Origin of the sequence: Olsenella sp. oral taxon 807, assembly GCF_001189515.2 — a bacterium.
Lineage (GTDB): Bacteria > Actinomycetota > Coriobacteriia > Coriobacteriales > Atopobiaceae > Olsenella_F.
Genome location: NZ_CP012069.2, coordinates 1,957,037 through 2,014,707 on the forward strand (window position 1 = coordinate 1,957,037; position 57,671 = coordinate 2,014,707).

Annotated in this window: 49 protein-coding genes, 1 tRNA gene and 1 CRISPR repeat array (1 of these 51 cut by a window edge); of the genes, 14 read left to right on the forward strand and 36 right to left on the reverse strand. The window is 60.5% G+C overall.

The window, feature by feature from the left end; genetic code table 11:
* The 4 genes from istA to ADJ70_RS08305 all read left to right on the forward strand — a co-directional run.
* Positions 1-413, forward strand: partial view of an IS21 family transposase gene (gene istA / locus ADJ70_RS08290; protein ID WP_050340700.1) — the end only. It extends 1,084 nt beyond the left edge of the window; only the last 413 of its 1,497 coding nucleotides appear in the window; its start codon lies beyond the left edge, outside the window; it ends in the stop codon at positions 411-413.
* 215 nt (positions 414-628) lie between these two features.
* Positions 629-1,822 carry a site-specific integrase gene (locus ADJ70_RS08295; RefSeq protein WP_050340701.1) on the forward strand — a complete coding sequence of 398 codons (1,194 nt, stop codon included), beginning with the start codon at positions 629-631 and terminating at the stop codon, positions 1,820-1,822.
* The gene (locus ADJ70_RS08300) at positions 1,813-2,763 is read left to right on the forward strand and encodes a tyrosine-type recombinase/integrase (RefSeq protein WP_083443905.1); all 951 of its coding nucleotides are present in this window, start codon (positions 1,813-1,815) and stop codon (positions 2,761-2,763) included. The genes ADJ70_RS08295 and ADJ70_RS08300 overlap by 10 nt, the downstream gene beginning before the upstream one ends.
* A complete protein-coding gene (locus ADJ70_RS08305) occupies positions 2,760-3,746 on the forward strand; it encodes a tyrosine-type recombinase/integrase (RefSeq protein WP_050340703.1) in 987 nt (328 codons plus the stop codon). The genes ADJ70_RS08300 and ADJ70_RS08305 overlap by 4 nt, the downstream gene beginning before the upstream one ends.
* Positions 3,747-4,025: 279 nt before the next feature.
* A CRISPR array of direct repeats spans positions 4,026-6,754; the repeat unit is 33 nt; unit sequence GTTTCAATCCACGCGCCCCGCACGGGGCGCGAC.
* A 169-nt stretch (positions 6,755-6,923) separates the two neighbouring features.
* Here ADJ70_RS08305 and cas2 read toward each other — a convergent pair.
* The 8 genes from cas2 to ADJ70_RS08345 form a co-directional block, all read right to left on the reverse strand.
* The gene (gene cas2 / locus ADJ70_RS08310) at positions 6,924-7,214 is read right to left on the reverse strand and encodes a CRISPR-associated endonuclease Cas2 (RefSeq protein ID WP_050340704.1); all 291 of its coding nucleotides are present in this window, start codon (positions 7,212-7,214) and stop codon (positions 6,924-6,926) included.
* A gap of 2 nt (positions 7,215-7,216) precedes the next feature.
* The gene (cas1c, locus tag ADJ70_RS08315) at positions 7,217-8,236 is read right to left on the reverse strand and encodes a type I-C CRISPR-associated endonuclease Cas1c (RefSeq protein ID WP_050340705.1); all 1,020 of its coding nucleotides are present in this window, start codon (positions 8,234-8,236) and stop codon (positions 7,217-7,219) included.
* Positions 8,233-8,865, reverse strand: a complete 633-nt coding sequence (gene cas4, locus ADJ70_RS08320; RefSeq protein ID WP_050340706.1) for a CRISPR-associated protein Cas4 — start codon at positions 8,863-8,865, stop codon at positions 8,233-8,235. Before cas4 ends, cas1c begins: the two co-directional genes overlap by 4 nt.
* 9 nt (positions 8,866-8,874) lie before the next feature.
* The gene (gene cas7c, locus ADJ70_RS08325; protein ID WP_062393126.1) at positions 8,875-9,792 is read right to left on the reverse strand and encodes a type I-C CRISPR-associated protein Cas7/Csd2; all 918 of its coding nucleotides are present in this window, start codon (positions 9,790-9,792) and stop codon (positions 8,875-8,877) included.
* Positions 9,793-9,801: 9 nt separating this feature from the next.
* Entirely contained in the window at positions 9,802-11,643 is a 1,842-nt protein-coding gene (gene cas8c, locus ADJ70_RS08330) for a type I-C CRISPR-associated protein Cas8c/Csd1 (protein ID WP_050340707.1), read from the reverse strand.
* The gene (gene cas5c, locus ADJ70_RS08335; protein WP_050340708.1) at positions 11,640-12,323 is read right to left on the reverse strand and encodes a type I-C CRISPR-associated protein Cas5c; all 684 of its coding nucleotides are present in this window, start codon (positions 12,321-12,323) and stop codon (positions 11,640-11,642) included. The genes cas8c and cas5c overlap by 4 nt, the downstream gene beginning before the upstream one ends.
* Positions 12,324-12,377: 54 nt before the next feature.
* The gene (gene cas3, locus ADJ70_RS08340; protein ID WP_172674468.1) at positions 12,378-14,759 is read right to left on the reverse strand and encodes a CRISPR-associated helicase Cas3'; all 2,382 of its coding nucleotides are present in this window, start codon (positions 14,757-14,759) and stop codon (positions 12,378-12,380) included.
* A 262-nt stretch (positions 14,760-15,021) separates the two neighbouring features.
* The gene (locus tag ADJ70_RS08345) at positions 15,022-16,575 is read right to left on the reverse strand and encodes a hypothetical protein (protein ID WP_050340710.1); all 1,554 of its coding nucleotides are present in this window, start codon (positions 16,573-16,575) and stop codon (positions 15,022-15,024) included.
* Between the two features lie 205 nt (positions 16,576-16,780).
* On the opposite strand from ADJ70_RS08345, the gene ADJ70_RS08350 reads away from it, so the two are divergent.
* Positions 16,781-19,831, forward strand: a complete 3,051-nt coding sequence (locus ADJ70_RS08350; RefSeq protein WP_050340711.1) for a DEAD/DEAH box helicase family protein — start codon at positions 16,781-16,783, stop codon at positions 19,829-19,831.
* A 197-nt stretch (positions 19,832-20,028) separates the two neighbouring features.
* Positions 20,029-20,598, forward strand: a complete 570-nt coding sequence (locus tag ADJ70_RS08355) for a helix-turn-helix domain-containing protein (RefSeq protein ID WP_050340712.1) — start codon at positions 20,029-20,031, stop codon at positions 20,596-20,598.
* Positions 20,599-20,775: 177 nt separating this feature from the next.
* On the opposite strand, the gene ADJ70_RS08360 is transcribed toward ADJ70_RS08355, so the two are convergent.
* A complete protein-coding gene (locus ADJ70_RS08360) occupies positions 20,776-21,252 on the reverse strand; it encodes a hypothetical protein (RefSeq protein WP_050340713.1) in 477 nt (158 codons plus the stop codon).
* A 311-nt stretch (positions 21,253-21,563) separates the two neighbouring features.
* Between ADJ70_RS08360 and ADJ70_RS08365 the strand changes: the two genes are divergently transcribed.
* On the forward strand, positions 21,564-21,932 hold the full coding sequence (locus tag ADJ70_RS08365) for a hypothetical protein (RefSeq protein ID WP_050340714.1): 369 nt from the start codon (positions 21,564-21,566) through the stop codon (positions 21,930-21,932).
* Between the two features lie 348 nt (positions 21,933-22,280).
* Here ADJ70_RS08365 and ADJ70_RS08370 read toward each other — a convergent pair whose 3' ends face one another.
* Together ADJ70_RS08370 and ADJ70_RS08375 are read right to left on the reverse strand one after the other, a co-directional pair.
* Positions 22,281-22,586: a hypothetical protein gene (locus tag ADJ70_RS08370; protein WP_050340715.1), complete on the reverse strand. Its 306-nt coding sequence runs from the start codon at positions 22,584-22,586 to the stop codon at positions 22,281-22,283.
* Positions 22,583-22,888, reverse strand: a complete 306-nt coding sequence (locus tag ADJ70_RS08375) for a type II toxin-antitoxin system RelB/DinJ family antitoxin (RefSeq protein ID WP_083443906.1) — start codon at positions 22,886-22,888, stop codon at positions 22,583-22,585. Before ADJ70_RS08375 ends, ADJ70_RS08370 begins: the two co-directional genes overlap by 4 nt.
* A gap of 403 nt (positions 22,889-23,291) precedes the next feature.
* Between ADJ70_RS08375 and ADJ70_RS14955 the strand changes: the two genes are divergently transcribed.
* Positions 23,292-23,438 (forward strand): hypothetical protein, encoded by a 147-nt coding sequence (locus tag ADJ70_RS14955; RefSeq protein ID WP_172674469.1) that lies wholly within the window; start codon positions 23,292-23,294, stop codon positions 23,436-23,438.
* 831 nt (positions 23,439-24,269) lie between these two features.
* Here the strand turns inward: ADJ70_RS14955 and dhaM are convergent.
* The 6 genes from dhaM to ADJ70_RS08410 form a co-directional block, all read right to left on the reverse strand.
* The gene (gene dhaM, locus ADJ70_RS08385) at positions 24,270-24,650 is read right to left on the reverse strand and encodes a dihydroxyacetone kinase phosphoryl donor subunit DhaM (protein ID WP_050340718.1); all 381 of its coding nucleotides are present in this window, start codon (positions 24,648-24,650) and stop codon (positions 24,270-24,272) included.
* 12 nt (positions 24,651-24,662) lie between these two features.
* Complete coding sequence (dhaL, locus tag ADJ70_RS08390; RefSeq protein ID WP_050340719.1) at positions 24,663-25,313, reverse strand: dihydroxyacetone kinase subunit DhaL; 651 nt, start codon at positions 25,311-25,313, stop codon at positions 24,663-24,665.
* A gap of 2 nt (positions 25,314-25,315) precedes the next feature.
* Positions 25,316-26,302, reverse strand: coding sequence for a dihydroxyacetone kinase subunit DhaK (gene dhaK / locus ADJ70_RS08395; protein WP_050344506.1), 987 nt, complete (start codon positions 26,300-26,302; stop codon positions 25,316-25,318).
* A gap of 407 nt (positions 26,303-26,709) precedes the next feature.
* Positions 26,710-28,434, reverse strand: a complete 1,725-nt coding sequence (locus tag ADJ70_RS08400) for a HAMP domain-containing sensor histidine kinase (protein WP_050340720.1) — start codon at positions 28,432-28,434, stop codon at positions 26,710-26,712.
* A 4-nt stretch (positions 28,435-28,438) separates the two neighbouring features.
* Positions 28,439-29,104 carry a response regulator transcription factor gene (locus tag ADJ70_RS08405; RefSeq protein WP_050340721.1) on the reverse strand — a complete coding sequence of 222 codons (666 nt, stop codon included), beginning with the start codon at positions 29,102-29,104 and terminating at the stop codon, positions 28,439-28,441.
* Between the two features lie 265 nt (positions 29,105-29,369).
* Positions 29,370-29,906: a hypothetical protein gene (locus ADJ70_RS08410; RefSeq protein WP_050340722.1), complete on the reverse strand. Its 537-nt coding sequence runs from the start codon at positions 29,904-29,906 to the stop codon at positions 29,370-29,372.
* A gap of 206 nt (positions 29,907-30,112) precedes the next feature.
* On the opposite strand from ADJ70_RS08410, the gene ADJ70_RS08415 reads away from it, so the two are divergent.
* Both ADJ70_RS08415 and ADJ70_RS08420 read left to right on the forward strand, forming a co-directional pair.
* Complete coding sequence (locus ADJ70_RS08415; RefSeq protein ID WP_050340723.1) at positions 30,113-30,550, forward strand: hypothetical protein; 438 nt, start codon at positions 30,113-30,115, stop codon at positions 30,548-30,550.
* 167 nt (positions 30,551-30,717) lie between these two features.
* Positions 30,718-31,659 (forward strand): diacylglycerol kinase family protein, encoded by a 942-nt coding sequence (locus ADJ70_RS08420; protein WP_050340724.1) that lies wholly within the window; start codon positions 30,718-30,720, stop codon positions 31,657-31,659.
* A gap of 133 nt (positions 31,660-31,792) precedes the next feature.
* On the opposite strand, the gene ptsP is transcribed toward ADJ70_RS08420, so the two are convergent.
* From ptsP to ADJ70_RS08445, 5 genes are all read right to left on the reverse strand, one after another.
* Positions 31,793-33,496, reverse strand: a complete 1,704-nt coding sequence (ptsP, locus tag ADJ70_RS08425) for a phosphoenolpyruvate--protein phosphotransferase (RefSeq protein WP_050340725.1) — start codon at positions 33,494-33,496, stop codon at positions 31,793-31,795.
* 82 nt (positions 33,497-33,578) lie between these two features.
* A complete protein-coding gene (gene pfkB, locus ADJ70_RS08430) occupies positions 33,579-34,508 on the reverse strand; it encodes a 1-phosphofructokinase (protein WP_050340726.1) in 930 nt (309 codons plus the stop codon).
* A gap of 254 nt (positions 34,509-34,762) precedes the next feature.
* A tRNA-Arg gene (locus tag ADJ70_RS08435) sits at positions 34,763-34,839 on the reverse strand.
* Positions 34,840-34,896: 57 nt separating this feature from the next.
* Positions 34,897-35,466, reverse strand: a complete 570-nt coding sequence (locus ADJ70_RS08440) for an NUDIX hydrolase (RefSeq protein WP_253273149.1) — start codon at positions 35,464-35,466, stop codon at positions 34,897-34,899.
* A 112-nt stretch (positions 35,467-35,578) separates the two neighbouring features.
* The gene (locus tag ADJ70_RS08445; protein WP_050340727.1) at positions 35,579-36,025 is read right to left on the reverse strand and encodes an acyl-CoA thioesterase; all 447 of its coding nucleotides are present in this window, start codon (positions 36,023-36,025) and stop codon (positions 35,579-35,581) included.
* Between the two features lie 333 nt (positions 36,026-36,358).
* Here ADJ70_RS08445 and ADJ70_RS08450 point away from each other — a divergent pair, with 333 nt between their 5' ends.
* Complete coding sequence (locus ADJ70_RS08450; protein WP_050340728.1) at positions 36,359-37,798, forward strand: hypothetical protein; 1,440 nt, start codon at positions 36,359-36,361, stop codon at positions 37,796-37,798.
* A 147-nt stretch (positions 37,799-37,945) separates the two neighbouring features.
* On the opposite strand, the gene ADJ70_RS08455 is transcribed toward ADJ70_RS08450, so the two are convergent.
* Complete coding sequence (locus ADJ70_RS08455) at positions 37,946-38,275, reverse strand: cupin domain-containing protein (RefSeq protein ID WP_050340729.1); 330 nt, start codon at positions 38,273-38,275, stop codon at positions 37,946-37,948.
* A gap of 986 nt (positions 38,276-39,261) precedes the next feature.
* Between ADJ70_RS08455 and ADJ70_RS08460 the strand changes: the two genes are divergently transcribed.
* Positions 39,262-39,651, forward strand: a complete 390-nt coding sequence (locus tag ADJ70_RS08460; protein ID WP_050340730.1) for a thioesterase family protein — start codon at positions 39,262-39,264, stop codon at positions 39,649-39,651.
* Positions 39,652-39,754: 103 nt separating this feature from the next.
* Here the strand turns inward: ADJ70_RS08460 and ADJ70_RS08465 are convergent, their stop codons facing one another.
* Positions 39,755-40,342, reverse strand: a complete 588-nt coding sequence (locus ADJ70_RS08465; RefSeq protein WP_253273150.1) for a uracil-DNA glycosylase family protein — start codon at positions 40,340-40,342, stop codon at positions 39,755-39,757.
* A 341-nt stretch (positions 40,343-40,683) separates the two neighbouring features.
* Between ADJ70_RS08465 and ADJ70_RS08470 the strand changes: the two genes are divergently transcribed.
* Positions 40,684-42,045, forward strand: coding sequence for an LCP family protein (locus tag ADJ70_RS08470; RefSeq protein WP_050340732.1), 1,362 nt, complete (start codon positions 40,684-40,686; stop codon positions 42,043-42,045).
* A gap of 85 nt (positions 42,046-42,130) precedes the next feature.
* On the opposite strand, the gene ADJ70_RS08475 is transcribed toward ADJ70_RS08470, so the two are convergent.
* The 10 genes from ADJ70_RS08475 to eno form a co-directional block, all read right to left on the reverse strand.
* Entirely contained in the window at positions 42,131-42,595 is a 465-nt protein-coding gene (locus tag ADJ70_RS08475; protein ID WP_050340733.1) for a histidine phosphatase family protein, read from the reverse strand.
* A gap of 230 nt (positions 42,596-42,825) precedes the next feature.
* Positions 42,826-44,451: a trypsin-like peptidase domain-containing protein gene (locus ADJ70_RS08480; protein WP_050340734.1), complete on the reverse strand. Its 1,626-nt coding sequence runs from the start codon at positions 44,449-44,451 to the stop codon at positions 42,826-42,828.
* A gap of 258 nt (positions 44,452-44,709) precedes the next feature.
* Positions 44,710-45,384, reverse strand: a complete 675-nt coding sequence (locus ADJ70_RS08485) for a winged-helix domain-containing protein (protein WP_050340735.1) — start codon at positions 45,382-45,384, stop codon at positions 44,710-44,712.
* A 102-nt stretch (positions 45,385-45,486) separates the two neighbouring features.
* Positions 45,487-46,365: an amino acid ABC transporter ATP-binding protein gene (locus ADJ70_RS08490; RefSeq protein WP_253273151.1), complete on the reverse strand. Its 879-nt coding sequence runs from the start codon at positions 46,363-46,365 to the stop codon at positions 45,487-45,489.
* Positions 46,349-48,535: an ABC transporter substrate-binding protein/permease gene (locus ADJ70_RS08495; RefSeq protein WP_253273152.1), complete on the reverse strand. Its 2,187-nt coding sequence runs from the start codon at positions 48,533-48,535 to the stop codon at positions 46,349-46,351. Before ADJ70_RS08495 ends, ADJ70_RS08490 begins: the two co-directional genes overlap by 17 nt.
* Positions 48,536-48,724: 189 nt before the next feature.
* A complete protein-coding gene (locus ADJ70_RS08500; protein ID WP_050340736.1) occupies positions 48,725-50,071 on the reverse strand; it encodes a glutamine synthetase family protein in 1,347 nt (448 codons plus the stop codon).
* A gap of 108 nt (positions 50,072-50,179) precedes the next feature.
* Entirely contained in the window at positions 50,180-50,386 is a 207-nt protein-coding gene (locus ADJ70_RS08505) for a hypothetical protein (RefSeq protein ID WP_050340737.1), read from the reverse strand.
* Positions 50,387-50,621: 235 nt separating this feature from the next.
* Positions 50,622-51,026, reverse strand: coding sequence for a flavodoxin domain-containing protein (locus tag ADJ70_RS08510; protein ID WP_050340738.1), 405 nt, complete (start codon positions 51,024-51,026; stop codon positions 50,622-50,624).
* A 65-nt stretch (positions 51,027-51,091) separates the two neighbouring features.
* The gene (locus ADJ70_RS08515) at positions 51,092-51,802 is read right to left on the reverse strand and encodes a DUF3793 family protein (protein ID WP_083443908.1); all 711 of its coding nucleotides are present in this window, start codon (positions 51,800-51,802) and stop codon (positions 51,092-51,094) included.
* A 165-nt stretch (positions 51,803-51,967) separates the two neighbouring features.
* The gene (gene eno / locus ADJ70_RS08520) at positions 51,968-53,257 is read right to left on the reverse strand and encodes a phosphopyruvate hydratase (RefSeq protein ID WP_050340740.1); all 1,290 of its coding nucleotides are present in this window, start codon (positions 53,255-53,257) and stop codon (positions 51,968-51,970) included.
* A 309-nt stretch (positions 53,258-53,566) separates the two neighbouring features.
* On the opposite strand from eno, the gene ADJ70_RS08525 reads away from it, so the two are divergent.
* Positions 53,567-54,979 (forward strand): zinc-ribbon domain-containing protein, encoded by a 1,413-nt coding sequence (locus tag ADJ70_RS08525; RefSeq protein WP_157051466.1) that lies wholly within the window; start codon positions 53,567-53,569, stop codon positions 54,977-54,979.
* A 1,284-nt stretch (positions 54,980-56,263) separates the two neighbouring features.
* Here the strand turns inward: ADJ70_RS08525 and ADJ70_RS08530 are convergent.
* Together ADJ70_RS08530 and ADJ70_RS08535 are read right to left on the reverse strand one after the other, a co-directional pair.
* On the reverse strand, positions 56,264-56,899 hold the full coding sequence (locus ADJ70_RS08530; protein WP_050340742.1) for a hypothetical protein: 636 nt from the start codon (positions 56,897-56,899) through the stop codon (positions 56,264-56,266).
* A 326-nt stretch (positions 56,900-57,225) separates the two neighbouring features.
* Entirely contained in the window at positions 57,226-57,606 is a 381-nt protein-coding gene (locus ADJ70_RS08535; RefSeq protein WP_050340743.1) for a helix-turn-helix transcriptional regulator, read from the reverse strand.
* Positions 57,607-57,671: the final 65 nt, after the last annotated feature.

Below are 57,671 nucleotides of genomic sequence, written 5' to 3' on the forward strand. Positions count from 1 at the left end.
CCCGCTCGACCGTAACCGTATCATCAGACGGCGAACGTCTGTGCCAACATCAGCGCAGCCACGGACCCAAGGGCACCTACGTGACCGACCCCGCGCACATGCCCAGGGCGCACCGCGACTTTGCCGAGTGGAGCGGCGAGCGCTTCCGTAGATGGGCGGCGGAGAAGGGGCCTTCCACGCTCGCCGTCACCGACGTGATACTGCGTTCGCGCCAGGTCGAGCAGCAGTCGTACCGCACCTGCCGCGCCCTGCTGTCGCTCGGTGCATATTGCAGTTTTTTCGGTGTGACGTTCCGCAGTCCGTCGGTGTACCGTTCCATAAGTCATCGGTGTGTGCTTGCATGTGGAACCGGTGCGGACGGGGCGCATGACCGCGTCCACACCGGCGATTTCGCTGTTCTGGGGCTGACTTAGCTGATGTCGCTCATGCGCTTGCGCATCGACTCGCTGCCCTCGACATGGATGACGTACGAGTTATGCACGATTCGGTCAAATGCTAAGTCGTACGTTATGCGAAGTCCGGGCAGGAGGGCCCGCCCGGGCAGGTCCAACGCTCCCGCCAACTTCGCATAACGTGACGATGGCTTCTATGCTGGCGATGTCGTAATCGCCAGCATAGAAGGGAAGTCATGATGCGCGATCTGGATGCGCTTGCCTCGCAAGCGCGAGGCTACCTGGTTGACAAAGGTTACGCCCGGTCGACCATCGCCCACTACGAGGCCGCATGGAAGAGGTTGATGTCGTGGTGCGAGGATGAGGGCATAGGAGGCTACGACCACGATGTCGAGCGACGATTCATAGAAGAGGTCGTCATGGCGAACGCAGACGCGACGAGGTACTTCAGGCTTGATAAAAGTCGCGTCCTGCTCCTCCTGTCCATTGACGAGACCGGCGAGCCCCCCGATAGGGAGGCAAGGCGGCGATTCGTCGTCCCGGCGGGCTTCGACGCCGCCTACATGGCCTATGCCGCAGAGCTCGAGGAGCGCGGACTCAGGGCTTCCACGCGGGAGGGCTACCTCTGCACCGCCCGCAACTTCTGCGAGGGCTGCGGCGCCACGCGCCCTGAACAGCTCGACGCCCGCTCCATCGGCGTCTTCGCGGAGGCGGTCTCGCACTGCGCGCCACAGACCCGCTCGGCCAAGCTCTACGTCGCACGCGACTTCACGCGCTTCCTGGCAAGAGTCGGGGCGTGCGGTCCCGAGGTTGCCGCGGCAGTCCCCCATATCCCAGGCCACAAGCACTCGACCGTGCCATCCGCGTACTCTACGGCCGAGGTGTCGACGATGTTGGAGAGCTTCCCGCGCTCGCTGCGCCCCAGGCGCGACCGGGCGATGATGCTGCTCGCATCCGTCCTCGGCATGCGGGCGGGCGACATCAAGGCCCTGAGGCTGTCAGACATTGACTGGCGCGCGAAGACGGTGTCGTTCGTGCAGCGCAAGACGCAGGTCACGAACACGCTTCACATGCCCGAGGAGGTCTGGCTCGCCGTCGCGGACTACATCAGATGCGAGCGGCCGGACGTCGACGGCGACCGTGTCTTCGTTACCGCATGCGCCCCGTACCACGCCATAGACTCGTCTCACACCTTCCACAGGACGGTCACCCGGGCGTTCGCCGACGCGGGCGTCGAGACCGCCGGCAAACACCACGGCATGCACAGCCTGCGCCACTCGGCAGCAAGCAACATGCTCTCCGGTGGAACGCCCTACCCGACGATATCGTCGGTGCTGGGCCACAGCTCGGCCAACGTTACCAAGCGCTACCTGTCAATCGACGTGGAGTCGCTGCGCCCGCTTGCCCTGGAGGTGCCGTCATGCCTATGAGGATCGAGTTCACGGGAGAGTACGCCGCGCTCATGGGAGGCTACGTCGCCTTCCGCCAGAACCTGGGCTTCGTAATGCCGGAAAGCTCGCAGAGATGGCTGCGGCACATGGCCGATCTCCTGTACACGATGCCCCTCATCTCCGAGGTCATCGACATGGAGAGGGCCGAGGCCATTGCCTCCAGGCGCGAGGGGGAATCCGACGTGACGCGCCAGAGCCGTTTCGTCGTGCTGCGCCAGTTCTGCCTCTACCTCAACCGCATCGGGGTCGGGGCATACGTACCGCCCGCGGGGCAGGTGAGAGCCAGGAGCGAATTCGTCCCGCGCATCGTCAGCGAGCGCGAGATGGCCCGCATAATCGAGGTCGCCGAGGGAAAGGCGCTGCGCTGGCCGCCGATGGTGCTGAAGATCCTCTGGTGCACGGGCATCAGGATCGGCGAGGCGGCGGCGCTGACCGTCGGCGACTTCCATCGCAAAGACCGCTCCCTCTACGTCGCCCACGCAAAGAGCGATCGGTCCCGCATCGTCCCCGTCAGCGAGAGCCTCGCCGTCGACCTAGGGGAATACGTCGACGCACGCGTTCCCGGCGGCGACTCGTGCCGATGGCTCTTCCCGGGGAGGGACCCGGGAAGCCACCGCAGCAAGGTCGCCATCGGCAACCGCCTCCGAGGCATCTACCGGGAGGCCCGGGTGCTCACCGACGAGGGCAGGCCGATCCGCACCCACGACATCCGCCATTCGTTCGCAATCGCGACGCTCGAGAAGATGGTGGAGCAGGGGCGCGACGTGTACGTGACGCTGCCGCTGCTCTCGGCGTTCATGGGCCATGCCAACATCTGCGACACCGAGTACTACTTGAGGTTCCTGCCATCGGCCCACCGGGCGCTGGTCGAGCAGGAGGCCCCGATATCTCACGCCGTGTTCGGGGACGGTGCGCTATGAGGGGATTCGCCCAGCTGCTGAGCGGCTTTCTGCTCGAGTACGTCCCGCGGCGCAGGAGCCTCAGCGAGAACACCGCGAAGAGCTACAGGGATTCGTTCGCCATCCTGCTCAGATGGCTGGCCGACGGGCGGGGAATAGCGCCCGACGACGTGCGGATCGAGGATCTGAGCAGGGAGAACGTCGAGTCGTTCTGCCTTTGGCTGTCGGATGTGAGGGGCGTTTGCGCGGCGACCGTCAACGTCCGGCTGTGCGCCCTCCGCTCGTTTGCCAGCTACGTGAGCTTCACCGAACCGGCCTACCTCGAGTGGGCGTCGGCCTTGCGGGCCGTCGAGTTCTCGAAGTCGCCGTCGGGGGAGGTCGAGTGGCTTCCCGTCGAGGCGGTCAACCTCATCATGGAGAGCGCCAGCTCGGATGCCCGCGAGCACGCCATGCTGGGCCTGCTGTACGACTCCGGCGCCCGTGTCTCCGAGATCGCCAACGCGCGTCGCTGCGACCTGCGCCTCGACGCCCCGGCCACAATAAGGCTCTCCGGGAAGGGGCGCAAGGTCAGGATCGTCCCGCTGTGCGACCAGGTCGCCGGGATGGCGTCGGCGTACCTGGCCGCGACTGCGGGCGCACCGGACTCCCCGCTATTCGTGAACCGCAGCGGGAAGGCCATAGGGCGCGCGGGCATAACGTATGTCCTGAAGAAACACGTCGCCGCAGCGCATGAGGCCGACCCCCTCGTCGTGCCGCCGACGACCCACCCGCACGCGCTGCGCCATTCGAAGGCCGTCCACCTCGTCGAGGCGGACGTCAACATCATATACATCAGGGACTTCATGGGCCATTCCTCTGTCAAGACGACCGAGATCTACGCCAAGATCAGCTCGAAGTCAAGGCAGAAGGCTGTGGAGAAAGCCGCCGCCAATCTGATAATGGGGAGCGCGTATGGGGAGGAGGATAAGTCCGCGATCATGGAATGGCTGAGGAACCTGCTGTAGACCGTCACGTTATGCGAAGTTGGCGGGAGCGTTGGACCTGCCCGGGCGGGCCCTCCTGCCCGGACTTCGCATAACGTACGACTTAGCATTTGACCGCGTCGTGTACAACTCCAGGATGATACACATCGAGGGGAGGGAGTCCATGCGCAAGCGCATGGCCGAAGAGGGCTGACCGTGGTCCTGAGCTAGCGATTGGCACGGTGCGCGGGTGGTCGGCGCACCGTGCATAACTGGTCGGTGGGGCTTGGAACGTGGTCGGCAGAAGGTGGAATCATGGTCCTTGTAGCCTGCTGTACGCACACGGGGCGCGACCATGTATCCCAGGTCTGTGCAGTCATTCAGCTCGTGGTTTCAATCCACGCGCCCCGCACGGGGCGCGACTTTGCATCCAGGATGTGTTCTCTGATAGTTCCATGGTTTCAATCCACGCGCCCCGCACGGGGCGCGACTGTAGCTTCGTGATGGCATTTTATCTCCTGATGGTTGTTTCAATCCACGCGCCCCGCACGGGGCGCGACCGTCTACCTCCCTATATCGTAATACCAGCAGAGCGTTTCAATCCACGCGCCCCGCACGGGGCGCGACGAATCGACCCTGAGAGCAAACCCAAGCTTAACCGTTTCAATCCACGCGCCCCGCACGGGGCGCGACGACCGACGTACCCTTAGGACGCGAGCGGACCCAAGTTTCAATCCACGCGCCCCGCACGGGGCGCGACGGTTAAAGGAGCTTCCCGAGCTGCTGTCGGTTAAGTTTCAATCCACGCGCCCCGCACGGGGCGCGACGTTCAGAAACTAATCGACCTCGTTACGCAGATGGGTTTCAATCCACGCGCCCCGCACGGGGCGCGACGCGTCAGGATTCGCGAGATGCGCGCCTTGGCTCGGTTTCAATCCACGCGCCCCGCACGGGGCGCGACCACCAATGCAAAGCGGGATAAGCTCATAGCTATTGTTTCAATCCACGCGCCCCGCACGGGGCGCGACTGCCGGCACGAAGTTATCGCGGGCTAAGGACAGGTTTCAATCCACGCGCCCCGCACGGGGCGCGACTAGCGATGGACGCAAAGTACGACCGGATGGGCAAGGTTTCAATCCACGCGCCCCGCACGGGGCGCGACCTCCCTTGCTCACACATAAATTGTACCACGGCACGTTTCAATCCACGCGCCCCGCACGGGGCGCGACGATGACGTACTCGGACCGGAGCCGTGCGTCGCGCGTTTCAATCCACGCGCCCCGCACGGGGCGCGACTATGGTTATGGCACCTGATGTTTTTACCAAGGCAGTTTCAATCCACGCGCCCCGCACGGGGCGCGACCTCAAGAGACTTACGAGAGAGGTAGGACAGTAGATGTTTCAATCCACGCGCCCCGCACGGGGCGCGACAGGGCTGGACCGTGCTGCTCCTCGTGCAGTCCCTGTTTCAATCCACGCGCCCCGCACGGGGCGCGACCCGTAGATGATATGTGCCTCGTCTATCGCGAGCAGTTTCAATCCACGCGCCCCGCACGGGGCGCGACCACCCCATCACCATACCGCTACCCCAGCCGAGCAGTTTCAATCCACGCGCCCCGCACGGGGCGCGACGCCGTGACCTCGGTCTTGTTGGCATGGACCAGTTGGTTTCAATCCACGCGCCCCGCACGGGGCGCGACGTCTTCAAGCAGTTGCGGAGTAAGCCTATCATTCGGTTTCAATCCACGCGCCCCGCACGGGGCGCGACAGCAGCTCTGGTACATCACGCTCACCCTCTCTCGGTTTCAATCCACGCGCCCCGCACGGGGCGCGACCAGCAAGATATGCGTATGTGGCTTCTTAGGATCAAGTTTCAATCCACGCGCCCCGCACGGGGCGCGACGATGCCCAAGCGCAAGACCACTGATGATAGGGCCAAGTTTCAATCCACGCGCCCCGCACGGGGCGCGACGCGTTGAGCATGAGCTGGGCTTCGTCGATGACAAGTTTCAATCCACGCGCCCCGCACGGGGCGCGACGCAAGCATCACGTCACCCCACAGTCAGACCAGCTGTTTCAATCCACGCGCCCCGCACGGGGCGCGACGGCCGGTCAAGAGCAACAAGGGCAAGGCCAAGCGGTTTCAATCCACGCGCCCCGCACGGGGCGCGACCCCATGGAATTAAGTACACCCATCAACGTAGTAAGTTTCAATCCACGCGCCCCGCACGGGGCGCGACGGTTGGCTCTATTTTAACAACTCTAATGGATACCCTGTTTCAATCCACGCGCCCCGCACGGGGCGCGACGCGCGCACAGCGCCAATCACTAGCGGGATTAACTGTTTCAATCCACGCGCCCCGCACGGGGCGCGACAGGGATACGCGACTGGTCCACCATGACACAGGCAGTTTCAATCCACGCGCCCCGCACGGGGCGCGACCATCTCAGCGCCCAGCACGAGCCGTAAACCTTTGTTTCAATCCACGCGCCCCGCACGGGGCGCGACGCGCCATAGATGATGTGTGCCTCATCTATCGCGAGTTTCAATCCACGCGCCCCGCACGGGGCGCGACTGACTAATCGGATCCGGAGGCCAGACTGATGCAAGTTTCAATCCACGCGCCCCGCACGGGGCGCGACATGGCCGGCGAGACTCAGAGCGCGCGCGTTCCCGTTTCAATCCACGCGCCCCGCACGGGGCGCGACAAGCTGCTGACGGCTGGATTCGGTGCGACGGGCCGGTTTCAATCCACGCGCCCCGCACGGGGCGCGACGGGTGACTCTTTTGTCCTTGTCGTTCTCAAGGCTGTTTCAATCCACGCGCCCCGCACGGGGCGCGACCGAAGCACCGGCGATTGCTTAACTTGACCCTCTGCGTTTCAATCCACGCGCCCCGCACGGGGCGCGACAAGCTGCTGACGGCTGGATTCGGTGCGACGGGCCGGTTTCAATCCACGCGCCCCGCACGGGGCGCGACCCCATCTACCTGCGCTTTTACCCTCACTGTCCTTCACGTTTCAATCCACGCGCCCCGCACGGGGCGCGACCGTCAATTCATACGTATCAATGAATTTATATAATTTTATATACACTATCGAAGAAAATGACGACAGAGGAACTTACCGATCCCAGAAAACCGCCACTTTTCGTGTCTCGTTTTGCGCGAACCTACAGGGTCTTAGCCACCGCTAAGGGTTCGCGCAGGCAAAAAGTCCTCTAGATGCATAACAGATCTTCCGGGTCATAGCTGTCTTTTGCACCAATATGCTCAACGCGGTTCTTCCAGTTTTTCCCTAAGTTATAGAAACGTAGACTATCCCGTCCCTCATCGATGATCCTAGCGAGCTCATGCTTCATACTTTCATACTGGCCAGGGTCCACCAGGCATTCAAATACCGAGTACTGCACTCGCTGACCATACTGCGTGCAGATCTTTGCAACCCGGCGAAGACGACGCGGACCTCCCACGTCTCCGCTTGCGACATCATATGTCACCAGAACATACACCGCTACCTCCAGAGAAACGCGGGGTAATCATTAAGATCCCCTCGCAGGTATCGAGCGAATAGTTGCGCTTGTATAAATGGGACAAGACCAAGAGGCATCCTCTCGCCCAAAAACGGATGAGTCAGCTGGTCCTGCTTCTTTTGTTGCCAATAGCCAAGTACCTTCTTGCGAGTTGAGTCCTTGAGTAGGAAGCCTTGAGACTCAGCAAGAAAGTCAGACGCAACCAGCTGCTTTCGATTAAACAGCGAGAGGACGAAACGATCGACCATAGGTGCGCGAAACTCTTCTATGAAGTCGAGCGCAAGGCTCGCTCTTCCAGGGCGACATGCGTGTAGGTATCCCATCTGTGGGTCAAGACCGACCGATTCGCACGCAGACATTAGCTCCCTGCTCAGCATAGTGTAAAAAAATGAGAGGGCAGAATTGACGGGGTCTTTGGGAGGTCTCCTTGTACGACCGGTAAAAGTGACCCCATCACAGCGCAATGCCCCCTGTATCGCAGAGTAATACACATGGGCGGCATTTCCCTCTATACCACGCAGCTCATCAAGGTTATTGCAACGCCGTATCTCCTCCCCGCTTTGCTTCAATTCTCTGATAGCATCCCCGGCTCCGATTCCTTCCATATCGGGGTAGTCACGCACATAGTGCTGAAGCACCACCCGCGAGTTGTGCACCTTTGCCGCAACGAATCGCCTTGCAGCCGAAAGGCACTCGATTACATCCATCGAGCGCCTATACTGCTCCCTTCTGAGTAACACATTACCCGATATGGGTCCGCGCACGGATGCTTGAAATCTACCTCCCTCATCCAGAATGGCTACAGATATGCCACGCGTTGCGCAAGCACCAAGCACAGCGGTGCTGCACCCGACATGCCCAAACAGCACAACCCCCTCAAGAAGGTGGAAAGGAACACTCATGACCTTTTTCTGCTCGACATACACGGCAAGCGCATCGTCTTTCTTTCGAAGGTATGCGTCTGGGTTTGTCAAATAGAGTGTATTCAAAAGCCTCTTCATGTCAGTTCCAGATCCTCGCCGTATCGTACCCAATAGCTTCGTGCATCGACGCAGCCAGCCTCAGGCATGCACTCATTTGCCAACGAACAGCGACGACACTTCGAATTACGCTCGGCAGGGGGTGTCACTCCCATTTCGAAGAGATCGTGCATACGCAACGAGAGCGAGTCCACCTTCCGCCTGAGTTTCTGCGTCACCTCAACCCGCTCCCGCCGCCGCGTCTCTCCATAGAAAAGGGCGCCCTCGGGAATTTTCAGACCATGCATCTCCTCAAGGCACAACGCCTGTGCTGTTATCTGAATGCGATCCCAATCCTCTAGCTTTGGTTTACCAACCTTATATTCAATGGGTCGTACAAAAGAGCCAACATCGCCGACACCGTACTCCACGATATCGGCGACGCCATAGATTCCCAGACTCCGGCTAACGAGACGAACCCTCCGCTCTGACCTCACGCCATCAGTGCAAGAATAGCCGACCGTATCCACGCGCTCATGGAAGTAGTCTCCACGAAGCGTATCGGCGCTGTCCTGCCAGATCTGCTCAAGGTGAATGAGCGCCCATTGGCGCTCGCAGTATGCCAGATGCTGGAGACCAGACAGGGCAAGCAGTTCGTCCTCATCATACATGGTCGTGCCCTACGCAGAGGGGGCAATATAATCGTAGGTTCTTATCTCGACGCCTTGAGGCAGTTTTCCTTCGTCAATAGTAATGGTGTAGTCACCGAACTCTCGTGCCACTTGATTCTTGGAATCAACTTTATCCACGTGCACCAAGTCGAAGAGCCTATGGGCAGGAGCGTTTCCAAACTTGCTCTCGTGCTTGAAGACGATAAGCTCACGAGAAGTCATGAGGCCACGAGCGGCACTGCGATCGTTCTCGAACATATTCATGAGCGCCTCCCACAAAAGATCGAGGTCGGCTTGGCAGAAGCCATTCTTCTCAGCCAAGGAGGCGGAGACGAACCCTTCGATGCGATAGAGACCATAGGGCACGTACTGCTTGCGTCCCATGGTCTTGTTGTCCTTATCCTCCTTGGCTTCAGTAGCAGCCATGCGCGTAATGCTCATCTCGAGCGGTACGACTGGGTCAATAGATTCGCCGAAGCACAACTGCACAGGTCCACGCACCTGGCCGCAATTGACACCTGTTGTCATGACCGCACCAAAAGTCCTAATGTCATAAAAGTTATCGCACATGAACTTAGTGACTTTTATCTGATCCTCCACTTTCTTTGGGAGTTTTTTTGCTTGTGGGATGAGCTTGTAATGTACGTACGCCTTGCGATTGCGCTCATTGAGAACGGCGCTTTCCTGCACGTAGATCTTGTAGCCCAACTCCCCCTCATTCACATCGGGATCATCTATGGCTTCGCCTTTAATAAGGTCAACGTAATTGCGAATCTTACGCTTGATGCACACGTCGGAAATGATTCCTTGCGAGGTGTCGGGATCGATACGTGGGAGATTTCCTGCATCGGGGTCACCGTTGGGATTGCCGTTCTTAACATCGCAGAAGAAAACGAAGTCATAGCGGTTTTGAATTGGCTCTGGCATAATACTCTCCTAATTCTCGCTGAGGTCGTTGCTTGCAGCTTCGTCGGGCGCAACGTCATCCCGTTTGCGTGAAGTCCAGAGGTCGACACGCTCTTGGTAATAGCCAATGAAAAATTCTCCTTGATCCTCCATAGAAAGAGTCCCAGGGTAGGGATTATCCGAGAGCTTCCTGCCCACTATTTCGTCAAGTTCCTTTTCAAGGATGACGTTCAGCCCGGGCTTCTTCTTGCGCAAGTCGCTCAGATGATTCTGGCAGCCATGCATGAGCGTCGGCATCACACGTGCCGGCGTAACCGATGCGGAACCAATGTATTTGTCACGGATGGTCGCATTGGTGGTGCCTAGCGCCTCCGACTGCGCCCTCTCCATCACGGCGAACAATCTACCAAGAAGGTATCCCACACAGTTGTTGTCTCTGTTCAATGCCACGTCAATCTCGCTTTCTCTCGTCGATTGTAGGTTTCGCACCAGGCATGCCTTGATAAGTGATGCTCGTTGACCCATATCCCAGCGGTTGTTTGACCCATGATCTGCTCGCATGCGCGAGAGGAGCGTACTGAGAAGAGACTGGGGAAACCTGCTGCCAGTAAGCATCGCCCGCATACACGGGTTCACGAGTGTGGATGGGAGATTCTCGTATTTCCCCTGAACTGCGCACTGCCTGATGAGTTGGAAAATCGAAGTCGTCGATACATCCACCATATCAATGTCTCGCAGATATTGACCGTAGCGTTCAGCCACCTCTCCGAGCGTGGAGGTCTCAAAGAAGCGAACAGAGAGTCGCGCGGCATTGGGAGAGATGCCCAATACGTAGTAGCGCACATCAGGGTTAAAGTTCGCCCTGAGAGGGTGCCCACTTTTGATACCTTTGATTGCATCGCGAACACGAGTAACGGTCGCCGAGTCCTCAGCAGTATCGTTCTTGTCGCCCCCACCAAAGAATCGTATAAAGAGGCTATCCTCGTCAGGTGAAGGCCTGTCACTCCAAAATGTAAAAGTGGTGGCGCCCAGGCGGATCTTACGCTCTGGGTCGGAAAGCAACATCTTGAGGGCTGTCCCCGCTCCAAAGGCAACCCATTGCGAAACTGAGGCGTTATACGCTTGGGTCCTTCCATAGGAATTGAACGAATCACAGTTAAACGAGATAAGGGATGCTCCGGACGATTGTGCACCAGCAAGGCCCGTTACCTGGGGAAACAAACGAGCTAAAGGTGCTACCTTCCCTGTTACCGAGCATTGGCCACGTATACACGGCTCATCTGCTAACGCTGATACATGAGAAGATTCCCAAGCAGCCATAATGGCTTTGCTCTCGTGAATAGGCACGATATTGCCATCGGAATCCTTCAGAGCAAAGATAAGATTGCCACTTTCAGCGATATCACGCAAGAGATCATCATTCTCTCTTTCTTTCAGAATATTGTGAGAGAAGAACCCCATTACCGCCTGGGCCGCAACGTCATCGCAACTGCTGAGAATACTCAAATGATAGTCTCGCGAGGCCTCCCACCTTTCTTGAGCCTTTCTTTGAGCCTTTACTACCTCACTCTCATCCTTAGCTTTTGAGATGTCGGCCATACCAAGAAGATAGGCAGCGGTATCACAGAGGAAAAAGGGGCTGACACCGCTCGTGCGCGTACGGTGTTCCGGAACAGTCATAACGCAATAACGGTTCGAACCCTTCCCATCACCATGCGACAGTGGGATGACATTCACCAGTGCACCGCTCTCGGAAAGCACGAGCTCCCATTCAACCTTTTCCCGACTCATACCCTTAGGAGGTACTTTGTCCTGCATCTGAGGGTCCGCAGCATAACGCTCATAGAGGTCATAAAGGTCTTTGACTATCATCCGACCACCTCCTGCAACGCTGCAGAAACATCGATGACACCGTTCTTCATAACGGCACGGAAGAACCTAGGCTCAGGCTTTCTCACATCCGTGAAGTCGAGGTCGTAGAGCATGAAGCCAAGATCCTTTTCTGAGATTCCCGCATAGAAAGAAGGCGATGCTTCCTCACCCTCCTCAAGCAGTGAGACCTCGGCAGCAAACTCCCTACACCCGAAGTAGGGCTGGTTGAAGCACTGCCCCTTGCGTAGACGGCGCAGAGCAATGTTGTAGTGCTTCTCAACTGTGTCGCCCTCACCCACACGATCGGTCAGGTCGAAGTGAGCATTGATGATGTAGGCAACATCACGTAACAGAAGTGTCGCACGTTGCTGACGGTCCTCCGATGCAACCTCGTAGAGCGGCAGGTTTTTGCCATCCGCAATCGACTTGGCACCCGACTTTCCGCTATAGGGAAGTTTGCTTTCCACCTCATTGCGCCGGAATGTCTCAAAGCGAATCTCATTGAGCACTTCGATGCTATCGATGCACCATGAAATCGCTGGCTTCCAGTAAACCGCCTCGAGGATCCCCCGCGCCGCAGATGGCGTTATCACGTCGTAACTGACACGCTCGGCTTTCATTTCTGGACGTGTAAAGCATGCGCGAGGACCCTTTACTAATATCCTTATGCCATAGCCCATGCACTCCCTCCTTTCTCTAAACACGTTTGCGTCAACCAAAACGCCTATTCTGTATCACATAGCAAGTATGTTGAGCACCTCCTCGTCTGGTGGGAGCAGGCCTGTCTCCTCGCTATAGACCTTGCGACAGTCATCCTCCATGCGAAGCACACTCACAAGGCCATAGTGCTCAATGAGTCCCTCTCGCTCCAAATCTTGCATGAGGTTTTTATACACGCTTACGCTATAGGGCTGCAGCGAGCGAATAAGAGATGCTTCTTGTCCGATCGAGTCCAGCAAATGTTTGAGCTGCCGTCTTCCCCCTTCATCCCAAGGGACAAAGACTGGCTCACCCTCATCGTCTATAACCTTGTAAGTGCGGGCATAAACCTCGAAGTCATAGCCGTAATCCATGTAACATGAGAGGAATCCCTTGCTGGATGAAAGGTGTCTCTGACAGTCAGAGATCTCCTCATAAAGGCCTCGAGAGCCACGTCTCTTGCGCCCCTTGTCGTCAATCTCTATGACACACTGAGCATCAAGTGACTCAGTCTGGTAGAGACGCCTAAAATATAGATCAATCGAGGTAGCATCAATACTCAAACCATCCACATTGAGAAGCTCAGAGGCAATCAAGCGCGTTTTCCCAAGAAACGTACGGGGCCCTGGACGCGAGAAAGCATCGTCTTGTTCGGTAAGCTCAAAGACGAAGACATCGCCCGGAATCTTTTCACCTACCTCATCGACACGCCTGCCATTGCGGTTGCAGCGACCTGCCGCTTGCACGATGGAATCCAAGCCAGCCATCTCACGCCAGACAATGGGAAAATCGACGTCCACGCCCGCCTCTATAAGTTGGGTGGATATGACCACGCAACGCTTACCCGCATCGAGTCGTTTTCTTATCTTGGCAATCATCTGCGACCTATGTAGCGGAATCATATGAGCACTTAGATGAAAGAAACCCGCATCATAAGATTTCTTGGTTTCATTGAATAGACCACTCTCCCGAGCACATGTAACGACGTCACGGTAAAGGTTAAGTGCCTCTGCTTTCTTGCCCACAACACAGAGCACCTGATGTTCATTCGCAAGCTTATCGGCCAACTCAGCTTCTGGGAGCTCGCCCACAACCTGATAGCGAACTCTACCGTCAAAAGCTATGGAGAACAGCTCTTGATGCGGACCGCACAGCTCATGCGGATGCGAGCCGAACGGCCACTCATCCTGTACGGCCGGCTGCGTAGCCGTGCAAAGCACAACACTCACGCCAAAGTCAATTGTCAGCTCCTCAAGGGCCGCAAGCGTCGGTCGCATAAGCTCAATCGGTATGGTTTGTGCCTCATCGAGCACGATGACACTATTCGCGATGTTATGCAGCTTGCGACACTTGCTTGGTTTATTAGCGAACAGCGATTCCAGCAGTTGGACATTGGTGGTTACCACAATGGGCGCATCCCAATTCTGCACAGCAAGCCGCTCATATTCGCGCCCCTCCCCTGCAGCGGCATCAAAGTCGTAATTCGAGTGATGTTCCAGGACGTTCTCCTCACCAAGGATGTCCCTGAAGACGGCTGCACTCTGCTCGACGATGGATGTGAACGGAATAGCATAGATAACACGCTCAAGGCCGTTCACTGTCGCATGGCGTAGGGCGAACTCCATAGAGGAGAGCGTCTTGCCCCCACCGGTCGGCACCGTGAGGGTAAAGAGACCGGGCTTGGATGCTGACCCCTCTTTGCAGTCGGTGAGAACAGCGTTGCGTGCCATATTGACGGGAGTCTCCCTGTTCCCGTGCGATAGCTTCTCAAGATGGCTTTCGAGCCTCTCGAGCAGCGTTGAGGTCGAGTCGTAATCGTGCCCTCGCTTCTTCGCTTCCTCGGGACTCATAAAACGTTCAGTGTCGAGCCAATCGGCATCGACAAGGCACGAGAACAGCATACGCGTCAACGCCTGCGCCGAGAAGGGCAAGAGTTGCTGCATGACATCCCGTCGAACTCCAAGAGGTGATTGCATGAGACGGGCCAACGACGTAGGCTCAAGGCTTGGCCGTCCCGGAGGGATGGAATCAGGAGACTCACTGAGCATATCTTGATAGGGACCATAGTCATCAGCAACTTGTCCATGATCAGGAGGCGAGTCGAGGCGTTCGATTCTCAACTCGGCATCAGGAATGGCGCTTTTCATGCCTCCGTGATGACCCAAAATCGCATAGGCCATAAGCTCACCCGCGTAAGCTCGCGTACCGGCCGCATCGTTCTTGTCGCCGCAGCCCCCGTAGAGCTCAAGCGCTCGTCGCGCCCCAAAGGCCGCATGGTCAACGCTCACGGGCCTGTTGAAGAGACGCTCATTCTGGAATCGATCACAAACCTTGCCCGCGTCATGTAGTAGCCCAAGCGCACGGCCCCACTGCCCATAACCAAAGGTAGCGGCAAATTGAGCGCTCAACTCTGCCACATTCTCCAAGTGTTCGGAGAGGGGCTGCCAGTCCGATTGATCCTCACCCTTCGAGTGCGCATATAGCATCGCGAACTCCCTACCAGTTACCGTATATGAGCGCCCAGCCTGCCGACTGACCGTTGCCTAACCCCTCAAAGTGTAGCAATATCTGATGACATAAATTAAGTCAAACTAGAAATATCTGTATATACTTTGGATACCTTCTGTGTCGCTTGCCTCAACGTGAGGTCACAAGAGGCCGGCGCCACCCGACCCTCGCTCACATGTCCTCCTTTGGAAACGTGATGGCACCATCGAGCAGGGGCCTCATGGACTGCCGCAGGTCCTCCTTCGGCTCCGCGTTGTAGGCCTCACCTAGGCGGGCATACAGCTCAGGCGAGAGCTCTGCCAGCGGTATCCTCTTGCTGCTCACCCAGGACCTCAGCACGCGATGCGCCTCGATCCTGTTTCTGACCACAGGCGACATGAGCGCCCTCTCGACGATGTCCGTGCCCTTCAGCACGTGCCCGCAAAGCGGCTGGAGCACGAAGCCAAGCGCCAGATAGGCAAAGTGCCCAGGCCCCAGACCGCTCTCGTCACGAGGCTCCTGCTCGATGGCGTCCAGGGGCATGCCCGTCCTTGCCAGCTCAAGCGCCTGGTCAATGTAGCGCTCATCGTCGATGAGGCAGCCGATGCGCGTAAACAGCCAACGGAAGTTAGTTCCCATGGCCCTGAGAAGCTCCTCATGGTACGGAATGCCAAGTTGCTCGGCAAGCATAAATGCCGTCACGTCGCCACGAGAGACGGCGTCTGCGACCTTCTGCCTGCTATCTGGTGAGTTGAGCAGGTCGTCACACGCCGATGCGACTTTACCCATCTTCTTGTCTTTTGCATAGCGACGAATCGCACTGATGACGGAGAGATCATCTGTTCCCACGTCCTGCGTGCGAGCCTGATCGACGTAGGCCCCCAGGATCCCTGCCGGGTCGTCGAGGACGGATATGCCCTCGACGGGACCCTCATCGACAAGAGCCTCCATCACGGCGCCCGCGCCCCTGAACTCCTTGGGGCTCAAACCCCTTGCAATCCGCTCTGCAAGCCCCGACTTGTTGAAGCAGGTGAGCGCCGAGTACGCGGGCATGATGTTGTTGTTGACCCCCTCAAAGAGGAACCAGTCGCGTATCTCGTCAGTGGATGGCTCAAGCCTCTCGATGGCGTGTATGCGACCCCAGCCATGGACCTTCTGCACAAGTCGGAATATCTCGTCGTTGCCATTCGTCCACTGCATCATCATGTCGAAGACGACAAAGGTCGTGAACTCGTCACTCAGGCCGAGCGTCCGCATCGCGTCCTTCAGCTGGTCATCCGGCTCCCGAAGCAGCTCGAAAAGCTCAAGACCGATCTTCAGGAGCTCCTTGTCGGTGGACGTGAGCACAAGGCGCTTCGCATAGTGATAGATCATGGCAGGATCGAGCTGGTCCCTGCGTGTACGCACACCATCGACCACCTGATCGATGATCCGGATGGAGCGAAACTTGTTAGCCAAGGAGGAAAAGGCCTCGTCCGCTGCCACAGGCTCGCCAGAGCTCGCGAGCATCAACGCAGACCCGATCTGGGCGTCAAGGTCGGCCGGGAGCTCGGGCCTCGCCATGTGATAGATACACATGCCGTCCATCGCGCCGTCCGCCATGAACAGCTCTTGGTCACCCCTGTCATAGGGACGCAGGCTGAAGTCATCGGGAAGCTCCCCATCCGTGACGGCCTCACGGATGTAGTGGTAGATCGGCGTCGTGATCTTTGGTGTTGTTGTCCCTGGCGTCGTGGCCTCTGGCATTGCAAGTCTCCTTTCGTCGTGGTCTCACGTGCTCCCGATTATCGACCATCCTGACGCAAGATGCGGGGGAAGCAGGTCATGTGACACTGATGGAGACAAGACGTGCGGGCCGGTAGGCCCCATGGCGGTGGACATCAGGCCCAAGGCACGCTACCATGAAAATGCAGGTCAGGCTCCCACAAGACCCTAGACCGAAGGACGAAGCATGGGCGAATCTGCAGTCCCCTGCGCGCGCCACGCCATCATCGGCGGCAGCGAGGCGTCGTTTGTCGAGCTTGTCTCCCACGCAGACGGCAGGTCTTCGATAGTCATATACACAGTCGATGGGGGCAGGCGGCTCTACGCGACAGAAGTTGAGTGGCAACAGGGCGCCACGCTCCTCGCGCAGCAAATCGAGGCCCAAGCCGCAGAGCGTCAGACCACCGGAGCTCAGGGGCTTGTCACGTCGAAAAGCTCTGCGAAAGACAAGTTGTCCCTCTTCCGGTCACTCTTCGTCGGGAGAGGCGACCTGTACGCCCACGGCTACCGCAAGAGGTCGGGAGGGATAGGCTATACGCCCGCCTGTGCCAACGAGTGGGTCGCAGGCATCTGTCCCAAGAGGGCCAACCCCCACGCCAGGTGTGCGGACTGCCCGCAGCGCTCCTTCATTCCACTCTCCAACCAAGCGCTCGTGAAACATTTCAACGGCAATCGATGTGACCTCAAGGACGTCGTTGGCCTCTACGTCGTACAAGCGGACTGCACGGTATCACTCCTCGTCGCCGACTTCGACGGCACAGGCTGGCAGAGGGAGTCTCTCGCATATGTTCATGCAGGCAGGTCCCTTGGGGTGGACGTGGCCCTTGAGCGCTCGAGGTCGGGGGACAGGGCGCACGCATGGGTATTCTTCGACGAGCCGCTGCCCTCCCCGCTCGCGAGGGACTTTGGCAGTCTCCTCATCACGAGAGCCATGGACAACGGTTTGATCAGGTACTTTGACGCCTACGACCGCTTCTATCCCGCGCAGGACACGATCGCCAAGGGTGGGTTCGGCAGCCTCATCGCGCTTCCCTTTCAGGGCCAGGCGCAGCGTCTCAGCAACAGCGTGTTCGTGGACGACCAGCTCAAGGCACATCCCGACCAGTGGCGCTACCTCTCCTCAGTCAGAAAAACGAGCAGGGACCTGGTGGAGCGGACACTCGCCGCCACGTGTGGCCAAGCCTTGGGTGAGCTGGCCTTCTTAAGGCCTCGGACAAAAGAAGCCGGGCAAGGCCGACCGCTTCCGACACAAACCCCTTCTGAGAGCCTCTGTCCTGACGGACGCACAGAAGTCCTCAAGGGCATAAGTCCCTTCCTGACGGTGGCGATAACGAAGTCCAACATGCTCTTTATCAACAGATGTGGCCTGCCCGCTACCGTGCAGGGCAGGATCCGGAGGCTCGCCGCGCTCAGCAACCCCGAATTTTACCGCGCACAAGCGATGCGCCAGAGCGTCTATGGGAAACCGCGCATCATCGACCAAGGCCTTATGGACGAGACGACCATCGCCATCCCCAGGGGCTGCGAGAAGGGGCTGCTCTGCCTCTTGGATGGACTGGGCATCAGCTACCACGTCGAGGACAGGCGCTTTGTAGGCACACCCATCCGCGCCTCCTTCACAGGAAACCTGCGCCCCTCTCAACAGACAGCGGCCGACGAGCTCCTGAGGCATGAGTGCGGCATCCTGTCGGCACCGACCGGCTTTGGAAAGACGGTCATCGCCGCATACCTCATAGGCGCGCTGAGGCTTCAGACCCTCGTCATCGTGCCAAGCACTCCCCTACTCGACCAGTGGCAGGAGCGCCTGGCCACCTTCCTCTCCATCGACGAGGAACTGCCGGAGCTGCTGACCAAAACCGGGCGCACAAGCAGAAGGAGACGCTCGCTGGTCGGGCGGATCGGAGGTGGGAGGAGCGTCCCGGGAGGGATCGTGGACATCGCCACCTACCAGTCCCTCCTCGAGGGGCGCGAGCTGAGCGGCGGGCGCAGGATCAAGGGGCTCGTACGCAGCTACGGCATGGTCATCTGCGACGAGTGCCAGCACGGCGCGGCGCCTCAGCTGGCACAGGTCCTCGCGACCACCACGGCATCCAGGGTCTATGGCCTCAGCGCCACCCCCAGGCGCTCCGACGGTCTGGAGGGCATACTCTATATGCAGTGCGGCGCCGTCGTACACAGGGTAGACCCAAGGCAGCAGGCTCAGGAGCAAGGCTTCGCCCGCCTTCTCGAGCCTCGGTTCACCCACATTCGCCTGGCTGGCATCGAGGCGGGAAGCAGCTTCAACCAGGTGCTCGACCGGCTCTGCGCCCATCCCGCGCGCAACCGGCTCATCGCCCAGGACACCGTCTTGGCACTGCGAGCCGGTCGCCGACCCCTTGTCATCACAAGACGGAGGGAGCATGCGGCCCTACTCGCCAAGCTCGTCCTGGAGCAGGGCTTCAAGGTCTTCCTGCTGAGCGGCGCTATGCCCGCGCGAGAAAGGAGAGAGCAGGTCCGCGAGATCGCCGAGGCCGCAGATGACGTCAGCTTTGCCGTCGTCGCGACTGGAAGCTACCTTGGCGAGGGTTTCGACGAGCCCAGACTCGACACGCTCGTCCTCGCGACCCCTGTCTCCTGGGAAGGGGTCGTCACGCAGTATTTGGGTAGGCTCCACCGAGAGCGCGAGGGCAAGAGCGAGGTGATCGTGTACGATTACGTGGACACCAGCGTCCCCATGCTCGACCGCATGTACAAGAAGCGCCTGAAAAGCTACGCGCGACTCGGCTACGAGCTCATACCAGCGAGCGACGATGTGGACAGGACGGCCGGATCGATCGTCGGCCCAAGCGACTGCGAGTCTCTCCTCTTTGCGGACCTCGACAGCTCAAAGAGGTCCGTCCACCTTGCCGTCCCCTACCTAAGCCACAGGTACGTCCTAACCTTGCGACCTCGCCTCTCGGCCGTCGTCGAGCGCGGCGTGCACGTCTCGATCGTCATCAACCAGCCAAAGGACCCACGCGGCATCGCCCGCGCGCAGCAAGGTGTCGAGCTGCTTCGCAGCATGGGTTGCCTCGCCGAGCTAAGGGAGTGGAGACGCTCGGCGCTCGCCATCTTCGACGAGTCAATTGTCTGGCATGGAAGCCTACCCCTGCTCGCACAACCCCACAAGGACGATTGCAGTCTGCGCCTTACGAGTAGCGAGGTCGCCTATGATCTGCTGAGGGACGAGGGGCTGGCCACAAGGCAAGGGGGCGCCTGACCAGAGGGTCGGGAGGTGCGAGCGCGTCGCACGGAGGGCGCATCGCCAACTGGCGCGTCATATGGAGGGCGCGTCGTGATGCCGGTGCGTCGTATGGAGGGCGCGTCGTGCGAAACACCAAGCTCAGAGGCGGTAAACGAAACGTCGATTGACTGTGGGCACCACTTGGGGCATGTTGGTCCCAGGAGGTGGTGAGGATGGAGGCAGAGCGATTCGGAAGCTTCGTGGCGCAGCGGCGCCGAGAGCGGGGCATGACCCAGGCCACCCTCGCGAGCGAGCTTCATGTAACTGACAAGGCCATCAGCCGCTGGGAACGAGGCGTGGGCTTTCCCGACATCGGAAACATCGAGCCTTTGGCGGATGCGCTGGGCGTGTCCATCGTCGAGCTGATGAGGGCCGAGAAGACGGAGGAGCAGACTATGACGACAGACGAGGCTGAGGACGCCTGCACGAAAGTCCTCGACATCACAAAGTCCCAGCAGGAGCGCGAGACCAAAGACGTCGTGGCGCTCATTGCATCCCTTGCGGTACTCACGCTGCTGGCCGAAATGATCGCCTCACTCAGGTGGGACGGGGCCAAGCTCTCCATAACCATGAACATCCCCGTCACCTATCCGCTGATCCCCGTAGCACTGATCGTGTACGCCATATGGCGCAAGGTCAAAGGTCAGACCTGCGAGCTGGCCGCCTCGGTCGGCATCACCCTGCTCGTGATCCCAGCTATAATCCTTCTCAGTTCGTTTCTCCTCAGTGCGATGACTACCTAAGAGGGCTGACATGGGCGCATCTCTTCCCACGGCACCGCGCATAGGGGATGGTCAGCCTTTTAGCGTTTCCACAAAAGGCAGGAGTCTACGCGTACCAGCGAGGTGGTCTCACACTATTCAGTGTTCTTAAAGAGAAGCTTAACGCTCTTCTGATCTACGCGGGTCAACGAAGGTATTTCACGCCAAGCCTGTCTGCTCCCTAAAAGGCATGCACGCGGAAAGGAGCGCCACATTGCTCATGATGCTGAATCCGTTGAGCAGGATGCAGACGAGATGCGAGACGCCCTGAGTACGCTTGGTGAGGTTGAGATTCCAGATGCAACCAAAGACCGGTCCGCCAAGAAGGGTGTTGAGAAGCGACACTAGCCTGGCATTGTCAAGCGCTGGTGCTGCGGTGAAGTATGACGGGTAGCAGTCATGCGCATAGGAGGCACCAAGCAGGGCGAAGAGGATCTTACCTAGCGTACCCCCGAACAGGCCAGCTTCGTAGAGTTTAAAGAGGAAAATCCATATCACGCCACCGAGGACTGCCGCAAACCAGTCGGTAGACCACCACGTAGGATGTGCGGGCGTAGGGTCCCAAGACGTCTGGCCCTGTGACGCAGGCAGCTGGTAACCATATCCCTCAAGCTCACTGAGCTCTTGGCTATCCATAGGCGGCTCCGATCGAGCAAGCTCACATGACAAATCCATGGTAGCCGTATCGGTACGTCCATGCGACGTGAACTTTAAGTATCCTCCGCCAGCTGGTCTACCCACACTCCCATACGAACGTCGCAAGGGTGGTGCAAGACGGGTCTGGAGACCAGAGCGGCCCTGTCAGCTTGCAGTCAGGACCGGATGACGAAGAGGACGGTGGCATTCGTCTCTCCCCCATGCCAAACGAAGCCAGATGTCTTCTTTCCAGTACCTTATAATACGCAGGAAGCCGGTCCTTTCATCCTTTCATAAAGAGGAGCTTTGCCATGAGGGACATGATCATTCACACAGTGTTCGCCTTTACGTTGATTCTCCTTTTACCCCCGGTCAATGACCTGTGTCGCGAGTACGTCGCAGGCCCGAGCGCATCTCGCGCAGACAGCGCCGCCGCATACCATGGAAGCTGCTACATCACAGGCCAATACTTAGATGGGTACAACTTCGTGCGCGTCGGAGAGTCCAATCAGGCGGGATGGGGAAAGGAGTACTACTACATGGTCCCGAACAACAACGCCCTGCGTTTCAAGGTCGTGAGCGTGTTTTACTGGAGCCCCGACATTACGGGGAGGGGCATGCTGCCGATCCCGCGCGTTCGCCTGGGCGCCACCTACCTCCTCGACCGCTGGGACTCATGATCGCCCGGCTAGCCAGGGGGACGGCGTAGCCGACTGCAGGCCGGCCATGGGGGTGCGTGGCAGAGGTTTTGGTTGACAGGCCCGCCCTCCACGTGCGTGGACACGACTGCAAGCTCGCAGATAGACGCGGACATTTCGAGGTCTCCCTCTAGGCGGGGCTCGGCCCATAGGCATCTCTCTCCTTATCGTGCGGCAGCACGACTCCGTACCATACGGCGGAACAGCTGGAAGCCACATTCACGCAGGGTGAAAGCACCATGGGTTGCCCGGTGACGTAGCAGCAACCACGGGAGCCGCAGGGCGTCACGACTCCCCGCAGTTCCGTGCTAGCCTGTGATCTACAAGCATCTACCACTCCATGCGGTCGAAGCGATGTCTGGGGTCCTCACGGGTATCACCCAGGTAGAGCATCGTAAGCAGGTGCGCGTCCTCATCCATCAGGAGGTAGATCACCTTCGTGGTCCTGGGCACGAAGTAGAATTGGCAGGATGCGGGAGGCCATGCCGCCTCGTAGGCCGGATCGTAGTCGCGCGCGAGGCCGGGGTTCCCAGCCAGTACGTCGATCGAGTCCTCCACGTGGCCGTATGTCGCGTCAGAGAGTCCCATCAGCTGCTCATGGAACTGTCGCGCGTAGCGGACCTTCCAAGGCGTCATGTCGTGGATCTTGCCATGGCTCTGCTCGATGAGCGCAGCGCCCGCGACCCCTCGCGGGTGAGCACATCACCTGCTGCTACGTCAGCGAGCCCCCGCCTGATGCCGTCAGACACTGCGAGGTCGTAGGTATGCGCTGCTCGCTCGGAGGCACTCACGGCAGAGAGCGCGAAGGGTATGGCGCGCTCGCGCACGACGGCCTTGGCAAAGATGCCGAAGGCGGTCGAGGGCGGCAGGCCGATCTCGCGGCAGACCTCGGAGAATTCCCGCTTGAGATCATCATCTATACTGATAGTCATGGACATGAAGCTTCCAATCACACGTATTGATAATGTATTAAATACGTATTATACACGTATCAACCACGAGTGTGTTCTACTGATACCCTATTCTCACTGGGATGCACATGCTGCCGATCCCGCATTTTCGCCTAGGCGCTACCTACCTCCTAGGCACAGGAGCCCACGATCGCCCGGCCCGCCAAGGGACGGCGCGTGGCAGAGGTTTTGGTTGGCAGGCCCGCCCTCCACATGCGTGGACACGACTGCAGGCTCGCAGATAGACGCGGACATTTCGAGGTCTCCCTCTAGACGGGGCTCGGCCCATAGGCGTCTCTCTCCTTCTTGTGCGGCAGAATAACTCCAAGTCGCGTCAGGCTGACCGAACAGGGCTTCAATACAAGGTATGTCTGTAACTGGATGCTATACCATGTTATTGAGTAACATGAAGATACGGGAGCTAATCGAGCAAGGCAAGTCTGTCGAGAGAAGGATGTACGGCAACGTGATGGCAATCATGGCCATCCTAGCGGGCATCTTCACCCTCGTGAGCGTCAACGTCAGGCAGCGTAGATAGACCTGCAAACTGTACTCACGCTCAATCTGACAACCGTGGGCAGCTTCTCCGTACTTGTCGCCCTTATAGGCATAGTGACAGGCCACGTAAAGGGAGAGGGCAAAAGATCCCATCTGCATCACCTGCGTCATCGCCGCGCTATGCTTTGGCGTTGCCATTGCTTGTGCCAAATTGTTGCCGTAGGTACGTGGAGTCTCTCTGACCGCCTCATGCAGAATGCGCTTTTCCGTGAGGCAGCGGACACAGAATGCGCTTTTCCGTGAGGCAGCGGACACAGAATGCGGTTTTCCGTGAGATGGCTCGACGTTTGCCCAGGTAAGGAAAAGCGCACTCTACGGAAAAGCGCATTCTGCGGTTGCGGTGTTACGGAAAAGCGCACTCTGCGGTTGCGGTGTTACGGAAAAGCGCATTCTGGCTGCAGTGTCTCACGGAAAGACGCACTCTGCGTGACTGCTTGCGCACAGAATGCGTCTTTTGGACTGGGACACACGTAGAATGCGCTTTTGCGTGAGATGACGGAGGGGTGACGGGGACAGAGTGCGGTTTTCCGTGAGCCGTCGGGGACAGAGTGCGGTTTTCCGTGAGGTGACACCACGTTTGCCCAGGTGAGAAAAAGCGCATTCTACGAAAAAGCGCACTCTGCACCCGTGGCCTCACCAAAAGACGCACTCTGCGCCCCGGATCTCACGGAAAGACGCAGTTTGAGTCGCGCGACGTTACGGAAAGGCGCACTCTGCGGTCGCGGTGCGACGGAAAAGCGCACTCTGCGCCACCACGCCTCTGCGCCACCGCATCTATGCGCCACCGCGTCTCTCTCTGCGCGTGGCTCATCTACAACTTGCTCGCCCTTGCGGCCCGTCCAAGCCCCTCAAGGATGTCATCAGCAGAGGTTCCTCCCTGGGAGGCAACCATGGCCTCGACGGCGCCCTCCACAAATGGGCAGTCAGCAAGGTGGACCCTGTCATCCTCCAGATCCTCGACGACCATGCGAGCGGTCATGACAGACGAACCCATGTCCATAATGAGGATCACGCCATCATCGCCCAAGACCTGCCCTATCGCTGCCTCTATGCGCTCGTAACTCGTCCCGAACCCTCCGTCTTCCAAGCCCCCCGCAGCAGCCACCCGTGCGTCGGGTGCCATCTGACGCCCCAGGGCTGCCGTCGCCTCTGCAAGCTCCCTTGAGTGGGACACCAAGACAATACCGACCATAGCCCCCTCCTCTCAGCAGTAGCAGGAAGCGACGGCTGACACCATATAGGCGAAGGAGGTGGCGCCAGGATCCTGGTGTCCAACGGAGCGCTCCCCCAGGTAACTCGCACGCCCCTTGGTCGCGCGCAGGGGAATGGTGGCGACTGCGGAGGCAAAGGCGACGTCTGCCGCCTTCGCGAAGGCCAGGCGGGCGCCCTCGCCCCTGGCAACCGACGACTTCAAGGACACCACGACAGGAGCCATGGCGTCGACCATGGTCTTCTCGCCCTCAGTTGCCTTGCCGAGCTGCATGACAGCACCAACCGCAGCATCCATCGCATCCACAAAGGAGGGGAGATCGATGGTCTCAAGGCCCTTGAGGCCCACCCCCAGCTTGCGGAAGAAGGTCCCATACAGGGGTCCCGAGGAGCCTCCCACCTTCGCGACGAGCGTCATGCCGCAGCGCTTGAGGATGTCTGCAGGCGGCATGCCGACCTCCCCCGGAAGCTCAGCGGCCACGGCCGAGAAGCCGCGTGACATATTGATGCCATGATCGGAGTCGCCAATGGGCCTGTCAAGCTCAGTGAGCTCATCCTTGTGGGCCTCGATCGCGTCCGCGACGGCACAAAGGACCGCGATTAGCCTCTCCCCATCGGTCTTGGTGGCCACTGTATCCTCACCCATCGCTATCCCCTCCAGGCAAAGGCTTTGGCAGGCGCATCAAGAAGCCCCTTGAGCTCGTCATCTAGGCGTAACAGGGTGAGCGAGAAGCCCTGCATCTCTATCGACGTCATGTAGTTGCCAACCAAGGTTCGGTACGTGGATATGCCCTTGTCCTCAAGCAGCCTCGCCACCCTACGGTTGGCGATGGCAAGCTCCATGAGAGGGGTGCCACCAGAGCCATTCACCAGAACCGCCACCTCTCGACCGACAAAGTCGAGGTCCGACAGAATGTGCTCGAGCAGCTCGTCGACGATCTCGTCTACGGGTCGCATTCTCTCGCGGCGAACGCCCGGCTCGCCGTGGATGCCGATGCCCATCTCCATCTCGTCTGGCGCGAGCTCAAAGCCCGGCGTACCCGCAGCCGGGACCGTGCAGGGGGCGATCGCCGCGCCCATGCTGCGGACGTTTGCAATGACCCGCTCGGCAATGGCTTTGACGTCGGTAAGGGAGGCGCCCGCCTCCGCCTTGGCACCTGCGATCTTGTGGACGAAGACGGTGCCCGCCACGCCACGCCGTCCCGCCGTGAAGGTCGAGTCCTCTACGGCAACGTCGTCGTTCACCACCACGCACTCGCAGTCAATGTCGTCATCGGACGCCATGTCGGCGGCCATTTGGAAGTTCAGCACGTCGCCCGTGTAATTCTTGGCGATGAGAAGCACGCCCTCGTCGGTCGCGACCTCGCATATCGCCTTGTAGACGGCATCTGCCGACGGGGAGGTAAAGACGGGACCGCCAACAGCGGCGTCGAGCATCCCTTTGCCCACGTAGCCGCAATGAGCGGGCTCGTGGCCCGACCCACCGCCGCTTACCAGCGCGACCTTCCCCACCTTCTGGTGCGTGCGGACGATGATGCCATCGCCCCTGTCCGCAATAATGTCGGGAAAGGCCCTGACCAAACCTTCGGCCATCTCGGCCTCGACGTTCTCCGCCCTGTTGATGAGCTTCTTCATGATGGCACCCCAAACCGTACATGGACACATGCCCGCTGACCCTCGTCATGAGCAGGGTCAAATCGATTATAGTCTAACGCTTGGCCAAGATGAGGACCTTGGGCTGTGCCACCTTGTGCCAGAAGGGCGCTCGGGCATAAGGAGCTGACTGGCCGTCGCAGATCGACGCCTCTCTCTCGGCGACTGGCGCAGCTCGGCGCCCGCCGATTGCGCGATGTGAGTGATTCACTCACTTCAGCATCATGAAGTGAGTGATTTTTTTGCCAAACCAGCTGCGACGCGAGAGAGCCGAATTACATATGAGCAGGTCAGAGCGCTACTGAAAGCATTCTCGATGTGAGTGAATCACTCACATCGCGTGGGCGGAGCGAGCGGATCACTCACATCGCGCAGGTGGAGTGAGCGAATCACTCACATCGCGCAGGCGCCTTGCCCACAAGCTCCATCACGGCTGTGGCACCACCAATCTCTGGGTCGGAGAAGTAGACCCTACCGCCGTGTCGCTCCACGATACCCTGGACCACGGCAAGGCCTAGGCCCGTGCCACCGGTGGCACGCCCGCGATCTTTGCCAAGCCTCACGAACCTCCCAAACACGCGCTCGCGATCCGCAGGAGCGATGCCAGGACCGTCGTCGCTCACGCTGATGCGGATGAGCCGACCCGTGCTGCCCAACACCTCGTGGCAGGTCACAGCCACATGCGAGTGCGCATAGCGCACCGCGTTCTCGAGAAGGTTGCGCAACGCCTGTCCTAGGAGCTGCGCGTCGCCTGCGCACACGAGTGGTTCCACGCCGCTCACGTCAAGGGATACGGCACTGCGCCTCTCAAGACTTGAGACCTCCTCATAGATGAGGTCACATAGGTCAAGGGGGACCAGATTGACCTGCAGGCGTCCCTCATCCTGACGGGCGAGGGCCAAGAGGTCGGCCACGATGCCCTGCAGCTGCTCGTTCTCGTTCGCAAGATCGCTCAGGAGAGTGGACGGGTCGACCGCCTCGGGATGGGCCCGTGCGGTCTCGAGCATGACCTTGGTCGCGGCAACAGGACCCTTGAGCTCGTGCGACGCATCCGAGACGAAACGACGTTGCGCGTCCATCGCCGCCTCGACTCGCGCAAGCAGATCGTTAAAGGTCCTGGCGAGGCGAGAGAGGTCCCTGTCGCCGTCTGGTACGCTCACGCGTCGCGAGAGATCACTCGCCGTGATCGCCTCGGCACTCTGGCGCATCCTTTCGACGGGCCGCAACGTCCTTTCGGTCATGTGCCAAGAGAACAGCGCCACCACGACCAGCAGGAGGGTGAACACTGCCGCCAGTAGAAGGGCAGCCCCTCGCCCCGTCGCGACCGCAGGCGCGATCGAGGTGAAAGCGACGATGGTGACGCTGCCGTGAGTAGGGCTTGTAGCCTCGCGCTCCATAGCGAGGAAGGGACCCTCGACGCCGAGGACCTCAGAGGCCCTCAGGGAGAGTGCTGGGGATGCCGAGGCCTTGGTGGTTCGCACCGCAGCCGCGATGAGGGAAAGCACGGGAGAGCCTGCGCGACTCCCCTCAGCAGTACGGTCCCCGTCCGCATCGTCGTGGTCCGCATCGTCGTGGTCCCCATCGTCGTGGTCCCGTACCCGCCCGTCACGCTCGCCTAGATCCTCGTCGTCGCGATCCCGCACCTGTCCGTCTGCGTCGTCGGACCTCTCACGGCCACCCTCATGGTCACCCTCGTGCTCGGTGGCCTCGCCCCTCTTTTCCTTGGCATCCTCGTCTTCCCCAGGCCGCAAATCGTCCTCGTCGTCGAGCTCAAGCTCGACATCGTCGTCGAGCTCCGCCTTTTCGCCGATCGCAAGCCCAGTCAGCGGTGCGAGGCCGCGTGCGTTCTCGCTCGCCACAATGACCCTACCGTCGGCTCCAACCACCTGCACGATGGTCGGGCCAGACGAGTCGACGGCCGAGGCAAGATCTCCCCTCTCCACAGCCGATCGGGCAAGGTCGAGCCTCTCGACGAGGTTGTCAGAAATAGCCTGCCGCACCACCTGCATCACGCCATAGGAGGCCACCGCAAGCAACAGGAGCATCACGGCGGTCGTGGCGCACAGCGTGGACAGCACCACCCTGCCCCGTATGGTCTTGGGTCCTGGCACCATGCAATCAGCCCATTCGGTACCCGACGCCACGCACGGTCTCGATGAGTGACGTTCGACCGCTCCCGTCGAGCTTCTTGCGCAGGTAGCCGATGTAGACCTCCACCACGTTCTCGCTTCCCATGAAGCGTGCGCCCCAGACGTGCTCGAGAAGCTGCGCCTTGGTGAGCGCGATGCCTCGTCTGAGCATGAGGTACTCGAGCAGGGCGTACTCGCGCGGCGTGAGCTCGATACGACTTCCTCCCCGCTCCACGCGCTTGGAAGCCATGTCGAGCCTGAGGTCTCCCACGCAGAGCACCTTGCCCGCCGCCGCACCACCGCGCCTGGCGAGCGCCCTGATGCGCGCAAGCAGCACGACCATCGAGAAGGGCTTACGCAGGAAGTCATCCGCCCCGACGTCGAGGGCGTCCGCCTCGTCGTACTCGCCATCCTTTGCCGTGAGCATGAGGATGGGGGTGGGAACGCCTGAGGAGCGCAGGTTCTGGCAGACCCGGTACCCGTTGAGCTCGGGAAGCATGATGTCAAGCGTAATCACGTCGTACGACTGCGCGAGCGCCTTGTCAAGCGCGACGTTGCCGTCAAAGGCCACGTCAACCGAGAGTCCCTCGGCCTCGAGGCTCTTCTTGAGGTAGGAGACGAGCCTCTGGTCGTCTTCGACAATGAGCACGCGCATGGGGCCATCCTGTTCGTCGTGACGTCGCGAGTGATGACGCAAGTGATGACTGACGGGTGATCTGTCTTTCCATGATACAGGAGTGATGGAATGGCGTGGGGTGCGCCCGTCGACGCAGCTGCGGGCGACTCGTCGTTTGCCGCCCGTTTGATGGAATGGCGTGGGGTGCGCCCGTCGACGCACCCCGCCTGTACCCCTGGCCGATGCCCCGATCGCCCTCAGTCGTCGTGGTCACCTTAGTCGTCCTCAACCGCCCCGGTCGCCCTCAGTCGTCATGGTCGTCGCAATCGAACGGATTGGGGTGCTGGGCCTCCCAGACGTCGTCTTCGACACCGGGATGGGCGGCCTTCCAGGCATCCTTTGCCGCCTCATACTCCTGCCTGGTTGCAAAGGTAGTGCCATCTTGGCCACCATCTGGGGCAGTGCCGCCAGATGGCGTGCCTCCACCCTGTGCGGCAGAGCATCGTGGCGCCTCGTAGGGATCAAGCACGTCATCGTCGACGCCGTAGGTTTGCTCGAACTCCCGCTCAGTCATACCGTAGTGCTCCCAGAGGAACTGGTCCGTGTCGTAGAACGTGGTCTTTTTCGCATCTTCGATGATCTCCTCCAAGGTCGCGGGCGCGGTCGTGGCTCCCTTGGAATCGCTCGTCGTGCTTGCAGCTGCGGATGCGATCTTTTGGGGATCGCCCGCCGTAGCCGCACGCGCGACACCAACCCCGATGACCACCAACACAGTCGTGACTACCACCGCGATGAGGACGCGTCCCTTCAAGGACGTCTGGGCGAACGTACTGGTCTTCATGTCCCGCTCCTCTCTCTTCTCTCTTGTACCTTGGCCACACGATACAGAACGCAACTGAGAGGACGCTGAGAGACAGGCACAGCACGTAGGGCCAAGCTCGACGAAGCTCCCGCAAGAACCTGCCGCGCAGGCGTCGGCGACAGACGCCTTCCGTACGCGGTATCCTAGGTACTCGACAGATAACCCGACGCCTTGGGGAGAGACCTATGGAATACCGATTCTATGGCTGGGAGCATGCGGACATGCCGCCCGCCAACCCGCGATACGCACGCGTCAAGACCCCTCGGGACCTCTATGACCTGCTCTCTGGACTCTGGTGTGCCAAGACCTGCGCTCCGAGGTTACGGGCACAGTGGTCGCCTGAGGACAGGACGCTCGGCCAGTGCTCCATCACGGCCTTTCTCGCCCAGGACATCTTTGGTGGGAAGGTGTTCGGCATCTTGCGCCCTGGTGGCAACTTCCACTGCTACAACGTGGTGAGTGGGCGTGCGTTCGATCTCACGAGCGAGCAGTTCTCGGACTGTACGCTCGACTATACAGAGAACCCCGAACAGTTTCGCGAGGTACACTTTGCCGCAGATGAGAAGCGCCTGCGCTACGAGCTCCTCAAGGCACGCCTGGATGCGGCCCTCGGGCTTGGGTGAGGGCGACGCGGTAGGGACTGCAGTCGAGGGGTCGCAAGGACGGGCTCCTCACCGTGAGCTGGGACGCTCGCTCGCGTTGCGTCACCGCATGATTGATTGGCGAGCGCCGACACCCTCGCCTACCGTACAATGACTAAGACGGCACGGGCACACAGGGAGCGGATGGCATGGCGCAGGTCAACTTTGGAAACACGCTCGTCGTAGCAAATCCCGCCGCCCACAGCGGGAAAAACGCGAACGCAGCGCGGGAAGTCGAGGAGCTTCTCGCCTCGACTGGCATGACTGCGGCTATAGGGCGTCATCTCACGGCAGGCCCCGGGGATGCGACGTCCCTCGCGGCGCACTCGACCGACGTCGACACGATCGTCGCCGTCGGCGGAGATGGCCTCATCCATGAGGTCGCAAACGGCCTCGTGGCGCTTCCTCGCGACAAGCGCCCCGTGCTCGCCGTCATCCCCATGGGGTCGGGCAACGACTTCGCACGCACCTTGGGCCTCAGAAGAAACGATGCCAAAGGCGCCCTGGAGCAGCTGCGTCAAGGCAGACGTAAAACCATCGACTTGGGACGCGTCTCGACAGACGCCGGTACAAGTGTCCACTTTGTCCAGACCCTCTCGTTTGGCCTCGATGCGGCCATCGCCCTCGACACGACCAGACGCCGCGCAGGCGGATCCCTCCAGAGGGGGTCGGGACTCTTCGTGAGCTCGGGGCTGCACATCATGGCGACGGCCCACAAGGGCTATCCCTGCACGATGACGCTGGGAGAGTCACCGCCTCGAGAGCTCAGGGAACTCATCCTTGCCGTACAGAATGGCCCGACCTACGGAGGGGGCTTCAGGGTCTGCCCCCACGCACGGCCTGACGACGGCCTTCTTGACATCTGCTTCAACGTGCGCAGGCCGCCGACCCCTGCGCTCCTGTGCCTCTTTGGCCTCGCGCGCCTAGGTAGGCACACGGCCTCGAGAGCCATCGAGTCCCAGCAGCTGACGCAGCTCGAACTCGACTTTGCCGAACGACAACCTCCCTGCCAGATAGACGGAGAGTGGCTTGGCGGACGTCACTTCTCGATAGAGGTCGAACCAGGGGCACTGGACGTCATCTTCCCTTAAGACCGTACGACCCCTGCGTCCACCCAAGAGCGGATCGCTGACACAGAGGGCGGACCCGCCGCTTTCCGACGAGCCCGCCCCTACGCCCCTACAGAAACAAGAGGGCGTACAGACCCCCTGCTTAGTAGGCCCCCTACTTCGCGGCGGCCTGGAGTGCGGCCTTGACCTCAGCGGCGGTCTTGAGGGTGAGGACCTTCTCCGTCAAGACGTCAGCCTCTTCCTTCGTCCACTGGCTGATGATGCGACGTGTGCGCAGGATGGAGGGGGCGCTTACGGAGAACTCGCCCAGACCGAAGGAGATGAGCACCGGGATGAGCAGCGGGTCAGCCGCAGCCTCGCCACACATGCCGACCATGATGCCCCGCTTGTTGCCCTCGGAGATGATGCGCTTGAGAGAGCGCAGGACAGCCGGCTGGTATACCTCATAGAGGTAGGCGACGCGATCATTGCCGCGATCGGCGCACATGGTGTAGCCAATGAGGTCGTTGGTGCCTATGGAGAAGAAGTCGCACACCTCGGCGAGGTTGTCGGCAATGAGCGACGCAGCAGGCGTCTCTATCATGGTGCCGACCTCGATGTCTGGGTCATAGGAGACGCCGCGCTCGTCGAGCTCCTTCTTGCACTCCTCGACAAGGGACCTGGCCTTACGGACCTCATCGAGGGCGGTCACGAGCGGTAGCATGATCTTGATGTCACCGAAGGCGGATGCGCGCAGAAGGGCCGTGAGCTGGACCTTGTACTGATCGGGATTGTTCAGGCAGTAACGGATGGCGCGGAAGCCCATGAAGGGGTTGTCCTCCTTCTGGAGGTTCATGTAGGGAATCTCCTTGTCACCGCCCACATCGAGCGTGCGGATGATGATGGGGCGGCCCTTCATGCGCAGCGCGACCTTCTGGTACGCGGCAAACTGCTCGTCCTCGCTCGGCAGCTCCTTGGCGTCCATGAAGAGGAACTCGGAGCGGAACAGGCCGATGCCCTCGGCGTCATGCTCGGCTGCCGCGTTCGCGTCGTCGGGGTTACCGATGTTGGCGACGAGCAGCTTCGTCTCGCCGTCGGCAGTGATGGTCTTCTTGCCACGGTAGGTCTCCAGAGCGGCCTTGTCGTCTGCGTAGGCCTTGGCCTTGGCACGGTACGCCTCGAGGTCCTCCTTGGAGGGCTGGACCAAGACGTCCCCCGCACTGCCATCGACGATGACCATGTCGCCGGTCTTGATGTGTTCGGTCGCGTCCTCCACGGAGAGAACCGCGGGGATCTCGAGCGCGCGGGCGATGATGGCCGAGTGCGAGGTGCGCCCGCCCGTCTCCGTGACGATACCGGCGACGTTCTCCTTGTCGATGTCGGCCGTCATCGAGGGGGTGAGCTCCTTGACGACGATGATCGAGTTCTCGGGCAGGGTCGAGAGGTCGACGACCTCCTTGCCCAACAGATCTGCAAGAAGGCCGGTCTTAACGTCGGCCACATCGGTCGCGCGCTCGCGGAAGAGCTCATCGTCCATCTGGGAGAACATCGTGTAGTAGGTGTTGTAGGCCTCGCTCACGGCCTGCTCGGCGCACATGCCGGCGTCAATGGAGCTGTTGACCGTGTCATGGATGCCCTCGTCCTCGGCAAACTCGATGTGGGCGCCCATGATGAGGGCAGCCTCCTCGCCAACACTTACCTTCATGCGCTCTATCTGAGCGTTGGTCTGGGCGACGAACTTCTCGAGGGCAGCCTCGTAGCGCTGCTTCTCCTTCTCGGGATCCTCCGGTGCAACCGGGGTGAACGAAACGTCGGGAGCCACAGCCACCTGCGCGACGCCAATACCAAAGCCATCCGATGCATTGACACCTTTGAACATTGAACCCTCCTATCGAAGAACCACCTAGACACCCGTGCTCAGAAAGCGACCCCGATAAGGACCGCGAGAAACCCGGCCGAACCTACTTGCCCTTGCCCTCTATGAGCTTCGTGAGGGCACCATAGACCTTGTCGATGGTCGAGCGCCTCGCGATGCCCTTACTGGCTGCGGTCGCGGTACCGCAGGCGGAGGCAAAGCGCAGTGCCGTCTCGTAGTCGGCACCCTCCTGGGTCTTGGCAACGAAGCCCGCCACCATGGAGTCACCGGCACCCGTGGCGTTGACCAGGCGAATCTTTGCCGTCGGAACCATGTGGGTCTCACCGTTCTCGTCGTAGAGCAGCGAGCCATGCCCGCCGCAGGAGACGATGACGTTCTGCGCACCACGCTTTTGCAGTTCCTGCGCAAAGGGGATACACTCCTCGGGCGTCTCGGGCCTTGCGTCAAAGATGCGCCCGACCTCATGGTTGTTTGGCTTGATGAGGAAGGGGTGTGCGGCCAAGGACTCCAGAAGCAGGTTGCCGGGGGCGTCAACGACGAAGCGCACGCCCCGATCCTCGAGGCGCTTCATGATGACGTCGTACATGCTCTCGGGAAGCGACTTGGGGATGGAGCCCGTGAGCACGAGCGTATCCCCCTTGCCGATGTAGTCGATGCGCTCAAGCAGCTCGTCGACCTTCTTCTCGGAGATCTTGGGCCCCATGCCGTTAACCATGGTCATGACGATGCCGTTGAGCTTGACGTTGATACGGGTGAAACCGCGGTCAAGCCGGACGAAGTTGGAGGCGACACCATTTTTCTGCATCGTCTTGACGAGATAGTCGCCCGTAAAGCCCGCGACGATGCCGAAGGCGATATTGGCGACCTTGAGCTCGTTGAGGAGGGTGGAGATGTTGATGCCGTTTCCACCACAGTAGAGTTCCTCACTCGATGATCGATTTGTGAAGCCCATGTCCAGTGTCAGGGGGTGCATGACGTAATCAATGGCTGGATTCAGCGTGACAGTGTAAATCAACGTAAGCTCCTTCCAAGGAACAACCTACTGAGTATTATGCCTCAGCGAATCCCGCTACGGAACAAGAAAGCAGGCGAATGACTCTGCAAACGTAGCGAACGGCAGGACCGTTGCCGCGGTACGAACCTGAGAGCACACGCTGTGAACCTCCTGCCGCAGGCCGAGAGGGCGAGAATGAGGGACCACGGGGGCAGGCCGGCGGGCCGAAGAGCCGAAAAAGGCCGCCGAGAAAACCTCGACGGCCTGGTACGCAGTGGTGCTCCCTAGGCGACTCGAACGCCTGACCTGCGGTTTAGAAGACCGATGCTCTATCCAGCTGAGCTAAGGGAGCCTAGGTTTTCCATGATAGCACGAAGACGCTCGGCAGAACAGTCACGGGGAAGGCCCGTCATGTGATGTTGAGCCTCCTTGCCGCATCGAGCGTCGCCACGATCGTCTTGGCGTCCTTGATGAGCCCTTGGGCTATCGCCTCCACGACGTCTGGGACGGGTAGCCAGACCACGTCCACGAACTCGCCCTCGTCGGGATGGGAGCTGCCCCTTCTGAGTCCTGTCGCCCTGAAGATCCTCGTCGCCTCGTTAGTGAAGCCAGGAGCGCCCGCCGAGTAGGCGATGAGCTCTAGGCCATCGGCGATGAGGCCCGTCTCCTCCGTGAGCTCACGCGCGGCACAGACGGCAGGGTCCTCCCCCTCCTCAAGCTTGCCTGCAGGGATCTCGAGCGTCATCTCGCCGAGCGCGACGCGCCACTGCCTGACCAGGCAGATTCTTCCATTCTCGACAGCGCAAACGCCCGCACCCCCGTGATGGCGGACTATCTCGCGCACGCCCCTGCCCCCATCGGGAAGCCGCACGTCAAGTGTCTCGACCGAGAAGATCCTGCCCTCCCACTGCGGGTGTACCCGCTCGACGTCCTCGCGCAGACGTCCATCGGGCGCAAGGAGAGACCTGATGCTCTCCACTGACTCTTGTCCCGACACCCCCAACGTCAATCCCCCCTTTTGACAGACAGCGTTGACAGGCACACGACGCACTGGGCAAAGCCTCGCCTCGCACGCCTCACGCACGAGCACCTCATTGAGGGCTGGCTTCCGTGAGCGGCGATGGCCTGCGCCTGAGCGCCTCCGCCCTCAGGCGCAGCTTACGCTCCTGCTCGGATGCGGGGCTCACGCTCACGCCATGTGCGGCGGGACGTCCCCTTTCATCCGTATGCACGAACGTGAGAAATCCCTCGGCACAGCGACGAGCGCCTACGAGAGCACGTGTGTAGATCGTCAGGCTCGAACTTCCGGCTAACACGGGCACGGACTCGAAGCAAACCGTCTCTCCTGGATGCACCGGCAAGGCAAAGTCCATGTCATGGAGCCTGACGAAGACCGTCTCGGGACCCAAAAGCTCTGCCGCGCACATGAACGAGGCCTCGACAAGCCACTGGGCCATACTGCCCGCAAAGAGCGTACCATGATGGTTGAGCTGCGCAGATACCACAAGGTGGTGTGTCACGAACGGACCGTGTGTCACAAGACCCCGTCCTTTCTGGGCTACCGCCCGCTCGCATCCGTAGGCATGCAGAGGCGCGACGGACCGCAGGTGAGCGTGGCGCCCAGACAATCCGTCCTGTCTGCCCCGACTAGAGGATAGTGCACGCGCCCCGCCCTCAGACGCACTAATTTGCTGCTGACTGGGGAACCATAATCATATGTATGCTGTGGCGCGGGAGGCGCCCCATCAACTTGTCGTGCCGTCGGTCCGAACACGATGGGTTGGCGGCGTGGCGCAGAGACGTGGCGGCTCAGAACATGCCGCACGAACGCGGCGCCTGCGCCTGGCCGACAGGTATGGCAGCCGGAGAACATGAGCAGAGAGGACGTGGCTGACGTGGCGTGGCACGAGAGGGACTCGGTACGCTTCCTTGGAAGGGCGCTCGAGGACGAGTTCAACGACATAGCCCGCAGTCTTGGCGGCGACGTGAACGGCAGAGAGGCCGGGGACGACTACCTTCTTACCACAAATGCGCTCTACCATGGCGGGCCGGTCTCCTGGGCGCTCACGCCAAAGATCTTCGACGAGGACCAGCTCGACATCCTCAAGGACGCGGCTGAGACCATGGGGCGCATCATGGACAAGGTGACCCGCCACTTCATGCGTGACGAGAGCTTTCGCAAGCTCTTTCGCCTGCCATTGGCACTCGAGGAGCTGTGCCGCACGCCCACGGGCTATAAGACGCCCATCCCCATCGCCCGCGTCGACCTGTTCTTCGACGAGGAAACGGGCGACTACACGTTCTGCGAGCTGAACACCGACGGATCGGCGGGCATGACGACGACCGTCGAGGTCACACGCACGGTTCAAAGGACAGAGACCTACCGGCAACTCCTACGCAAGCACCCGGAGCTTACGGCAAGGACCCTAGACCCAACGGGTGCGGTCATCGACGCCATCCTTGCGACCTACGATGAGTGGGTACGGGAGAGGACGGCCGACGTCGGCAGTACTGGTTTCGACCGTCCTGTGGTGGCAATAGTCGACTATAGCGAGAGTGCCTCCTTCGATGAGCTGAAAGACATCACCAAACAGCTCGCCGATCGAGACGTCCACGCGCGCTACTGTGACATACGTGACCTGCGCCTTGGACGCATGGCGGGCCGCGATACCCTCCTGACCCCGGATGGTCCTGTGAACTGCGTCTATCGACGCGCGGTCACCTCGGAGATCGCGGACAAGCCCTGCGTGGGCACGCGCGCGCTCGCACGAGCGGGAAGACTCAACCTGGCGTGCGTCGTGGGCGGCCTTAGCACCTGGCCCTGCGCAACCAAGACGGTCTTCGCCGTGCTGCACTCGCAGGCCATGCGCTCCATCCTCGGTGACGACGAGCGCGCCTTCATCGAGCGGCATGTTCCGCAGACCGAGCTCCTTGACACGACGAGCGACCTGCGACCGTACCAGGATAAGGACGGCTGGATCGTGAAGCCTGCAGGGGGGTTCAACGGCGCGGGCGTCATAGCGGGTCTCGACTGCACGAAGGACGAGTGGGGAGAGGCCCTCACACGCTGCGCAGCAGAAGGAGGCGTCGTGCAGGCATACGCCTCCCAGTATCGCACGCCCATGCTGCGTGGGGGCAGGCTCGAAGCAGGCGAGGATCCGCTCCTTGCCGAGCCCATGAGCAACATGGAGGGTCTCTACCTCTTTCGCGGGAGCTTCTCGGGCGTCTTCACGCGCTGCGGGAGGCAGGCCGTCATAGGCGAGCATACACATCGGCTCAACGTGAGCTGTCTTGTCGTGGGAAAGCGATGACGTATGCACATACGGCACCGACCTGCAGGACAGGCCCCGGACGCCCCGACTAAGGCATGAGCGGCATGAGCGCGAATCACCAAAAAGCCCCCGGCGTTACCTGGGCGAACTGTGGCTTCGCGCATACACGCGTGACGCCTGTATCCGCTATCCTGCCGCTACAAACGTGAAGAGCAACAGGTCATCCGTACCTGTGTTGACGATGGAGTGAGACGAACCCGTAGGACAGACGTGGCACACGCCCGGAACAAGGTTCTCCCTCGTGCCGTCGCAGACCGCGATGCCCGTACCGCTGATCACGTAGTTGATGTCATCGCTCGTCCTCTGCTCATGCACGCCGATACTCGAGCCTGACGGGATGCGTGTCAGCACGAAGCGTCCGCTGTCATTGACCTGCATCCGGGCACCGACCACACCCTCGCCGTCGTTCATGCCGGGAACGACGGTCTCCCTGATTGCATTGAAGTCGATGAGCATGACAGGTCTCCTCTCGTCTTTACACGGCAGGGCCAAGACAGATATAACTATTGCCATATATGATAGTATCATTATGTCTTTTTTGCAGACCAATCTTTTAGTCACGTCGCGGTTGCGTCGCTAGAGCAGACTGCGCTTTTCCGTAACGTCGCTGGGGCAGACTGCACTTTTCCGTAACGTCGCTGGGGCAGACTGCGCTTTTCCGTGAGGTGACTCGACGTTTGCCCAGGTGAGGAAAAGCGCACTCTACGGAAAGGCGCATTCTGGGTGCGGGCCCTCACGGAAAGGCGCATTCTGCGATCCCCAAGGCACCCAGACTGCGGTTTTCCGTAACGTCGCCCGCCCAGACTGCGCTTTTCCGTAACGTCGCTGGGGCAGACTGCGCTTTTCCGTAACGTCGCTGGGGCAGACTGCGCTTTTCCGTGAGGTGGGTCGACGTTTGCCCAGGTGAGGAAAAGCGCACTCTACGGAAAGACGCATTCTGCAACCCGTGCCGTACGGAAAGGCGCATTCTGTAACCGCAGAGTTACGGAAAGGCGCATTCTGGCGAGGTGCGTGCCGCAGACATCGATTACTCTTCTTTAAGCTAATTCTCTGCTCCTTACGCTAACCCTCTGCTCAGCCACTGTTGACATGGCCAGTCGCCTCGCCTCTCGCAGCGTCATGCCAACGGTGGTCCAACAGAGAGGTCGGCATTCATGGGACGCACACGACCTTTGTCCCACACCCTGGGCGGGGCGAGAGAAGCTGTACGTCGCGTCAACTGCGCGTCGCGTCAACTGCGCGTCGCGTCAACTGCGCGTCGCGTCAACTGCGCGTCGCGTCAACTGCGCGTCGCGTCAACTGCGCGTCGCGTCAATGCAGACCCATCACGTTGCCCTGAGTACCTACCGTGGCGAAAACTCCGGCAAACACGGTACCGAGACCCTGCCCTCGCGTACAATGTCGTTCGAGAGGCACAATCACAAGCTGGATTGGAGCGTCACATGATTGAGGCAGGAACCAAAGGACACATCGAGGCAATTGTCACGAGCGAGATGACCGCCCGCGCCATCGGCAGCGGCGAGCTGGAAGTTCTGGCTACGCCCAAGCTCGCGGCACTCATCGAGGAGGCCGCGTGGAGGAGCGTCTCGGGCGCACTCGACGAGGGTCAGACGACGGTGGGAACCAAGCTGGAGCTAAGCCACCTGGCACCGACCCCCACAGGCATGCAGCTGAGCTGCGACACGACCCTCGCCTCGGTGGACGGAAAGAGGCTCACCTTCTCGTTTGAGGCCCATGATGGGGAAGGGCGCGTGGCCGAAGGCACCCACGAGCGCTTCATCGTGGACAGCGATCGCTTCTTTGCCAAGGCAAGCGAGCGCGCAAAGGGATAGCCATAACCTCCTGGCCACCAAAGGAGGCTGCAGACACTGCGCCTTTCGGACAAGAGGTCGTGAGGAAAGAGGGCGTGAGGATTCCTCCCCTACCCCTCCTTCCCTACCCCATGAGCTTGCTCACGCGCGCCTTTAGCTCGGGCAGGACGTCTTGCTCGAACCAGGGATTCTTCTTCATCCAGATCTGATTTCTGGGCGAGGGGTGCACGAGTGGGAAGTACTTGGGCAGGTAGCTCCTATAGTCGCGCACGATATCCGTGAGCTTATCCTTGCTTCGCATTCCCAGGTAGTAGCGGTTGGCGTAGTTGCCCACCAGGACAGTGAGCTCGATCTTGGGCATGAGCTCCAACAGACGTGGGTGCCACTTCTCGGCAAAGCCCTTGCGCGGGGGCAAGTCACCCGACCTGCCCTTGCCGGGAAAGTAGAAGTCCATGGGCACGATGGCAAGCTTGCCCGAGTCATAGAAGGCGTCGCGGTCCACGCCGAGCCAATCGCGCAGGCGATCCCCACTCTTGTCGTTCCAGACGATATGCGTGTCCTGGGCGATGCGTCCAGGCGCCTGTCCCACGACCATGATGCGTGCGTCAGGGCCGGCAAAGTAGAGGGGGTCTATACCCGCCGCAGTGTACTCGGCGTTCTGTTCATCAGTCCTGATCTCTTCAAACACCTCGTCAAACCTGCTGGTAGCCACTGCCACTCCCCTCATCTGCCTACCTGTCTTACAGTGCGAGGCCAAGCCCTTGACGCCTTGCACTGCTACAGGAACCCACTCATAGCCATCTTTTGTGACGCCTCTGCAATCATAGCAGCCCAGCGGACTGCAGGCGCCACAATTTGCACAGCACGCCCGTCGTAGGGTACTTTGAGTCCTACCCAAGCCGATGGCTCCAAGCCAGCGACGGACAGCAGGACCTTTGCCGCGCGCGGCTCACACGCAAGCAATTATGAGAAGCTTTGGGAACCCTTTCCAGAGCGCGCGGAGGATGCTAGGCTTACCATGCGAAAAGCTAATGGAGACGTGAAGGGTGGAAGATGGCGGAGGAACGTAGCCAGCGGCCGCACAAGGCGGGCAGCCTTCAGCATGGCAGTAGATTCACACGCACCCGCAACGGCAACAGCGTCAGCCACAGGACCCATGCCCCCTCCATGCGCCGCACCCTCGAGCCGAATTCTCAGGCGGCTGCAGGCAAGGGTCCCTACGGCTACAATGACCCCCGACGCTACACGAGTGTCAGCGACGGCCAAAGCGCGGCCGAAGGGCTGGCGCAAGGCTTGGGGCGCAGGATCCAAAGCCAGGTCAGCAGCCTGCGTAGCCAGCGCGCACAACGACGCAGCAAGACCTCTCGCAGGTGGTCCGCAGCCACAGACCCCGACTACGGCTCGCCCGCCGTCAAGTCAAGACCTCGGAGGCATCACGTCGGACGCACCGTCCTCGTCGTGCTCATGGGGCTCCTCACTGCGGCAATCGTGGCCTATGTCATCGTTCTCTCGCCGGTGGACCGCAAGATAGCCTTCAGCGAGGGTGACCGACAGGCGCTCTCGGCTCACCTCACGCCCTGTACCCCCGTGACACCCTACTATGCGCTCCTGCTCGGCTCGGACAGCCGCAACGATGGCGAACCGGCGAGAACCGACACCATCATGCTCGCTCGCATCGATCCCCTCGCAGACAAGGTGACCTTGGTCTCGATTCCACGCGACACCAAAGTCGAGCTGGAGGGCCACGGCACTCAGAAGATCAACGCTGCCTATGCTTTCGGTGGCGTCGCTGGCATCACCTCGGCCGTCGGCAGTCTCACGAACGTCAACATAAGCCAGGTTGCCCTCATCGACTTTGATGGGCTTACGTCACTTATCGACGCCATCGGCGGCGTCACCGTGACCGTACCCGTTGATATCAATGATCCTGACTACACGGGCCTTGTCATGCCGGCAGGCGTCTACGAGATGGACGGTAACACGGCAATGCTCTTCTCGCGCGTGCGTCATGGCTTTGCCCTGGGGGATTACCAGCGCCAGGCAAACCAGCGTATCCTCATCCAGGCCATCGTTCAGAAGCTGCGTTCAAACCCCACACTCATGCCTGCGGCCGCAGACTCGCTCGGCAGTGTGCTTAAGACCACCTACCACTGCTACGACCTGATCCCCGTACTCGCGCGTATGGCCATGCAGCCACCCACGATCTACTCGGCATCGATCCCCTCGACCACCCAAAGGATACGGGGCGTGGACTATGTCATTGCCGACGGCCCCGCGACCGCAACCCTCATGCAGGTCGTCAATGCCGGTGAGGACCCCGCCACGGTCACGAACGGCCTGCAAGAAGTTGACAATACGGCAGCAAGGACTTCGACAGGCTCCGGATCCGGCTCAAGGTCGGGCAAGCGCAAATAGCCACAGCCCCACAATCATCTTGCACATTGGCCTTAAGACGTCGAGCGGGAGCCAGTCGAAGCGAGGTCCCGCATGGACGGACGCCCTACGGCTCGACGGTCCAGAGCACCCGCCCACCCGTAAGACCATCACCCTCGAAGCCTATGGCCCTGACCTCGCCCTTCGAAAATCCCCCATCAAGTCCGGCCAAGTAGTGGGCCACATGCCTCATGAAGGGGACATGCCCCACTGCCACGATGATCTCCTCGCTCGCCTGGGCAAGCTCGGCGAGAAACTCCTCCTGATCCTGCTCATAGAGGCTGTTGCGCACGTTGATGTCATCCTCGCCAAGGCCCAGCGCATCGGCGATGACAGCGGCGGTCTGCATCGCTCGAATCGCAGGACTTGCCCAGAGCGCCAAACTCGTGGCATCCCTGAGCGGCTTAAATGCCTCGGGGTAGGCAGCCTCGAGTGCTGAGCGCCCCTCATCGGTAAGCCTGCGACCGATGTCGCCCGCAGGACCCCTACCCTCGGCATCGCCATGGCGAACGAGCACGAGCATCTTTACCATAGTGCCTCCCAAGCCGTGTCATGTGATACGGCCTACGATAGCATGGTCGGGACCTGCAACACGCGAGCTTCGCGAAATCGACCCTGCGCGATCCTTCGAGCGTCACACGCTGGGCGGGACGCACATGGAAAGGCCCCAACTCCTTACGGAGCCGGGCCTTTCCTAACACGCTAGAAAACGAAGATCAGCCCTTCGACCTTAGAGCGCTTCCTCAACCATCTGAGATGTCCCTAGGCGGCAGCACCCGATGTGGAGGGCGTGTCGTCGGCAACGTCACCATGGCCGCTCCCACGATTGTGGGTCATGAGGTTCTGGTTCTGATTCTGGTTTTGCTGCCTGCGCTGCTCGTACATCTCCTCCAGGTACTTCCTGTAGGCATCTTCCTGACTACTCGAGCCGCCATTGCCAATGCCGCTGTCGTCTGAGCCCGAATTCCTCTGCGCCTGCTCCTTCTGGAGCTCCTCGTCAGAGCCAAGGGTCACGCTTGCCGTTTTCTCCTCGTTGCCACGCATGAACTTGACCGTGACCGTGTCACCGATGTTGTGCGAGCGAACCGCCAGGATCATACCGTCGGCAGAGGTGATCGCGGTGCTATCGAACCCCGTGATGATGTCGCCCTTCTCTATGCCAGCCGCAGCCGCCGGACTGCCCTCAGTGACGGAGACGACATAGGCGCCCTGACTCACCGAAAGCTTGTTCGTCGCAGCATTCTGGGCGTTGACCGTCTGCATGGTAAGACCGATGTAGGCGTGGGTGACAGGCTCCTTCGCGATGATCTTCTTGGCGATGTTCACCGCATAGTTGCCCGGAATGGCAAAACCAATGCCCGCGAAGGACTCGGTGTCAGACGAGAAGAGCGTGCAGATACCCACCAGCTTGCCCTCCTTGTTCACGAGCGCGCCACCCGAGTTGCCGGGGTTGATGGCCGCGTCGACCTGGATGAGGTTGGCATAGATAGTCTCACCGGCGGTGGACTTCATGAGCTGGTTGCGCGCAAGCGAGCTCACGATGCCGGCAGACACCGACTGGTCGAGTCCAAAGGGACTGCCGATGGTCATGACCCAATCACCCACGACAAGGGAGTCGGAGTCACCGATCTCCATCGGAGTCACCTGCTTGCCCTTCAGGTCCACGTGGAGGACCGCGATGTCGCTCGAGGAGTCGGACCCCACAACCGTCGCATCATAGCTGGTACCATCGATGCTCACCGAGATGGCCTGTGCACCCTCTATCACATGGTAGTTCGTGATGATGTTGCCATCGCGGTCAAGAACGACACCAGAGCCGAGTCCCTGTCCCTTTTGGGTCGTCACCGTGATCGACACGACCGAGGCAAGGTCCTTGGCGGCAACTGCCTGGGCGATCGTGGCATCCTCGCTGCTCGCCGTGATGTTGACGGTCGGTCCGGCAGCGCTCTCCGTCGTCCTGATGACCTGGGTCCCCCCGATCATGCCGGACGCCCTGAGCGCAAACACGAGGACGGCGGCACCGACAAGTCCCGCGATGATGCCGATAATGGCCGTTCTGAGGCCGCCATGGCGCTGCCCTGCCGCCCCGGAGCGGCCTGTGCCAACACTCGAAGAGGAGGAAGGCTGCTGTGGGCCTGTGGGTGCCCCCTGCGCACCGGGCCCTTGGCCTGACTGCGCCTGTGCACCATAGCCGTAATAGCCCTGCGCAGTGTTCTGCGCCTGTCCCTGCGCGTCGTACGATCCAGACGCTTCGCCAAGGCGCGCGGTCGTTGGCTGGGGCTGCGTGGGATTTTCCTGCAACGGTGCCTGGTCAAAGGACCCGGCACCGCCGCTTTGTGGACTCTGTTGCGTACGGTCATTACGGCCAATAAGGTCATTCTCGCCCATAAGCACTCACCTCTCGCTCAGGGGCGCAGCTGCGCCCGGGCAAATACGTATTTTGTCACCTTACCCCCCGCCTTTCCAACCGACGCCATATCCGTCGAAGAACCATCTGACACCCACCTGAGAGACACCACACTCTTAGTCTACTGAAAGCTACAGGCAGGAGACTCGGATCGCAGGGCACGAGACGGCAGGCTGGTACGCGTTGATTGACCAGGATGACTCTGCGCCCGACCAGCCTGATGTGATCGGCGCGTCACCCTAGATCCTGAAGAGGTAGCCCACGCCGCGTACCGTCACAATGTGAGCTGCGATGAGCGGCCCGATCTTGGAGCGCACGCGCCTGATGTGGACATCAACGGTGCGCGTGCCACCGCAGTACTCGAAACCCCAGACCCGATGCAGCAGCGTCTCACGCGAGTACGCCCGAGAGGGATGCGTCGCCAAAAACGACAGCAACGAATACTCCATGAGCGTGAGGTCAACCGGCTCGTCATCAATATAGACCTGGTAGGTTGCCAGATTGATCTTCATGTTATCAACCGCGATGATGTCTGAGGAGGCGCTCTGGTCTCCTGGCCTCAGGAGCATGGAGCACCTCACCGCGAGCTCGGCTTGGCCCGCACTGTCGAGGATGAAGTCACTCCTTCCCTGCACAGGCAGACGGAGACTCGGCAGCATGCTCTCATCCTGGACCACGAGAGTGGGGATATAGCCACTGTCAGCGATGAAGTCATCCAAGGAGTTGAGCATCTCCTGGCCAAGCCCATCAGTGTCGAGGATGATGAGGTCAAACTTACGCCCAGAGTTGATTGCCTCCTCGAAGTCATCTGGAGCCATATGCAGAATCGACACATCGAGCGGTTGCCTAAGCTCGCGCATACGCTCAACGTAGCGCGTGGTCTTGGCCAGCAGCAAGATGTTCTTATGGTGCATCCTAGCCCCCAGACGCCTCCCGCCCCCCGACGGGTCAACCCGTAAAGAAACATCTTCGTACACTAGCACAGTTTGTGGAAGGCACCCCTGAAAGCGTGCCATTTACTTGATGCTGCCTAGGAATTCCTTGGTACGCGCCTCCTTGGGGTGATCGAAGACGTCCTCGGGAAGGCCCTGCTCGACGATGACGCCACCCTCCATGAAGACCACACGATCAGCCACGTCTCGGGCAAATCCCATCTCGTGGGTGACGACGATCATCGTCATGTCGCCGTTGAGCGCAAGCTCGCGCATGACCGCCAGAACACCCCGCACGAGCTCGGGATCGAGCGCGGAGGTGGGCTCGTCGAAGAGGAGCACCTTGGGGTGCATGGCAACGGCACGCGCGATGGCAACGCGCTGTTGCTGGCCACCGGAGAGCTGGGGAGGCCTGTAGTCGGCGCGATCCGCCAAGCCGACGGCCTCAAGCTGCCTCATGGCCTCTCGCTCGGCCTCCTCACGCGACTTGCGCAGGACCTTCATCTGGCCGATGACGACGTTCTCCTTGGCCGAGAGATGCGGAAAGAGGTTGAAGGACTGAAAGACCATACCGACGTCGCGCCGGAGCAGCGAGAGGTTCGCCTTGCTCGCACCGGTGAGCTCTTGGTCGCCCACCAGGATATGACCCTGTGTGGGCTGCTCGAGGAGGTTGATGCAGCGCAGCATCGTTGACTTGCCTGAGCCGGAGGGTCCCAGCACGACGACGATCTCCCCGTTCCAGACGTTGAGGTTCACGTCACGCAGGACGGGCACATCCGTAAAGGTCTTGCCCAGGTGCTCGATGCGCACGACGGGGTGCTCCCCCTCAACGAAGCGGTGCCGGGAGAGACTCTGGTCGTGCTCGAAGGCGATTCTCGCCGCCTCGTCTGCGGGAAGCGCCGCAGGCACCTCTTGTGACGACGGGCGGTGGATACCGATCCCTTTCCTAGTCTGCATCTGCATCACCGACACCTCCGTGCGTTGTAAGGGACTCGTCGCCCTTTGTCGAGGTCTCCTCTGGCAGGGGTGCGCCATCCACCTTAGGTCGTGCGCCCAGACCTTGTTCGGCATTGGAGAGGCGTCGCTCCACGATGTTGACCACCTTGATGAGGGGCAGCGTGACGATGAGGTAGAAGACAGCTGCGGCGATGTAGGGGGTAATGTTGCCCGTCGTGGTCGTGAGGTTCTTGGAGTACATCATGAGCTCCATGACGCCCACGGAGGAAAACAGTGACGTATCCTTGTAGGAGGTGATGAAGTCACTCGTGACGGTAGGGATGACGCGGCGAACGGTCTGAGGCAGGATGATCCAGACCATCGTCATCAGACGTGTCATACCCAAAGACGAGGCCGCCTCGTACTGTCCCTGCGGTATGGACTGGATGCCGGCCCGATAGATCTCGGCCTGGTAGGACGAGGAGTTGATAGCGACGACGGCGATGGCGAGCATCGTGTTGTCGATGTTGACACCAAGCATCGGAAGGCCAAAGAAGGCGATGTAGATCTGCAGGAAAAGGGGGGTCCCACGCAAGACGTTGATGTATACGCTCGCAATGGCGCGCAAAAGGCGGTGCTGCGAGATTTTCATGAGTGAGAACGCGAGACCCAAGACGATGGCAAGAGGATAGGCAAGGACGACGATGAACAGGCAGAGCAACCAGCCCGGGAAGAGAGATGCGAACGACGTCACCAAGAGCTGGGGCTTGAAAAACATGTTGAGGAAGGGGACGGAGTTCCAGGCACTAACCCAGGCCTGGCCGTCGAGCCAGTTCACGACCCGCTGCAAGGGAGTGTTTGCGATGACGGCAATGGGACTTGAGTCCATGAGGGATGCCGTCTGGCCCTCGCCGGTCGTATAGGAGCCCGTGACGACATAGCTGCCACCAGCGTCGGGAAAGCTCATGTTCGTGACCTCGAGGCGCAACAGCGAGCCGTTGGCCACCGGCTTGGCAAAGCTCACCGTAAGGGTATTGCCGTTCGCCGAGGCGCTGCCTTCGACGCCTTGACGCTTGAGACCCTCGAGCACCGTGATGCGCGTCGAGGAGCCGTCGAAGCTTGCCTTATCCGGCAGCGTCAGGGTCACGGACGAGATACCCGAGTCAACGTGGACCGTGCCCTCCCAGGTGAGCCTCGTGCCCTCTCCGCCAATGACACCGGAGCCACCGCTCTCGTTGGGACGTGCCGTCGCCTTCGAGACGGCGACACTGCCCGTACCGGATGAGTCTACGGCAGCCCCTGCCATAGCGGCGGTCGCCGTGATCTGCGACGCGTCGGCATTGCCGAACCACTTGGCCTCGAGCGCGTCGATGGTGCCGTCTGACGTGCATGCCTCGAGCGCCTCGTTGACGGCAGCCGTAAGGTTGGGATTATCCTTCGATACGACGATGCCGTACTGCTCTCCTGTGGGAACCTGAAGTGCAACCTTGAGGGAGGAAAAGGAGTTCTTGACCTCGTACTGCATGACGGGAAGATCCGCGATGGCAGCCGTGAACTGGCCGCTCTGCACGCCTGTAAGTGCCGTCACGGGATCGTCAAGCGACTTGATGGACGCGGCGGGCAGGTTTTCCTGCGCCCACGACTCCCCCGTCGTGCCTGACTGAACCGCAACGGAGACACCCGGGACGTTAAGCACAGAACCGTAGTCAGAGGCGACCGTATCGGCGATGTCGGATGAGGTGACAATACCCTGGTTGGAATCTATATAGGCGTCCGTGAAGTCAATCTCCTTGAGACGCTCGTCGGTGATCGTGAAGTTAGACGCACCGACGTCGGCCCTGCCACCCTGCTTGATCATGGGGATGATGGAGTCGAACTTCTGCGCCGGGAGGTACTCGCACTCAAGGCCCATCTTCTGGGCCACGGCCTGCATGAGTTCCACCTCAAATCCGGCAGGGACATTCGCTGAGTCGTAGTAGTCGAAGGGTGGGTTGGCCAAGTCCGAGACAACAGTCAGCTTGCCGGGCTTCACGAGCGCATAGGCAGCCTCGTTGCCCGAACCTGGACCCTCAGCAGAGTGAGAGGGCCCATTACACCCTGCCAGTGCCATCGTAAAGACACAGGCCAAGACCAGGACCAAGGCAGCAACCCACGCCACCCTCTTAGGGAGACGCCCAGACGAAGCTCTCACCCTCATGCAACCTCCCCGAGACATGTGAGGGATGACGCCATGGACGCCCTCCTCTCAAAGCAGGTGGACATTCTAGCAAGCTTCGATTAACGGGAGGTTAATTATCAAAAAAATGAATATATAGGCGCAAGACACCCTACCCGCACGCACTGGGTCTTCCTCCGGACACGAGCAAAGGTGTCGGCGCGCGACGAGCTAGATGCCCGCGTAGTAGGTCTTGCGCTCCCAGTCGGTCACGACCGAACAGTACTCGTCCCACTCGCGCCACTTCTGCTCCACGAGATAGTCGCAGATGTGTCCGCCAAGCGTCTCACGCATGAGCTCGCTCTTGTCAAAGCTCTTGATCGCCTCGCCAAGTGTGCGCGGCAGACGATGGATGCCTCGCCGCGTAAGCTCCCGCTCACCCAGGTCCTCAAGGCCCGAGAAGGACTCCTCCGGAAGTTTGAGGCCCTCCATGATGCCGCGCACGCCCGCAGCGAGCGAGGCTGCGATCGCCAAATACGGATTGGCGGCGGGGTCAGGACTCCTGAGCTCGACACGGGTCGCCTGGTGCTTGCCAGGCTTATGTGTGGGCACGCGCACGAGGGCCGCACGGTTCTTGCGACCCCAGGTCGCGAAGATGGGTACCTCCCCATTGGCGACGAGCCTCTTGTAGGAGTTGACCGTGGGGTTCGTGACGAGCAGGAACTCCGAGGCATACTTGAGGAGTCCCGCGACGTAGCTGCGGCCCAACTCAGAGAGGTGAGCGACATGTTCGCTCTTTGGGCCCCAAAAGAGGTTTGTGCCCTCATGGTCGAAGAGGGACTGATAGAGGTACATGCCAGATCCCGATGTTCCCGAAAAGGGCTTAGGCATGAAGGAGGCCATAAGGCCGTGCGCGTGAGCCTGCTGGCGGATGATCAATCGTGCCGTCATGATGTTGTCGGCACAGGTCACGGCCTCTGCATAGCGCAGCTCTATCGCGTTTTGCGAGGGTGCGTTGCTGTGGTAGGAATACGCGACGGGAATGGAGAGCTGCTCGAGGGCAAGCGTCGTCTCACGCCTGAGGTCGGTTGCGGAGTCCGACGAGGTAAGGTCGAAGTAACCGGCGTGGTCTGCTGGGATCGGGGTGGCATCATCGGTCTCGTGCAGGTAGAAGTAGTCAAGCTTGGGTCCCACGTTCATGACGTAGCCCATCTCGTCCACCGTTACGAACACACGCTGGAGGACGGAGCGAGGATCACCCTCGAAGGGCTTACGATCAGGGGTGCGCACCTCACAGAACATGCGCGCGACGCCGTACTTTTGCTGACGTCGTGGCAGCACCTGAAAGGTCGTCGCGTCGGGAAAGGCGAGCATGTCTGACTCGTCAGCGGCCACAAAACCCTCTATGGAGGATCCGTCGAAACCGATTCCCTCCTCGAATGCCTCTTCAAGGTTTTCGGAGGATATCGAAAACGACTTGAGGTTGCCGAGCACATCGGTGAAGCATAGGCGTATGAACCTCACGTCACGCTTCTCGACCGTACGCAAGACGAAGTCGATGTTCCTGTCATCGCTCATGGACCCTCCCTCAGACCGCTCTGGTCCGCCTACCCGTGCCCTTCAGACGATAACAGAACCAACGTCCACTCCCATCTCAAGAACCCAACGCATCATGCGAACGACGCATCATTGCTTGGTCGCCTCACTATCCGCGACAGCACGCTCCGCATCATCGATCATAGTTTTGGCGACCACGCAGTCGCCCTCGCCACGCATGGAGCAGTCCTCTTCCATCGCACAGTCTGAGCACGCATCCCCACCCTTAAAAAAGGACCTGACGCACAGCAAGAAGAGTGCGGCGACCACGACGATGACAATAACGTCTACGACCATGCTTGCTCCCCCCTTTGTCATCCAAAGCTTACTATACCCACTTTTTTGGGCTCAGGAGGATGGCACCCGATACGCATAAACGCATCGGGTGCCGAAAAAATCATACGACTGGTAGGCCGTGGCCCGATGAGGGTCCCCGGCTTACGCGGCGCCTACGGCCCAGACACAGCGAAAGGACGCTGCCCCGTGGCGGCTGCGCCTGTCGGCGCATCGGGCACCAGCGCGTTTTGAGACCCTATCCCGCAAGCTTCGCCCCGAGGGCCTTAAGCTGCTCGATTGCCTCATCGTCAGGCTCGAGGTTGGCGATGACCGTATCAATGATGTTGACGCCGGCATCTTCGGCCTCTGACTTCCATGTATCCATCCACTCGCCGTTGCCCCAATCATAGCTACCAAAGAGGGCAACAGGCTTCTGGGCGAACTTGGGGACGCAATCGTTCCAAACCTCCTCGAAATCCGGATCGAGCTCCTCAGATCCCATCGCCGGGCAACCGAAGGCGAAGGCGTCGAAGTCGGCTACCTGACCCGCATCGAAGTCGGCGACGTCGATGGCGTCGGCGCCGGCAGCCTCGGCGATGGCGTTCGCCATTGCCTCGGTATTGCCCGTCTGGGTCCAATACACGACCGCAACCTTACTCATACTGACCTCCTAAAAGTGAAATGGAACCCTCAGGCGGACGCCTGAAGGGTAGTGCCGCGTTGGGCTCATGCCAACAATGGCTCCGCGAGCAGGCAGCCAAGAGAAATTCCCGACGCAAAGCTGTTGCGGCAACGTCGCTCGATACGACGCAAGAACTCAAAGCGCCTTCGCGCGCGTGCCGGATCTCCGTAGACTCGCCAGAGCCCACGGCAGGTCTCCTCCTTGCCGCTCATGAAGCCGATGACATCCTCCAAAGGATAGCCTAAGACAAGGCCGATCTCGTGAGGAAACTCGCTCCTGAGCCCAAGATGGTACTCACAAAGCCTCCGCCTCAAAGAGCGCATCAGCTCCCCTGCATCCAAGCCATGGCCCAGCCTCTGGAGAAAGTCACTGCGATCGGGATCCGCAAGGACGCGAGAGACGAGCTCTCCCCTCCAAACGAGCAGCTGCACACGTCCGGCCCTTGCCCCCACAACCTCAAGACGAATGCCGTGCCGGGGAAGCTCGCGCGCGTAGGCGCAAAGAACCGAGCGCAGCTTCGCACGCACAAGACCCTCGTGGTGACCCACGGCCCTCCCCATGTATCCTCCCGCAGCCCCTAACACGCCCTTGGGGCAAAAGGAGAAGACGGCCGCCGGCTTGGCTCCCGCAATGACGGTGGCGGAGCTGCGAACAAAGGTGACGGCAAAGCCATTGTTCAACACATCCTCCACAGAGTTGCAGGCGCTCAGTCCATCGCTCCCACAACTCGCGTCCATTGCACTTTGCCCACTCATGCAGCCTCCTCATTCCCTCTGAAGTGAGCGTCTGACAAAAAGGCACCACCGACGCAGGAAAGGGGGAACGTCGGTGGTGCGCGAAGACCTGAATTACGCAGCGGGGAGAGGGTCCGCCGGTATCAGGTAGGAAAAAACAAACAAAACGCTAACGCAGAACGAAAGCTAGCTCAGGTTGTAGAAGGCACTCTTGCCAGCGAAATCTGCCGCACCCTCAAGTGCATCCTCAATGCGCAGAAGCTGGTTGTACTTGGCCACACGGTCGGAGCGAGCAGGCGCACCCGTCTTGATCTGGCCAGCATTCGTGGCAACGACGAGGTCGGCAATCGTGGTGTCCTCTGTCTCGCCTGAACGATGGGAGACGATGCAGGTATAGCCCGCACGCTGTGCGGTTTGCATAGCCTCGAGCGTCTCGGTTAGGGTACCAATCTGATTCACCTTAACGAGAATCGCGTTAGCTGCACCAAGATCGATGCCCTTCTTGAGACGCGAGGTATTGGTAACGAAGAGATCATCACCTACAAGCTGGACCTTCTTGCCCAAACGCTCAGTGAGCTTCTTCCAGCCATCCCAGTCCTCCTCGTCGAGACCGTCCTCGATCGAGATGATGGGATACTTATCGACGAGCTCCTCCCAGTAGTCGATCATCTCGTCACTCGAGAGCTTACGTCCCTCACCCTTCAGCTCGTACATATGGGTCTCTTTGTTGTAGAACTCTGAGGTAGCGGGATCCATCGCAAACTTGAAGTCATCACCCGGCTTGAAGCCAGCCTTCTTGACCGCTTGCATCAGGTACTCGAAAGGCTCGGCGTTAGTCTTGAGGTCAGGCGCAAAGCCGCCCTCATCACCAACACCAGTAGAGAGATGCGCCTCCTTGAGCACATTCTTGAGGGTGTGGTAGACCTTTGCGCTCCATGCGAGTGCCGTCTTGAAGTCAGGCGCACCGACGGGCATGATCATGAACTCCTGGAAGTCCACGTTGTTATCCGCATGCACACCACCATTGAGGATGTTCATCATGGGGGTAGGCAGGGTGTGGGCGTTCACGCCGCCCAGATAGGCATAAAGAGGCTGGCCGACCGAACTGGCAGCTGCGCGCGCAGTTGCAAGCGAGCATCCCAAGATGGCGTTAGCACCAAGCTTGGCCTTGTTGTCAGTGCCGTCTGCCGCCCGAAGCGCCGCATCAACGGCGCGCTGCTCGGTAGCCTCAAGACCAACGATGGCCTCACGACACTCACCGTTTGCATGGGATACGGCCTTCAGGACGCCTTTGCCCATGTAACGATCCTTATCGCCATCACGCATCTCGACGGCCTCGAACTCGCCCGTTGACGCACCAGACGGAACGATGGCACGGCCTACGGAGCCATCGGCAAGAGCAACCTCCACCTCGACAGTAGGATTGCCGCGGGAATCCAGAACCTCACGACCATAGACATCGATGATCTCGCTCATTGCTACTCCCTCTCTCTTGGCTGCGCGACCGCGCCTGTACGTACCGCATCCCTAATACCCATTAAATTACTAGGAATTACTGCTGTCAAGTACCTTATCGCTGTTGGCCCCCACTGTCAAGTATTTTGCATCTGCTCTTTTACCTGCCTGGGAGCATGCTCCTACCTGCCACACCCGGAAGATCCGCTCACATTCACGCGAATGTGGCCGTCCCGCCCGATTGGGCCTATCGTCCGGGGCAAAAAGCAGATATGCTAGATTATAGGGGATTTATGGGATCGACACAGGGCACAGGGACTTGGAGCTTATATGACAGCACTCTTTTGTCCGAATTGTGGAGCGCACCTCAAAGAGGGACAGCACTTCTGCATGCGCTGCGGCTGCGACATCAGGGAATGGGCAGACGTCCTCGACGCCCCCGACGCCCTCGAGAAAGAAAGCGAGGAGCAGGTCGCGCACGCACAGGATGACCGTCTTGCCACTGTCCCCCAGACAAAAGGAGATGACAGCCCCTTTGAGCGTGACGCTAACACGGCAGGCGAAGATCCAGCGTCTGCGGTGTCCGAGGACGAGGAAGCACGCCATGCCGCGCCAGAGGACAAGGACGAGGACGCGGCGAAAGACGTAGACACCGCAGAAGTCAACGAGGGACCGACAGATCCGACGGAGGGGGACGCAGAGGCGACGGACACCGCAAAGGACGCGCATGTTGAGGGAGCACGGCACGCTGCGCCAGAAGACGCGGCGAAGGGCGCAGACCCCACTGGGGACAGCGAGGGGAACGACGAAGAAGCGACGGACCCTACGAAGGACATGCATGTTGAGGGAGCACGGCACGCCGCGCCAGAAGAGGACACCGAAAAGGACACAAACCCAGCAGAAGACAACGAGGAGCCGCTAAAGCCCGCAAAGGATGCGCAGGCAGAGATGCCGGCGCATGAGCGCGAAGAGGAGGGTACGTCCACGGACTGCGACCCCGAGTCTACCTCCACGCTCCCCGTCATCACTCACGACCCTGCGGCCATCTCCCTTCTGCCGGTCAGCCGCCACCACCCGCGCCTCTACAAGGAGGAGAGCAAGGCTGGTCACAGGCACGTCCTCATATTTGCGTTTCTGACCCTCGCAATCGTTGTCGCCGGTCTGGCCCTAGGCATCTCGAGCTGTCGCAGCAAGGACTTCGCCGACCCACAGGCGGAGCGCGTCGTGCCGGGCGGATACCACGAGGATAACGACGACGCATCCGACGGCTCGGGTCAGTCTCCCCTGGCCGCAGAGAAGGCCGCCAAGGACAGGGAGCGTGACCGACAGGCGGTGAAAGAACTCTATGACGAGCTTGCTGCCCTAGACGAGCAGGTCAGTGCCTGCGAGGCCGCCTATGACGAGGACTACGTCGCGGACAGGGACACACGCAGCGGCGACTCGGAGACCGTCACACAGCTTACGGCGACCATCCAGAAGGCACAACAACGGGCCAGGGGGATCAACATAGAGCGCAGGTCCGATTACCACAACCAGTACCAGCTTGAGCTTACGTGCTACCAGTACCTCATCGACCGCATGGACCTCGTCGCACAAATGTGGGCCCTCAACCTCAGGTACAACTACCCTCAGAAATACGTCGAGAAACTCCGCGAGATTCGCATCAAAGCGATACGCGAGGGAGAGACGGACGTCGCCCCCAAGGTAGACTACGACAGGGCCTACTCCGAGATCTCGCTCTAAGAGGCAAAGGCGAGGCAAAGGCACGAAATGATCAGGCTCTTCAGGGGTTCGTGTGGGTTAACGCCTCTGCCAAGATGCCAACCTGGCAGCGGCGCCGCTCGCTCAGAGTTTGTCTTCCCGACCAAGCGAGAGGGGCCAGCGAGGAGGCGCCGACACGCCATGGTGGCTGAGGCGCTCGTGCCACCTGGCGCAGCTCGCGTTGCGATTCGTATCGTGACTCGCGTCGCAACAGTGTACACAAATGCCCCAAAACGACACGGAGAGGCCCGATTCTCCCATTTGTGTACACTATTGCGATCCCAAGGCCACCCACAACCCAAACCCAAGGCGCAACAGTGTACACAAACGCCTCAATCCGGTGCGGAGAGGCCATTTTGGCCAATCTGTGTACACTCCTGCGTCGTCGCCCTGGCGGTGAGGCCCGCATCGCCGGGGTGGTGACGCAACCACCTACCCACACGAACTCACGAAGCCTCAACGATCAGCCTGATTAGCCAAGAGGCTGTCTTGGTCCGTAAAAGATGGTCTCGTCACTCGCGGAGACCCGTCGGGGGAGCCGTCCCCATGTCGGTGCAGTGCCCGCAGGTCCACAAACGGCCCGGGTCCACACTGCCACTCGGCCCCGAGCGTACCAGTCGCACTGCCACTCGGCCCTGAGCGTTCAGCCTCCGTACGTTCACCGGCAAGTGGCAGTGTGATCCGCACTGCCACTCGGCCCCGAACGTACCGGTCGCACTGCCACTCGGGCCTGAGCGTACCCATCGCACTGCCACTCGGCACTGAGCGTTCAGCCTCCGCACGTTCACCGGCAAGTGGCAGTGTGATCCGCACTGCCACTCGGCCCCGAGCGTACCCGGGCGCACCCGTCGCACTGCCACTCGGGCCTGAGCGTACCGCTGCGGTACGCTCGATGCCACTTGGCAGTGTGATCCGCACTGCCACTCGGCCCCGAGCGTACCCGGGCGCACCTGTCGCACTGCCACTCGGGTCTGAGCGTACCGGTCGCACTGCCACTCGGCACTGAGCGTTCAGCCTCCGCACGTTCACCGGCAAGTGGCAGTGTGACCCGCACTGCCACTCGGCCCCGAGCGTACCCGGGCGTACCGGTCGCACTGCCACTCGGCCCCGAGCGTACCGGTCGCACTGCCACTCGGCACTGAGCGTTCAGCCTCCGCACGTTCACCGGCAAGTGGCAGTGTGATCCGCACTGCCACTCGGCCCCGAGCGTACCCGGGCGTACCGGTCGCACTGCCACTCGGGCCTGAGCGCTCCACCCCCGTACGTTCACCGGCGAGTGGCAGTCTCGGCACGCTCGCTGTCTACCGCGACGGGACCTGTGGCCCCGCCCTCCCATCGTATCGGCACTCCCAGTTCCGTGAGGGTGACACACAAGGCCGCAAGGCCTGCCGGAGCGACGCCGCGACCAAAGCCGGAGCTACCCTTGCCGCCCCCGATGAGTTCAAGAGACCAGCTCCAGCCCTCGAGGGAGACGTCTTGTCCCGCAGCGCTGCGGCCACCGTGCAGCCAGGGGTCAAGATCGAGTCCGGCGAGCGCGGCCAGCAGCGCTTGCTCACTCGGTTCGTCCAGCTCCGCGAGCCTCTTTGGTGCAGCGATGCCAGACGAGAACCAGAGTTCTAGAGCCGTCTCCTCGTTTTTGCCCACAAACAACTCGAAGGACTTCGCCGTCCTGATGCCATGACGAACGCCAAGGTGAAAGAGGGCGAGCGCGTCGAGCAGCTCATCGAGCTGGTCCCTACCGACGGACTCGATCTCGATAAGTGCGTGAGCAGGTACCCTCAGCGAGTAGTCGTCCGCACAGGGATCGATGAGTCCCACCTCGCAGACGCCCTTGTCGTCCACCTCAAAGACGCTGCCGTAACCGCCGGTTGCCGCAACATGCACCAGGGAGTCCCTCTGCATCACTTTGCCCTTCCTCTGCGCCACGGATCCACACAGGACCTAGGACCATGATAGCGCAGAAGAGCACGGCTCGATGGCATGGACGAAGGTCCCGGCGCCAAGAGGGCGTATCGGGAACACGGGGACGCGGCTTCGCATAGCTTCAGGTGCCCTTGAGGGTCAGCACGCCCACCGCGTCTGGGAGCGGAGCGAGACTTGCGGCGACAGGTCCGCCACCGCAGCACGCGCCCAACACGCCCAATACGCGCCTGAGAGCGTGACCTCGGCTGGCAGCACGAGCATGTGCGACCTGCGAAAGACCACCATCTTTGCGCGAGCATGCGCTCCTAGCCAGGACCGCGCCGAGGCCTGCGCGGGATGCGCGCCTTGGCAGTACCCTCCATGATCACCCTGACGGCACCACGGATGTTGACCGGCGTGCGCTCATAGAGGTTGATGAAGTCGAAGTAGGCGTCATCGAGCCTGTGAAACAGCTTTCCCGAGCGATCGTCGCTATCGTCATTGCCATAGTCGAACATGTCGTTGGGCGTGCAGGAGAGACTCCTACAGAGCGGAACCACAAAGTGCCACCTCACCTCGTTTCTGCCCGTCTCCCATGAGCTGTACGTCGCCTTGGAGACCCCGATCTCGGCTGCGACCACCGACTGCGTCTTGCCCGCGAGCCTACGCAGCCTTCTCAGCCTCAGGCCCAGCTCATTCCCAGACATTGCGCCTCCCATCCACATCTGGCGTCAATTCTGAGTAGTCAACCGTAGCCTGAATCTCTTATACG

Excerpts from the sequence above, each read along its gene's own strand:
- ADJ70_RS08415 (WP_050340723.1), top strand. The coding sequence starts at position 30,113 with ATGGAATACCGATTCTATGGCTGGGAGCATGCGGACATGCCGCCCGCC.
- cas7c (WP_062393126.1), bottom strand. The coding sequence starts at position 9,792 with ATGCCAGAGCCAATTCAAAACCGCTATGACTTCGTTTTCTTCTGCGAT.
- ADJ70_RS08295 (WP_050340701.1), top strand. The coding sequence starts at position 629 with ATGATGCGCGATCTGGATGCGCTTGCCTCGCAAGCGCGAGGCTACCTG.
- ADJ70_RS08450 (WP_050340728.1), top strand. The coding sequence starts at position 36,359 with ATGAGCAGAGAGGACGTGGCTGACGTGGCGTGGCACGAGAGGGACTCG.
- ADJ70_RS08410 (WP_050340722.1), bottom strand. The coding sequence starts at position 29,906 with ATGAAGACCAGTACGTTCGCCCAGACGTCCTTGAAGGGACGCGTCCTC.
- ADJ70_RS08470 (WP_050340732.1), top strand. The coding sequence starts at position 40,684 with ATGGCGGAGGAACGTAGCCAGCGGCCGCACAAGGCGGGCAGCCTTCAG.
- ADJ70_RS08490 (WP_253273151.1), bottom strand. The coding sequence starts at position 46,365 with ATGCAGATGCAGACTAGGAAAGGGATCGGTATCCACCGCCCGTCGTCA.
- ADJ70_RS08365 (WP_050340714.1), top strand. The coding sequence starts at position 21,564 with ATGAGGGACATGATCATTCACACAGTGTTCGCCTTTACGTTGATTCTC.
- ADJ70_RS08375 (WP_083443906.1), bottom strand. The coding sequence starts at position 22,888 with ATGTCCATGACTATCAGTATAGATGATGATCTCAAGCGGGAATTCTCC.
- ADJ70_RS08355 (WP_050340712.1), top strand. The coding sequence starts at position 20,029 with ATGGAGGCAGAGCGATTCGGAAGCTTCGTGGCGCAGCGGCGCCGAGAG.
- ADJ70_RS08510 (WP_050340738.1), bottom strand. The coding sequence starts at position 51,026 with ATGAGTAAGGTTGCGGTCGTGTATTGGACCCAGACGGGCAATACCGAG.
- ADJ70_RS08420 (WP_050340724.1), top strand. The coding sequence starts at position 30,718 with ATGGCGCAGGTCAACTTTGGAAACACGCTCGTCGTAGCAAATCCCGCC.
- dhaM (WP_050340718.1), bottom strand. The coding sequence starts at position 24,650 with ATGGTCGGTATTGTCTTGGTGTCCCACTCAAGGGAGCTTGCAGAGGCG.
- cas5c (WP_050340708.1), bottom strand. The coding sequence starts at position 12,323 with ATGGGCTATGGCATAAGGATATTAGTAAAGGGTCCTCGCGCATGCTTT.
- cas8c (WP_050340707.1), bottom strand. The coding sequence starts at position 11,643 with ATGATAGTCAAAGACCTTTATGACCTCTATGAGCGTTATGCTGCGGAC.
- ADJ70_RS08500 (WP_050340736.1), bottom strand. The coding sequence starts at position 50,071 with ATGAGCGATGACAGGAACATCGACTTCGTCTTGCGTACGGTCGAGAAG.
- ADJ70_RS08370 (WP_050340715.1), bottom strand. The coding sequence starts at position 22,586 with ATGACGCCTTGGAAGGTCCGCTACGCGCGACAGTTCCATGAGCAGCTG.
- ADJ70_RS08460 (WP_050340730.1), top strand. The coding sequence starts at position 39,262 with ATGATTGAGGCAGGAACCAAAGGACACATCGAGGCAATTGTCACGAGC.
- dhaK (WP_050344506.1), bottom strand. The coding sequence starts at position 26,302 with ATGAAGAAGCTCATCAACAGGGCGGAGAACGTCGAGGCCGAGATGGCC.
- ADJ70_RS08305 (WP_050340703.1), top strand. The coding sequence starts at position 2,760 with ATGAGGGGATTCGCCCAGCTGCTGAGCGGCTTTCTGCTCGAGTACGTC.
- ADJ70_RS08345 (WP_050340710.1), bottom strand. The coding sequence starts at position 16,575 with ATGCCAGAGGCCACGACGCCAGGGACAACAACACCAAAGATCACGACG.
- ADJ70_RS08480 (WP_050340734.1), bottom strand. The coding sequence starts at position 44,451 with ATGGGCGAGAATGACCTTATTGGCCGTAATGACCGTACGCAACAGAGT.
- ADJ70_RS08350 (WP_050340711.1), top strand. The coding sequence starts at position 16,781 with ATGGGCGAATCTGCAGTCCCCTGCGCGCGCCACGCCATCATCGGCGGC.
- ADJ70_RS08400 (WP_050340720.1), bottom strand. The coding sequence starts at position 28,434 with ATGGTGCCAGGACCCAAGACCATACGGGGCAGGGTGGTGCTGTCCACG.
- ADJ70_RS08495 (WP_253273152.1), bottom strand. The coding sequence starts at position 48,535 with ATGAGGGTGAGAGCTTCGTCTGGGCGTCTCCCTAAGAGGGTGGCGTGG.
- ADJ70_RS08475 (WP_050340733.1), bottom strand. The coding sequence starts at position 42,595 with ATGGTAAAGATGCTCGTGCTCGTTCGCCATGGCGATGCCGAGGGTAGG.
- dhaL (WP_050340719.1), bottom strand. The coding sequence starts at position 25,313 with ATGGGTGAGGATACAGTGGCCACCAAGACCGATGGGGAGAGGCTAATC.
- ADJ70_RS08485 (WP_050340735.1), bottom strand. The coding sequence starts at position 45,384 with ATGCACCATAAGAACATCTTGCTGCTGGCCAAGACCACGCGCTACGTT.
- ADJ70_RS08515 (WP_083443908.1), bottom strand. The coding sequence starts at position 51,802 with ATGAGTGGGCAAAGTGCAATGGACGCGAGTTGTGGGAGCGATGGACTG.
- ADJ70_RS08505 (WP_050340737.1), bottom strand. The coding sequence starts at position 50,386 with ATGGTCGTAGACGTTATTGTCATCGTCGTGGTCGCCGCACTCTTCTTG.
- ADJ70_RS08455 (WP_050340729.1), bottom strand. The coding sequence starts at position 38,275 with ATGCTCATCGACTTCAATGCAATCAGGGAGACCGTCGTTCCCGGCATG.
- ADJ70_RS08530 (WP_050340742.1), bottom strand. The coding sequence starts at position 56,899 with ATGCAGAGGGACTCCCTGGTGCATGTTGCGGCAACCGGCGGTTACGGC.
- ADJ70_RS08300 (WP_083443905.1), top strand. The coding sequence starts at position 1,813 with ATGCCTATGAGGATCGAGTTCACGGGAGAGTACGCCGCGCTCATGGGA.
- ptsP (WP_050340725.1), bottom strand. The coding sequence starts at position 33,496 with ATGTTCAAAGGTGTCAATGCATCGGATGGCTTTGGTATTGGCGTCGCG.
- cas4 (WP_050340706.1), bottom strand. The coding sequence starts at position 8,865 with ATGTATGATGAGGACGAACTGCTTGCCCTGTCTGGTCTCCAGCATCTG.
- cas1c (WP_050340705.1), bottom strand. The coding sequence starts at position 8,236 with ATGAAGAGGCTTTTGAATACACTCTATTTGACAAACCCAGACGCATAC.
- ADJ70_RS08405 (WP_050340721.1), bottom strand. The coding sequence starts at position 29,104 with ATGCGCGTGCTCATTGTCGAAGACGACCAGAGGCTCGTCTCCTACCTC.
- eno (WP_050340740.1), bottom strand. The coding sequence starts at position 53,257 with ATGAGCGAGATCATCGATGTCTATGGTCGTGAGGTTCTGGATTCCCGC.
- ADJ70_RS08360 (WP_050340713.1), bottom strand. The coding sequence starts at position 21,252 with ATGGATAGCCAAGAGCTCAGTGAGCTTGAGGGATATGGTTACCAGCTG.
- ADJ70_RS08535 (WP_050340743.1), bottom strand. The coding sequence starts at position 57,606 with ATGTCTGGGAATGAGCTGGGCCTGAGGCTGAGAAGGCTGCGTAGGCTC.
- ADJ70_RS08525 (WP_157051466.1), top strand. The coding sequence starts at position 53,567 with ATGACAGCACTCTTTTGTCCGAATTGTGGAGCGCACCTCAAAGAGGGA.
- ADJ70_RS14955 (WP_172674469.1), top strand. The coding sequence starts at position 23,292 with ATGTTATTGAGTAACATGAAGATACGGGAGCTAATCGAGCAAGGCAAG.